The organism is Streptococcus mitis, from assembly GCF_001579045.1.
In the GTDB taxonomy this organism is placed as follows: Bacteria; Bacillota; Bacilli; order Lactobacillales; family Streptococcaceae; genus Streptococcus; species Streptococcus mitis_D.
The window spans coordinates 359458-411713 of sequence record NZ_KQ970263.1 but is presented as its reverse complement, the minus strand read 5'-3'; the positions used below and the strand labels follow the sequence as shown (position 1 = coordinate 411713).

Below are 52256 nucleotides of genomic sequence, written 5' to 3'. Positions count from 1 at the left end.
GAAATTGAAATAACAACCTCAAGGCTGTTTGGGAACATTGCAAGAGCTGAAATAAAGGAATAAGGATTGATGGATAAACGTATTTTTGTTGAAAAAAAGGCTGATTTTCAGGTTAAGTCAGAGAGTTTGGTGAGAGAACTCCAGCATAACTTGGGGCTTTCAACCCTGAAAAGTATTCGTATTGTGCAAGTGTATGATGTATTTGATTTGGCAGAGGATTTGTTTGCGCCTGCAGAGAAACACATTTTCTCTGAGCAGGTGACAGACCATGTTTTGGACGAAGCGGCTGTGCAGGCGGATCTTGCCAACTATGCTTTCTTTGCCATTGAAAGCCTACCAGGGCAGTTTGACCAGCGTGCAGCATCTTCACAGGAAGCTTTGCTCTTGCTAGGTAGCTCGAGTGATGTAACAGTCAATACCGCTCAACTTTACTTAGTCAATAAAGATATTGATGTGACTGAGTTGGAAGCGGTCAAGAACTATCTGCTCAATCCAGTTGATTCTCGTTTCAAGGACATCACGACAGGGATTGCTAAGCAGGAATTTTCAGAGTCAGACAAGACCATTCCTAAATTGACTTTCTTTGAAAGCTATACAGCAGAAGACTTTGCCCGCTACAAGGCTGAGCAAGGGATGGCTATGGAAGTGGATGATTTGCTCTTTATCCAAGACTACTTCAAGTCAATCGGGCGCGTACCAACTGAGACGGAACTCAAGGTTTTGGATACTTACTGGTCTGATCACTGCCGTCACACGACTTTTGAGACAGAGTTGAAAAACATTGATTTCTCCGCATCGAAATTCCAAAAACAATTGCAGTCAACCTATAACAAATATATCGCTATGCGTGATGAGTTGGGGCGTTCTGAAAAACCGCAAACCTTGATGGATATGGCCACTATTTTCGGTCGTTATGAGCGTGCTAATGGGCGTTTGGACGATATGGAAGTGTCTGACGAAATCAATGCTTGCTCAGTTGAAATCGAAGTGGACGTTGATGGTGTGAAAGAACCATGGCTCCTAATGTTCAAGAATGAAACTCATAACCACCCAACGGAAATTGAGCCATTTGGTGGGGCTGCTACCTGTATCGGTGGTGCCATTCGTGACCCGTTGTCAGGTCGTTCCTACGTTTATCAAGCTATGCGTATCTCAGGTGCTGGTGATATTACAGCACCGATTTCGGGAACTCGTGCTGGTAAATTACCACAACAAGTCATTTCTAAGACAGCGGCTCATGGTTATTCTTCTTACGGGAACCAAATTGGGCTTGCGACGACCTACGTTCGTGAGTATTTCCACCCAGGCTTTGTAGCTAAACGCATGGAGCTTGGTGCTGTTGTCGGAGCGACTCCTAAGGGCAATGTTGTCCGTGAAAAACCGGAAGCGGGTGATGTCATTATCCTCCTTGGAGGTAAGACTGGACGTGATGGTGTCGGTGGTGCGACAGGTTCTTCTAAGGTTCAAACAGTTGAGTCCGTGGAAACTGCTGGAGCTGAAGTTCAAAAAGGGAATGCCATCGAAGAACGCAAGATTCAACGTCTGTTCCGTAATGGCAATGTCACTCGTCTTATCAAGAAATCTAATGACTTTGGTGCTGGTGGAGTCTGTGTGGCTATCGGTGAATTAGCAGACGGTCTTGAAATCGACCTCAACAAGGTGCCTCTTAAATACCAGGGCTTGAATGGTACCGAAATTGCCATCTCTGAATCACAAGAACGTATGGCGGTTGTGGTGCGTCCTGAAGACGTAGATGCCTTTGTTGAAGAATGTAACAAAGAGAATATTGACGCTGTTGTGGTGGCAACAGTGACTGAAAAACCAAATCTTGTCATGCACTGGAATGGTGAGACAATTGTGGACTTGGAACGTCGTTTCCTTGACACCAATGGTGTGCGCGTGGTCGTCGATGCCAAAGTTGTGGACAAGGATGTCAAGCTTCCAGAAGAACGTCAAACATCTGCTAACACACTTGAAGTTGATACCTTTGCGGTTCTATCTGATTTGAATCATGCGAGTCAAAAAGGATTACAGACTATCTTTGACTGCTCTGTTGGACGTTCAACGGTCAATCACCCACTGGGTGGTCGCTATCAACTCACTCCAACTGAGGCTTCTGTGCAGAAATTACCAGTTCAACACGGTGTGACTCATACTGCGTCAGTCATGGCTCAAGGTTTCAACCCATATGTAGCTGAATGGTCTCCATACCACGGTGCTGCCTATGCAGTGATCGAAGCAACTGCTCGATTGATTGCTGCTGGTGCAAACTGGTCTAAGGCTCGTTTCTCTTACCAAGAGTATTTCGAGCGCATGGATAAGCAAGCTGAGCGTTTTGGTCAGCCAGTAGCAGCTCTCCTAGGCTCTATCGAGGCACAAATTCAGCTTGGTTTGCCATCTATCGGTGGTAAGGACTCTATGTCTGGTACCTTTGAAGAATTGACGGTGCCACCAACTTTGGTAGCCTTTGGGGTGACGACCGCAGATAGCCGTAAGGTCCTTTCTCCAGAGTTCAAAACTGCTGGTGAAAATATCTACTACATCCCAGGTCAAGCCCTCTCTGCAGAAATTGATTTTGACTTGGTTAAGTCAAATTTTGCTCAGTTTGAAGCCCTTCAAAAGGCTCACAAAGTAACAGCAGCTTCAGCTGTTAAATACGGCGGTGTGGTTGAAAGTTTGGCTCTCGCTACCTTTGGAAATCATATCGGTGCAGAGGTGGTCTTGCCTGAACTTGAAAGTTCTTTGACAGCACAATTGGGCGGATTTGTCTTCACATCACCTGAAGAAATTGCTGGAGTAGAGAAGATTGGACAAACAAGTGCAGACTTTACACTCCTTGTCAACGGTGTGAAGCTAGATGGACAGAAACTTGACAGTGCCTTCCAAGGAAAACTGGAAGAAGTTTACCCAACAGAATTTGCCCAAGCCAAAGAACTGGCTGAAGTACCAGCTGTGGCATCAGATGTTGTGATTAAAACCAAAGAAAAGGTTGAAAAACCTGTGGTCTATATCCCAGTCTTCCCAGGAACCAACTCAGAATATGATTCAGCCAAGGCATTTGAAAAAGAAGGTGCAGAGGTTAACTTGGTGCCATTCGTGACCTTGAATGAAGAAGCCATTGTCAAGTCGGTTGAAACCATGGTTGACAACATCGGCAAGGCTAATATCCTTTTCTTTGCAGGTGGATTCTCAGCTGCGGATGAACCAGATGGATCAGCTAAGTTTATCGTTAATATCCTGCTTAATGAAAAAGTGCGTGCGGCTATTGATAGCTTTATCGCCCGTGGTGGCTTGATTATCGGTATTTGTAATGGATTCCAAGCCTTAGTAAAATCGGGTCTCCTACCCTACGGAAACTTTGAAGATGCTAACAATACTAGCCCAACCCTCTTCTACAATGATGCCAACCAACACGTGGCCAAGATGGTGGAAACTCGCATTGCCAATACCAACTCACCATGGTTGGCTGGTGTGCAAGTGGGCGATATCCACGCTATTCCTGTTTCGCACGGTGAAGGGAAGTTTGTCGTGACGGCTGAGGAATTTGCAGAGCTCCGTGACAATGGACAAATTTTCAGCCAATACGTGGACTTCGAAGGCAAACCAAGTATGGATTCTAAGTACAATCCAAATGGTTCTGTCCATGCCATCGAAGGAATTACCAGCAAGAATGGTCAAATCATTGGTAAGATGGGACATTCAGAACGTTATGAGGACGGTCTTTTCCAAAACATTCCAGGAAATAAAGACCAGCACCTGTTCGCGTCGGCGGTTAAATACTTTACTGGAAAATAAGACTTGCAGATGTTTTAATAGATAGTATCAGTAATGTAAAAGTCATGTAGATTTAGCTCGTGACGATTACAAATGAAAATTAGGTATATAAAATGACATACGAAGTAAAATCTCTTAATGAAGAATGTGGTGTTTTCGGTATCTGGGGACATCCAGATGCTGCTAAATTAACCTATTTTGGGCTCCATAGTCTTCAGCACCGTGGTCAGGAGGGGGCAGGAATCCTCTCCAACGATCAGGGACAATTGAAGCGCCATCGTGACATGGGACTTTTATCAGAAGTCTTCAGAAATCCTGCTAATTTGGATAAATTGACGGGAACTGGTGCGATTGGGCATGTGCGTTACGCGACTGCTGGCGAAGCTTCTGTAGATAATATCCAGCCTTTCCTCTTCCGTTTTCACGATATGCAGTTTGGTTTGGCTCATAATGGAAATCTGACCAATGCAGCCTCTCTCAAGAAAGAACTGGAACAAAGAGGAGCGATTTTCAGCGCGACTTCGGACTCGGAAATCTTGGCTCATCTCATTCGTCGCAGTCACAATCCTAGTCTGATGGGCAAAATCAAGGAGGCGCTCAGTCTAGTTAAAGGTGGTTTTGCCTATATCTTGCTATTTGAAGACAAGTTGATTGCGGCTCTTGACCCCAATGGTTTCCGTCCCCTTTCTATCGGGAAAATGGCTAATGGAGCAGTGGTTGTTTCCTCTGAAACTTGTGCTTTTGAAGTCATTGGTGCCGAGTGGGTTCGTGATTTGAAGCCAGGTGAGATTGTAATCATTGATGACAAGGGAATCCAGTATGATAGCTATACAGATGATACTCAGTTAGCAATCTGTTCTATGGAGTATATCTATTTTGCCCGCCCTGATTCTAATATCCACGGTGTCAATGTCCATACGGCACGTAAACGTATGGGTGCCCAATTGGCGCGTGAATTCAAGCATGAGGCGGATATCGTGGTCGGTGTGCCCAATTCTTCCCTCAGCGCAGCCATGGGATTTGCGGAAGAATCTGGTTTGCCAAATGAAATGGGTCTTATCAAGAACCAATATACCCAACGTACCTTTATCCAACCGACTCAAGAATTGCGGGAGCAAGGGGTACGGATGAAACTCTCTGCTGTTTCAGGTGTTGTCAAAGGCAAGCGTGTGGTTATGATTGATGATTCTATTGTACGTGGAACAACCTCTCGTCGTATCGTTCAGCTCTTGAAAGAAGCGGGTGCGACTGAGGTTCACGTTGCTATTGGTAGTCCAGCGCTAGCTTATCCATGCTTCTATGGAATTGATATCCAGACCCGTCAGGAGCTAATTGCGGCCAATCATACGGTTGAAGAAACTCGCCAAATCATTGGTGCGGACAGTCTGACCTATCTTTCTGTTGAGGGGTTGATTGATTCGATTGGGATTGAAACAGATGCGCCAAATGGTGGTCTCTGTGTTGCTTACTTTGACGGTGACTACCCAACGCCTCTTTACGATTATGAAGAAGATTATCGTCGAAGTTTGGAAGAAAAGACCAGTTTTTACAAATAGACGGATAAAGATTATCCATTAAAGGAAAGGAAGAGGAGACAAAATGACAAATAAAAATGCTTATGCTCCACGTCTCACTACTGACTAAAAGCTAAAGCATTTGTCAGTAGACGCTTTGTCCTATAGGATCAAAGCTAGAGCCCTGACTAGTATTTTTAGATAAAATAATTGTTTATCTAAAAATACGTCGCAATCTTTCTCAAAGAAAAGGAATATAAAAATGACAAATAAAAATGCTTATGCCCAGTCTGGCGTGGATGTTGAAGCGGGTTATGAAGTTGTTGAACGGATTAAAAAGCACGTGGCTCGTACGGAGCGTGCAGGTGTCATGGGAGCTCTGGGAGGCTTTGGCGGTATGTTTGACCTTTCGAAGACTGGGGTTAAAGAACCCGTCTTGATTTCAGGGACTGATGGTGTCGGAACTAAGCTCATGCTGGCTATCAAGTACGACAAGCACGATACCATCGGTCAGGACTGTGTGGCCATGTGTGTTAATGACATCATCGCTGCAGGTGCTGAGCCTCTCTATTTTCTCGACTATGTGGCGACAGGCAAGAATGAACCAGCTAAGCTAGAACAAGTTGTCGCTGGTGTGGCAGAAGGTTGTGTGCAGGCAGGCGCTGCTCTTATCGGTGGGGAAACAGCTGAAATGCCTGGTATGTATGGCGCAGATGACTATGACTTGGCTGGTTTTGCGGTCGGTGTGGCTGAAAAATCTCAAATAATTGACGGTTCAAAAGTGGCAGAGGGAGATGTTCTTCTCGGACTTGCTTCAAGTGGGATTCATTCCAATGGTTACTCTCTCGTCCGTCGTGTCTTTGCGGATTACACAGGTGAGGAAGTCCTGCCAGAATTGGAAGGCAAGAAACTCAAGGAAGTTCTTCTGGAGCCGACTCGTATCTATGTCAAGGCTGTTTTGCCACTCATCAAGGAAGAGTTGGTCAACGGTATTGCCCACATCACAGGTGGGGGCTTTATCGAAAATGTTCCTCGTATGTTTGCAGATGACCTAGCTGCAGAGATTGAGGAGAGCAAGGTACCAGTTTTGCCAATCTTTAAAGCTCTTGAAAAATACGGTGAAATCAAGCATGAAGAAATGTTTGAAATCTTCAATATGGGTGTGGGACTCATGCTGGCAGTTAGCCCTGAGAATGTAGATCGCGTCAAGGAATTATTGGATGAACCAGTCTATGAAATTGGTCGCATCGTCAAGAAAGAAAACGAAAGTGTCATCATCAAATGAAAAAAATAGCGGTTTTTGCCTCTGGTAATGGCTCAAATTTTCAGGTGATTGCCGAAGAATTTCCAGTAGAGTTTGTCTTTTCAGACCATCGTGACGCCTATGTGCTAGAACGTGCAGACAAGCTTGGCGTTCTGTCCTATGCTTTTGAACTCAAGGAGTTTGAGAGCAAGGCAGACTACGAAGCAGCACTTGTTGAGCTATTAGAAGAGCACCAGATTGACTTGGTTTGTCTAGCAGGCTACATGAAAATCGTTGGGCCAACCTTATTGGCGGCTTATGAAGGTCGGATTGTCAACATTCATCCAGCCTACCTGCCAGAGTTTCCAGGAGCTCATGGGATTGAGGATGCTTGGAATGCTGGCGTTGCTGAGAGCGGCGTGACCATTCATTGGGTGAATTCAGGTGTGGATACGGGAAAAGTTATCAAACAAGTACGTGTACCACGATTAGCTGATGATACCATTGATAGTTTTGAAGAACGTATTCATGAAGCAGAGTATAAGTTGTATCCAGAGGTGCTGGATAGTTTGGGAGTAGGGAGAAGATAAGAAGTAAATCAAATTTTGATTGTGCAATCTTGCTAGGAGAAAAAATGATTGAGATAAAATTAGTAGATGAGAGCAGTTTTCAGGCAGTGCTGGATTTGAAAATATCTGAAGCTGATGAACGGGCACGTTTCGTGTCTCCAAATGTACGCTCTTTAGCTGACGCATGGCTCTACCGAGAGAATGGGGATGTGTTTCCAATGGCAATTTATTGGAATGAGCTTGTAGTTGGTTTTCTCCTGTTGGAAATAGATAAGGATGAAGCGGAATACTTTATCTGGCGGATAATGATTGGCCAGCAGTACCAAGGAAGAGGTTATGGACGAAAAGCCGTGGAATTTCTGATCAAAAAGGCTCAGATGGATAGCACTTGCAATCATATTATCGCAGATTATGTGGTTGGAAATGAAAAAATGAAGCACCTACTGACTAGTCTTGGTTTTCAGGAAACAGGATTTATAGAAGAAAATAACGAAGTCGCTATGCGCTTGGACCTAAAGAAAGAGGAATAGAATGACGAAAAAAGCTTTAATCAGCGTCTCAGACAAAGCGGGTATTGTTGAATTTGCCCAAGAACTTAAAAAACTTGGTTGGGATATTATCTCGACAGGTGGGACAAAGGTTGCCCTTGACAATGCTGAGGTGGAGACCATTGCGATCGATGATGTGACGGGCTTCCCAGAGATGATGGATGGCCGTGTTAAGACCCTTCATCCAAATATCCACGGTGGGCTCCTCGCTCGTCGTGATTTGGATAGCCACTTGGAAGCGGCCAAGGACAATCAGATCGAGCTTATCGATCTTGTAGTGGTCAACCTTTATCCTTTCAAGGAAACCATTCTCAAACCAGACGTGACGTACGCGGATGCTGTGGAGAATATCGATATTGGGGGTCCGTCTATGCTTCGCTCAGCAGCGAAGAACCACGCCAGCGTGACAGTTGTGGTAGACCCTGCTGATTATACAGTAGTTTTGGACGAGTTGTCAGCCAATGGTGAAACGACTTACGAAACGCGTCAACGTTTAGCGGCCAAAGTTTTCCGTCACACAGCGGCTTACGATGCCTTGATTGCAGAGTATTTCACTACTCAAGTGGGGGAAAGCAAACCTGAAAAGCTGACCTTGACTTATGACCTCAAGCAAGCTATGCGTTACGGTGAAAACCCTCAACAAGATGCAGACTTCTACCAAAAAGCTTTGCCGACAGATTACTCCATTGCTTCAGCTAAACAGCTCAACGGTAAGGAATTATCCTTTAACAATATCCGTGATGCGGATGCGGCTATTCGTATCATCCGTGATTTTAAAGACCGTCCAACCGTTGTAGCTCTCAAACACATGAATCCATGTGGAATTGGTCAGGCGGATGATATAGAAACAGCTTGGGATTACGCTTATGAGTCTGATCCAGTATCAATTTTCGGTGGTATCGTCGTTCTCAACCGTGAAGTAGATGCTACGACGGCTGAGAAGATGCATGGCGTTTTCCTTGAAATCATCATCGCACCAAGCTATACGGATGAAGCGCTAGCCATTTTGACTAACAAAAAGAAAAACTTGCGCATCCTTGCCTTGCCATTTGACGCTCAAGATGCTAGTGAAGTGGAAGCAGAGTACACAGGTGTTGTCGGTGGACTTCTTGTGCAAAACCAAGACGTGGTTAAGGAAAGCCCGGCTGACTGGCAAGTGGTGACCAAGCGCCAGCCAACTGAGACAGAAGCGACTGCCCTTGAGTTCGCTTGGAAGGCTATCAAGTACGTCAAATCAAACGGTATCATTGTGACCAATGACCACATGACACTTGGCGTTGGCCCAGGTCAGACCAACCGTGTGGCTTCTGTTCGTATCGCCATCGAACAAGCCAAAGACCGTCTTGACGGTGCCGTCCTTGCTTCAGATGCCTTCTTCCCATTTGCGGATAACGTGGAAGAAATCGCCAAAGCAGGAATCAAGGCTATCATCCAGCCTGGAGGCTCAGTCCGTGACCAAGAGTCTATCGAAGCTGCTGACAACTACGGCTTGACCATGGTCTTCACAGGCGTGAGACATTTTAGACATTAAGAACGTTAAAGGGAAGAAAACAGTTTCTTTCCTTTTTTGCTTAAAAATACTTAATAAAACAAGATTAAAACGAACGTTTGTGGTATAATATTAATAAATGATTCGCAAAAGAGGTTGAGAAATGAAGCTGTTAGTTGTCGGTTCGGGTGGTCGTGAGCATGCGATTGCTAAAAAGTTATTTGAATCAAAAGACGTTGAAAAAGTCTTTGTAGCTCCTGGGAATGATGGGATGACTCTGGATGGTCTGGAATTGGTAAATATCTCTATTTCCGAACATTCTAAATTGATTGAGTTTGCAAAAGCCAACGATGTTGCTTGGACCTTTATAGGGCCAGATGACGCCCTTGCGGCTGGTATCGTGGATGATTTCCATGCAGCTAGTCTCAAAGCCTTTGGTCCGACAAGATTGGCAGCGGAGCTGGAGTGGTCCAAGGATTTTGCTAAGGAAATTATGGTCAAATACGGCGTTCCAACAGCAACCTATGGCACATTCTCAGATTTCGAGGAAGCCAAGGCCTATATCGAAAAGCAGGGGGCGCCTATCGTAGTCAAGGCGGATGGCTTGGCGCTTGGGAAAGGTGTCGTTGTTGCTGAGACAGTCGAGCAAGCGGTCGAAGCAGCTCACGAGATGCTTTTGGACAATAAATTTGGTGACTCAGGTGCGCGTGTGGTTATTGAGGAATTCCTTGAAGGAGAGGAATTTTCACTCTTTGCTTTTGTCAATGGTGATAAGTTCTATATCATGCCAACAGCTCAGGACCACAAACGTGCCTATGATGGCGACAAGGGGCCTAACACTGGTGGGATGGGTGCCTATGCGCCAGTTCCTCACTTGCCACAGAGTGTAGTTGATACAGCAGTCGACACTATTGTCAAGCCAGTTCTAGAGGGGATGATTAAAGAAGGTCGTCCGTATCTTGGTATTCTTTACGCAGGTCTCATATTGACAGCGGAGGGCCCTAAGGTCATCGAGTTCAATGCTCGTTTTGGAGATCCAGAAACGCAAATCATCTTGCCTCGTTTAACATCTGACTTTGCACAAAATATCACGGATATTCTGGATGGTAAGGAGCCAAATATCACCTGGAAGGACAAGGGCGTGACTCTGGGCGTGGTTGTCGCATCCAAGGGTTATCCGCTAGACTATGAAAAAGGTGTCAAGTTGCCAGCCAAGACAGAAGGCGACATCATCACCTACTATGCAGGGGCTAAGTTTTCGGAAAATAGCAGAGCACTGCTGTCAAATGGCGGACGTGTCTATATGCTCGTCACCACAGCAGACACCGTCAAAGAAGCCCAAGATACCATCTACAGCGAACTCAACACACAAAACACAGAAGGCCTCTTCTACCGAACAGATATCGGAAGCAAGGCTATAAAAGATTAACGGATACTAAATTTGTCATGGTGAGCGAAAGCGAGCCACAATAGAATAATCGTCGCAGTAGTGGAACTCCTAGTAGCTTTGCTACTAGGAGCGGAAAACTGGAGACCTAGGCTCCAGTTTTAGTAATGGAACGCCATAAGCGGTCGCTTACGTCCGCACTACATTAGACGATTATTAAAAAAGGAGAAGAAATGAAACCAATTATTTCCATTATCATGGGCTCAAAATCCGATTGGGCAACCATGCAAAAAACAGCCGAAGTCTTAGACCGCTTCGGTGTAGCCTACGAAAAGAAAGTTGTTTCTGCCCACCGTACACCAGACCTCATGTTCAAGCATGCCGAAGAAGCCCGTAGCCGTGGTATCAAGGTCATCATCGCAGGTGCAGGTGGCGCAGCTCATTTGCCAGGTATGGTCGCAGCTAAAACAACCCTTCCAGTCATTGGTGTGCCCGTAAAATCGCGTGCCCTTAGTGGTGTGGACTCGCTCTACTCTATCGTCCAGATGCCAGGTGGAGTGCCTGTCGCAACTATGGCAATCGGTGAAGCAGGTGCGACCAACGCAGCCCTCTTTGCCCTCCGTCTCCTGTCAGTAGAGGATCATGCTATCGCGACAGCATTGGCTGATTTCGCAGAAGAGCAAGGAAAAATCGCAGAGGAGTCTACAAATGAGCTCATCTAAAACAATCGGAATTATCGGTGGCGGTCAGCTGGGTCAGATGATGGCCATTTCAGCTATCTACATGGGGCACAAGGTCATCGCGCTGGATCCTGCGACGGATTGCCCGGCCTCTCGCGTGGCGGAAATTATCGTGGCGCCTTATAATGATGTGGACGCCCTTCGTCAGTTGGCGGACCGTTGTGATGTTCTCACTTATGAATTTGAAAATGTAGATGCTGACGGTTTGGATGCTGTCATCAAAGATGGACAACTCCCTCAAGGAACCGACCTGCTCCGTATTTCCCAAAATCGCATTTTTGAAAAGGATTTTCTCTCAAACAAGGCTCAAGTCACTGTAGCACCCTACAAGGTTGTGAATTCTAGCCAAGACTTGGCGGAGATTGACCTGTCCAAAAACTATGTCCTCAAGACTGCGACAGGTGGCTACGATGGGCATGGGCAAAAGGTCATTCGCTCAGAAGCAGACTTGGAAGAAGCCTATGCGTTAGCTGACTCAGCAGCCTGCGTTTTAGAGGAATTCGTCAACTTTGACCTTGAAATTTCTGTCATCGTGTCAGGAAATGGCAAGGATGTGACAGTCTTCCCAGTTCAGGAAAATATCCACCGCAACAACATCTTGTCTAAGACTATCGTGCCTGCTCGCATTTCAGAAAGTCTGACTGGAAAAGCCAAAGCTATGGCAGTACGAATCGCAGAACAACTCAACTTGTCTGGAACCCTTTGTGTGGAAATGTTTGCGATGGCTGATGACATCATTGTCAATGAGATTGCTCCACGTCCCCACAACTCAGGGCACTACTCTATCGAAGCCTGTGATTTCTCGCAGTTTGATACCCATATATTGGGTGTTCTGGGAGCACCATTGCCAGCTATCAAACTACATACACCAGCAGTCATGCTCAACGTTCTCGGTCAACACGTTGAGGCTGCTGAAAAATATGTCACAGAAAATCCAAGCGCCCACCTCCACATGTATGGTAAAATAGAAGCGAAGTACAACCGCAAGATGGGACACGTGACTTTGTTCAGTGATGTGCCAGATGAGGTTGAGGAGTTTGGGAAAGGAATTGATTGGTAGGTGAAGACTATGATTCAAATCATTGTTAATGCTTTTGTTGAAAAGGATAAGACCGGAGCAGTTGTTGAAGTCTTGTTTGCTAGTAGCAATTACGCAAAAGTGAAGGCCAAATATGAAGAGTTAGTTGTTCAATACCCTGAAAACTATTTAGCAATTTATGATTTACCATTGGATACTGATCTCAATGAATTACCACACTATCCATCTGTGTTTATTGGAAAAGAGGAGTTTGAGTAGAAATCTTGGTTTACCTAGATAGCTTATTCCCAACAGCTTTAGAAGAAAGGAAAAATTAATAACATGATCAACCGTTACTCTCGTCCTGAGATGGCGAACATTTGGAGTGAAGAAAATAAATACCGTGCTTGGCTTGAGGTGGAAATCTTGGCTGATGAGGCGTGGGCTGAGTTAGGGGAAATCCCTAAGGAAGATGTGGCTTTGATTCGTGAGAAAGCGGGCTTTGACATCGACCGTATTTTGGAGATTGAGCAGGAGACTCGTCATGACGTGGTGGCTTTCACGCGTGCGGTTTCTGAAACGCTTGGCGAAGAGCGCAAGTGGGTTCACTACGGCTTGACTTCTACTGACGTGGTGGATACTGCCTACGGTTACCTTTACAAGCAGGCCAACGATATCATCCGTCGTGACCTTGAAAGCTTCACCAACATCATCGCTGATAAGGCTAAGGAGCACAAGTTCACCATCATGATGGGTCGTACCCACGGTGTGCACGCTGAGCCGACAACCTTTGGTCTTAAATTGGCGACTTGGTACAGCGAAATGAAGCGCAACATCGAGCGTTTCGAGCATGCGGCTGCTGGTGTGGAAGCTGGTAAGATTTCGGGTGCAGTTGGGAACTTTGCCAACATCCCACCATTTGTAGAGCAATACGTCTGCGACAAACTTAGTATCCGTGCCCAAGAAATCTCAACACAGGTCCTTCCTCGTGACCTTCACGCTGAGTACTTTGCGGTTCTTGCTAGTATCGCGACTTCAATCGAACGTATGGCGACTGAGATTCGTGGTCTACAAAAATCTGAACAACGCGAAGTGGAAGAATTCTTTGCCAAAGGTCAAAAAGGGTCTTCAGCAATGCCTCACAAACGCAACCCAATCGGTTCTGAAAATATGACTGGTCTGGCGCGTGTTATCCGTGGTCACATGATTACAGCCTATGAAAACGTTGCTCTCTGGCACGAACGCGATATTTCCCACTCATCAGCTGAGCGCATCATCACACCAGATACAACTATCTTGATTGACTACATGCTCAACCGCTTTGGAAATATTGTCAAGAACTTGACGGTCTTTCCAGAAAACATGATCCGCAATATGAACTCTACGTTTGGTTTGATCTTTAGCCAACGTGCTATGTTGACCTTGATTGAAAAAGGCATGACCCGTGAGCAAGCCTATGACTTGGTACAACCAAAAACAGCCTACTCTTGGGATAATCAAGTAGACTTTAAACCACTGTTGGAAGAAGATCCAGAAGTAACATCACGCCTCACACAAGAGGAAATCGACGAGATCTTCAACCCTCTTTACTACACCAAACGAGTGGATGATATTTTTGAACGTCTTGGATTAGGATAATTAGAATAAAAATCGAATTTCTATTACTCTATTTATAGGAGTAGCAGAACTTCGATTTTTCTTTTTTATTAAAGTGCTTTTGAAAAAAATAACCAATATTTATAATATGTTGAATATAGAATAGTATACTGTGACTTCTAAAATATTACTAGAAATTGATTTGAATTTCCTAATCGATTTGTCCATATTCTATTTCAATCTACTATGTTATATAATAAGCATAGGAAAAAGCCCAAGCGATTAGGCTCAGGCTTTCTTCTTAGTGATCACGGTCACATGAGATGAATTTAATCTTGTAGTAATCCGCTCGTTTATAAGTTTCGCTGTATGCGAGAACTTGGCCAGTGGACTCTAACTTAGTAGTCTTGGTTTGTAAAACGGTTGGGAATTGCTCATCGACCCCGAGGACCGAAGCCGCATGTTCTGGAGTTGGAAATGTTATTTCATTGATTTCTTCAAAATGTTCATCATTCATGTGAATGTGGTAATCCAATTTGAAACGGTTATAGATAGAGCTATAATATTCAAGATTTGGATAATTTGCGTTGATGTATTGTTCTGGAATGTAAGATGTGTGGTAGATGTATACGACACCATTCGTTTCGCGTATACGTTCAATCTTGTAGTAGAACTGATCACCACGTAGTCCAAGTTTTTCTAAGTAGTTTAATTTGTTTCCGCGCTCAATAGAAAGGACGGTAACTTTATCATCTTTAGTTTCAAAAACTTCTACATCTGAAAACTCTACGAGTTTGTGTTTGCGTGCGCGTGAAACGAATGTACCCTTTCCTTGTTGGCGGACAATATAGCCATCTTTGGCAAGGTCGTTTAAGGCGCGGACAACTGTGATAGAACTGACGTCGTACATTGAAATGAGCTCTGCTTCAGTGTAAAATTTATCTCCGCTGCTAAATTGCCCAGAGATGATTTTATTTTTTAATTCGTCTTTTATGTATTGATATTTGGGAATTGCCATATTTTTACCTCTATTTTCCTTCTCCATAGAAAATTTTACCATAAAAGCGAAAAAAATAGTAGTCTTTTGAATAAAAAATTAGAATAATAGTTTGAAAAATTAAGCTACATAGGCATTGCACGTATTTTATAAATGCATTTTATACAAAATTATTTTAGGTTCTCTATTCCGAATTTAAAGAGCGTTTGAAATGGGTCTAAAAATGTTTGAAACTAATTGAACGTGTGTATAATAGTAAAATTGCAGTAAATATTCCGACAATTTCTATTGACAATTCAAACAGATTGGTTTATAATTACTATAACAACAAATGAAAGCGTAAACTTTCGCAGTCAGAAGGTAGTTTTATGACACGATTTGAGATACGAGATGATTTTTATCTCGATGGAAAATCATTTAAGATTTTATCTGGCGCCATTCATTATTTTAGGGTTCCTCCAGAGGATTGGTATCATTCGCTCTATAACTTGAAGGCTCTTGGTTTTAATACGGTAGAGACTTATGTTGCTTGGAATTTACACGAGCCTCGTGAGGGTGAGTTTCATTTTGAAGGAGCTCTGGATTTGGAGCGATTTCTACAGACAGCGCAAGACTTGGGTCTCTATGCTATTGTACGACCTTCTCCCTTTATCTGTGCGGAGTGGGAATTCGGTGGCTTACCAGCCTGGCTCTTAACCAAGGATATGAGGATTCGTTCATCAGATCCAGCCTATATTGAGGCTGTCGGTCGCTATTATGATCAGCTCTTGCCACGATTGGTTCCACATTTATTGGACAATGGTGGGAATATCCTCATGATGCAGGTTGAAAATGAGTATGGTTCTTACGGAGAGGATAAGGCTTATCTGAGAGCCATTCGACAGCTGATGGAAGAGCGTGGCGTAACCTGTCCTCTCTTTACATCAGATGGTCCTTGGAGAGCTACTCTAAAAGCGGGAACCTTAATTGAAGATGATCTCTTTGTGACAGGGAACTTTGGTTCTAAGGCACCTTACAACTTTTCACAGATGCAGGAATTCTTTGATGAACATGGCAAGAAATGGCCGCTCATGTGTATGGAGTTCTGGGATGGCTGGTTCAATCGTTGGAAAGAACCGATTATCACACGGGATCCTAAGGAATTGGCAGATGCAGTTCGAGAGGTTTTGGAGCAAGGTTCCATCAATCTTTACATGTTCCACGGTGGTACAAACTTTGGCTTCATGAATGGTTGCTCAGCTCGAGGAACCTTGGACCTGCCACAAGTTACATCTTATGATTACGATGCCCTTCTGGATGAAGAAGGAAATCCAACTGCCAAATATCTGGCAGTCAAGAAGATGATGGCAACACATTTTCCAGAGTATCCGCAGTTGGAACCCCTCTACAAAGAGAGTATGGAGTTGGATGCTATTCCACTAGTTGAAAAAGTTTCCTTGTTTGAAACCTTGGATAGCTTGTCAAGTCCGATAGAAAGTCTCTATCCTAAAAAGATGGAGGAGTTGGGACAAAGCTATGGCTACCTACTCTATCGAACAGAAACAAACTGGGATGCAGAAGAAGAAAGACTTCGTATCATTGATGGTCGAGATAGGGCCCAGCTGTATGTCGATGGTCAGTGGGTTAAAACCCAATATCAGACAGAGATTGGGGAAGATATTTTCTATCAAGGTGAAAAGAAAGCGTTATCTAGGATTGATATATTGATAGAAAATATGGGGCGTGTCAACTATGGGCATAAGTTCTTAGCGGATACGCAACGTAAGGGAATTCGGACAGGGGTTTGTAAGGATTTGCATTTCTTACTAAACTGGAAACACTATCCACTCCCACTAGACAATCCTGAGAAAATTGATTTTTCAAAAGGATGGACTCAAGGACAACCAGCCTTTTATGCTTATGACTTTACAGTCCAAGAGCCAAAAGATGCTTACCTAGACTTGTCTGAGTTTGGTAAGGGAGTTGCCTTTGTCAATGGGCAGAATCTAGGACGTTTTTGGAACGTTGGCCCAACTCTCTCGCTTTATATCCCTCATAGCTATCTCAAGGAAGGTGCCAACCGCATCATCATCTTTGAAACAGAGGGCCAATATAAAGAAGAGATTCATTTAACTCGTAAACCTACACTAAAACACATAAAGGGGGAAAACTTATGACAATTGTAGGATGCCGTATCGATGGACGTTTGATCCACGGACAAGTAGCCAATCTTTGGGCTGGAAAACTAAATGTTTCACGCATTATGGTTGTAGACGACGAAGTTGTCAACAACGATGTTGAAAAGAGTGGTTTGAAACTTGCGACACCACCAGGTGTAAAATTGAGTATTTTGCCAATTGAAAAAGCGGCAGCTAATATTCTTGCTGGAAAATACGATAGCCAACGTCTCTTTATCGTGGCTCGTAAACCAGACCGCTTCCTTGGTTTGATCGAAGCAGGTGTACCACTTGAAACCCTTAATGTTGGGAATATGTCTCAAACACCAGAAACTCGATCTATCACACGTTCTATCAACGTAGTAGACAAGGATGTGGAAGATTTCCGCAAACTAGCAGAAAAAGGTGTTAAATTAACTGCTCAAATGGTTCCAAATGATCCAATTTCAGACTTTTTGAGCTTATTAAAATAGGAAAAAATTTTTAGGAGGTCATTGTTATGATACAATGGTGGCAAATTTTACTTCTCACTTTGTACTCAGCTTATCAAATCTGTGATGAGTTGACGATCGTTTCATCTGCAGGTTCCCCTGTATTTGCTGGTTTCATTACTGGTTTAATCATGGGAGATTTGACTACTGGTCTACTTATTGGTGGTAACTTGCAACTGTTCGTTCTTGGGGTTGGTACCTTCGGTGGTGCTTCTCGTATCGACGCAACTTCTGGTGCAGTTCTTGCGACAGCCTTCTCTGTTTCACAAGGAATTGATACAGCACTTGCGATTACGACAATCGCTGTGCCAGTAGCAGCGCTCTTGACTTACTTCGACGTTCTTGGACGTATGACAACTACTTTCTTCGCTCACCGTGTGGATGCTGCAATCGAACGCTTTGACTATAAAGGTATTGAACGCAACTACTTGCTTGGTGCGATTCCTTGGGCTCTATCTCGTGCCCTTCCAGTCTTCTTCGCGCTTGCCTTTGGTGGTGAATTTGTACAACACGTAGTAGACTTCGTTACAAAATACCAATGGGTTGCAGATGGTTTGACACTCGCAGGACGTATGCTTCCAGGTCTTGGATTTGCAATCTTACTTCGTTACCTTCCAGTTAAACGTAACCTTCACTACCTTGCAATGGGATTTGGTTTGACAGCTATGTTGACTGTTCTTTACTCATATGTAACAGGTCTTGGTGGCGCTGTTGCAGGTGTTATCGGCACTCTACCGAAAGATGTTGCTGAAAAAATTGGTTTCGTGAACAACTTCAAAGGTTTGTCTATGATTGGTATCTCTATCGTAGGTATCTTCCTTGCAGTGCTTCACTTCAAAAATAGCCAAAAAGTAGCTGTAGCAGCACCTTCTACACCATCAGAAAGTGGGGAAATCGAAGATGACGAATTCTAATTACAAACTTACAAAAGAAGATTTTAATCAAATCAACAAACGTAGCTTGTTTACTTTCCAATTAGGTTGGAACTACGAACGTATGCAAGCTTCTGGTTACCTTTACATGATCCTGCCACAATTGCGTAAAATGTATGGTGATGGAACTCCTGAATTGAAAGAAATGATGAAAGTTCATACTCAATTCTTCAATACTTCACCATTCTTCCACACCATTATCGCTGGTTTTGACCTTGCCATGGAAGAAAAAGATGGTGTAGGTTCAAAAGATGCCGTTAACGGTATCAAGACAGGTTTGATGGGACCATTCGCTCCTCTTGGAGATACAATCTTTGGTTCGCTTGTACCTGCTATCATGGGTTCTATCGCAGCAACTATGGCTATCGCTGGCCAACCTTGGGGTATCTTCCTTTGGATTGCAGTTGCAGTAGTGTATGACATCTTCCGTTGGAAACAGTTAGAATTTGCCTACAAAGAAGGGGTTAACCTTATCAACAACATGCAAAGTACCTTGACAGCTTTGATTGACGCTGCATCTGTACTTGGTGTCTTCATGATGGGTGCTCTTGTAGCAACAATGATCAACTTTGAAATTTCTTACAAATTGCCAATCGGTGAAAAGATGATTGATTTCCAAGACATCTTGAACCAAATCTTCCCACGTTTGCTTCCAGCAATCTTTACTGCCTTTATCTTCTGGTTGCTTGGTAAGAAAGGTATGACCTCTACTAAAGCTATCGGTATCATTATCGTTCTTGCAGTAGGTCTTTCTGCCCTTGGTCACTTTGCATTTGGAATGGGACCTAAATAAGTTTTATGGTAAAATCATTAATTTTGGTCAGCCATGGTCGCTTCTGTGAGGAGCTTAAAGGCAGCACAGAAATGATTATGGGCTCACAAGACAATATTCATGCAGTGGCTCTTCTTCCAGAAGATGGTCCAGAAGAATTTACTGCAAAATTTGAAGCTGCTATTGAAGGATTGGATGATTTCTTAGTCTTTGCGGATCTTCTCGGTGGAACACCATGTAATGTGGTAAGTCGTTTGATCATGGAAGGTCGTGACATCGAACTTTATGCAGGGATGAATCTTCCAATGGTGATTGAATTTATCAATGCTAGCCTTACAGGTGCAGATGCGGACTACAAGAGTCGTGCTGCAGAAAGCATCGTTAAAGTCAATGATTTGTTAGCGGGCTTCGATGATGACGAAGATGAATAATACTCTTCGAAAATCTCTTTAAACCATACTAGTGTCGCCTTGCCGTAGGTATATGTTACTGACTTCGTCAGTTCTATCTGAAACCTCAAAACAGTGTTTTGAGCAGCCTGCGGCTAGTTTCCTAGTTTGCTCTTTGATTTTCATTGAGTATAAGATGTGACAACGTGAAAATCACAGGGAAAATAGGCGATAGGAGGATGGAGCGATGCTCCGACGATAATCGGTCTTTTTCCCAAAGATTTTAGTTGGAACTCGATTCAATTCATGTGACAACGTGAAAATCGTTAGAGCATTTTATATAGAATATTCATGGGAATGGGGCTTACTCCCATTCCCATATTTAATAGAAAAAGAGGAACTCAATGCTACATTATACAAAAGAAGACTTGATTGAATTGGGCGCAGAAATCACTACACGTGAAATTTACCAACAGCCTGATGTATGGAAAGAAGCTTTTGAATCTTATCAAGCAAAACGTGAAGAAATTGCAGCCTTCCTACAAGGGATTGCTGATAAACATGACTATATCAAGGTTATCTTGACAGGTGCTGGGACTTCTGCTTATGTGGGAGATACCTTGGTACCTTACTTTAAGGAAGTCTATGACGAACGCAAATGGAATTTCAATGCTATTGCGACAACCGATATCGTTGCCAATCCAGAAACTTATTTGAAAAAAGATGTGGCAACTGTTCTTGTATCTTTTGCCCGTAGTGGGAACTCGCCTGAAAGTGTGGCGACTGTTGATTTGGCCAAAGCCTTGGTGGATGAGCTTTACCAAGTGACGATTACTTGTGCAGCAGATGGTAAATTGGCTCTTCAAGCCCACGGTGATGATCGTAATCTCTTGCTCTTGCAACCAGATGCTTCTAATGATGCTGGCTTTGCTATGACTTCTAGCTTTACATCTATGATGTTGACAGCTCTCTTGGTCTTTGATCCTACAGAATTTGCTGTTAAAGCTGAACGTTTTGAAGTTGTATCTAGTCTTGCCCGTAAAATTCTAGACAATGCAGAAGATGTTAAAGAGTTGGTTGACCTAGACTTTAACCGTGTCATCTATCTAGGCGCTGGTCCTTTCTTTGGACTTGCTCATGAAGCTCAGCTCAAGATTTTGGAATTAACAGCTGGTCAAGTGGCGACCATGTATGAAAGTCCAGTCGGCTTCCGTCACGGTCCAAAATCTCTGATCAACGAAGATACAGTTGTTTTGGTCTTTGGTGCAACAACAGATTACACTCGCAAGTACGACCTAGACTTGGTTCGTGAAGTTGCTGGTGACCAGATTGCTCGTCGTGTTGTGCTTTTGAGTGATCGAGCCTTTGGTCTTGAAAATGTCAAAGAAGTGCCCCTTGGTTGTGGCGGTGTCTTGAATGATATTTACCGTGTCTTCCCTTACATCGTTTATGCCCAACTCTTTGCCCTATTGACTTCACTCAAGGTAGAAAATAAACCAGATACACCGTCTCCTACTGGTACAGTAAACCGTGTGGTACAAGGTGTTATCATCCACGAATATCAAAAGTAATACTCTTCGAAAATCTCTTTAAACCATACTAGGGTCGCCTTGCCGTAGGTATGGTTACTGACTTCGTCAGTTCTATCCATAACCTCAAAACGGTGTTTTGAGCAGCCTGCGGCTAGCTTCCTAGTTTGCTCTTTGATTTTCATTGAGTATAAGACAGTGTTTATGAATTCTTGACAAGAGGATTTGTATATCATCAGATAAACCATAGATTGTCAATTCGCTTTCTATGGTTTGTTTGCTTGAGAGAAATAGTAAAAGGAGAACAGAATGAAAGCATACACAGAGCGTGTATTTGGAAATGTTGAGGGCAAGGATGTCTTGGCCTATCGTTTTGAGACGGACGGTGGTTACCAACTTGAGGTTATGACTTATGGTGCGACCATCTTGCGTTATGTCACGCCTGACAAGGCTGGAAATTTTGCCAATGTTATCTTGGGATTTGATGACTTTGATAGTTATGTAGGCAATAGTCCCAAGCATGGAGCTAGTGTAGGTCCTGTGGCAGGCCGTATTGCTGGTGCGACATTTGAGCTCAATAGCCAGACCTATCATCTGGAAGTCAACAATGCTAGCAACTGTAACCACAGCGGTTCAACTGGTTGGGATTCGAGCTTGTTTGAATTGGTTGAAGTGAGCGACCATGGATTGACTCTCTATACAGAGCGTACAGATGGGACAGGAGGATTTCCTGGCAATCTCAAAATCTGGGTCAGCTATCACTTGGAAGAAACTGGTGCCTATGAAATTAGCTACAAGGTAACGACCGATCAGGATACGCTGGTCAATCCAACCAACCACAGCTATTTCAACTTGTCTGGTGATTTCACGAAGACAATTGACCGTCATGTCTTCCAACTAAACACAGAGGGAATTTATCCAATCGCTCCTGACGGTGTTCCGGCTAAAACTCCAGATGCTACTCGTGATGTGGTCAAACACATCTACAATGGTGCCTTGTTGAAAGACATCTTTGCAGAAGAAGATGAGCAAATCCAGTTGGTATCTGGCTTGGACCATCCATTTGCCCTTCCTGCAGGTCATGACAATGCTGGATTCCTTTATGACCAAAATTCAGGTCGCTTCCTGCTTTGCAAGACAGAAGCTCCTTGCTTTGTAGTCTACACAGCAAACTTTGTGGATGAGAGTGTCATCATAGGAGGTCAGCCAATGGTACAGCACAATGGGATTGCCCTTGAAGCGCAAGCTTTACCAGATGCCATTCACAGTGACCTCAAAGACCAAGTCATTCTCAAAGCCGGTCAAACCTTTACAAGCAAGACACGTTATGAGCTTGTTGTGAAATAAAGAATTATTGCGCCTACTTTTGGGATTTAGGAATAGGTAAGCAAAGACAAATAGTAGGAAAATATGATATAATTAAACGTTGAAAGGTATCTGTTAAGATAATATTCAAACTACAATAAGGAGTAAGAAAGAAAATGAAGAAAATTGTATTTGCCAGCGCCTTAGCCTTGACCTTGGCAGGAGCAGTTTTGACAACTGATGTTTTTGCGAATGACAGATTGGTGGCAACGCAATCTGCTGATGGTAATGTATTGACTTCAGAGGTGCTAAAACCTTCTAGTGGCAATGTTTTGGTTGGAATCAAAGGAGAATTTGTGGCTCCTCATCAACAATCTATTTTGGATGCCATTAATGCTATTCGTAAAGAAGCAGCGGATGAAGGTTTGGTAGATAAGTATGTCCCTATTAAATGGTCAACTGACCTAGAAAAGGCAGCTTTTGCCAGAGCTACAGAAGCATCTATAACCATGGATCATACTCGTCTTTCTAGCAAAGAGCTTTGGAGTGCCTTTCCAACTTCTAATAGTATAATGGGAGAAAATTTGGCATGGAATCATGACGGTTTTCTAAAAGCTATTGAACAATGGCGTTCTGAAAAGGCAGATTATGTGAAGAAAAAAAATAGTGGTTCAGACAATGGGAAATCTGGTCACTATGAGTCGCTAATTAACCCTAAATTTACACACATGGGGATGGCAGCTTTTAAAAATCCTAATAATCAATACAAAGCTATTACAATTGCTCAAACTCTAGGTGATGATGCTTCTTCAGAGGAATTGGCTGGTGGATATGGTTCTGCTGTTCAGTATACAGAAGTGACTGCCTCAAACCTTTCAACAGTTAAAACTAAAGCTACGGTTGTAGAAAAACCACTGAAAGATTTTAGAGCGTCTACGTCTGATCAGTCTGGCTGGGTGGAATCCAATGGCAAATGGTATTTTTATGAGTCTGGTGATGTGAAGACAGGCTGGGTAAAAACAGGTGGTAAATGGTACTACTTGAATGATTTAGGTGTCATGCAGACTGGATTTGTAGAAGTTGATGGAGCATGGTATTTCCTTGATAGTTCTGGCGCGATGTTTACAGGCTGGGGAACAGATGGTAGTAGATGGTTCTACTTTGATGGTTCAGGAGCTATGAAGACAGGCTGGTACCAGGAAAATGGTACTTGGTATTATCTTGATCAATCAGGTATCATGAAGACAGGTTGGTTTAAAGTTGGTCAATACTGGTACTATGCATATGGTTCAGGAGCTTTGGCTGTGAACACAACAACACCAGATGGTTATAATGTAAATGGCAATGGTGAATGGGTAAACTAGGCTGAAAATAGCAAGTCATAGGTACAGTATTCATCTTACTTAACAAAAAGAATGAATGATAAGAAAGAGGTTGATGGCGAACATTGACCTCTTTTTGTTAGAATAGAGGCTTCAAGTTGTCTGGCTTGACTTTCTTGATGGAAATTATATAATAGATGTAATAATTAAAGTTACAACTGCAGAGGGAAATATTTATGACATATGAATACAAGAGTCACATTTATTTAGCAGAGGCAGTTTTATACTCTGCGAAAATCTCTTCAAACCACGTCAACGTCGTCTTGCCGTATATATGGTTACTGACTTCGTCAGTTCTATCCACAACCTCAAAACGGTGTTTTGAGCTGACTTCGTCAGTTCTATCTGCAACCTCAAAACAATGTTTTAAGCTGACTTCGTCAGTCTTATCTACAACCTCAAAACAGTGTTTTGAGCATCCTGCGGCTAGTTTCCTAGTTTGCTCTTTGATTTTCATTGAGTATTAAAAGCATCTCGTAATCGGGATACTTTTTTCTCCTTGGTTTATCATTCTTCTCCTTGACACTCGGTCAGCATTTGATACAATAGTACAAAATTAGAGGAGGTGGGCTATGATTCAGAAGTATGCGATTCCTATTTTAGAGTTCGATGATAATCCTCAGGCGGTTATCATGCCTAATCACGAGGGGCTGGACTTGCACTTGCCCAAGAAGTGTGTCTATGCATTTTTAGGTGAGGAGATTGACCGCTATGCGAGGGAAGTAGGGGCGGGCTGTGTCGGCGAATTCGTTTCTGCCACCAAGACCTATCCAGTCTACATCATCAACTACAAGGGTGAGAAGATTTGTCTGACTCAAGCGCCTGTTGGTTCTGCTCCAGCGGCCCAGTTTATGGATTGGTTGATTGGATATGGTGTGGAGCAGATTATTTCCACTGGAACCTGTGGTGTGCTGGCTGATATAGAAGAAAATGCCTTTCTAGTCCCTGTTCGCGCTCTGCGAGATGAAGGGGCTAGTTATCACTATGTGGCACCTTCTCGTTATATGGAAATTCAGCCAGAGGCTATTGCTGCCATTGAGCGAGTGTTGGAAGCCAGAGGGATTCCCTATGAAGAAGTCATGACTTGGTCCACAGACGGTTTTTACCGAGAAACGGCTGAAAAGGTGGCTTATCGTAAGGAAGAAGGCTGTGTTGTTGTGGAGATGGAGTGTTCTGCGCTTGCGGCAGTAGCTCAATTGCGTGGGGTTCTCTGGGGAGAATTGTTGTTCACAGCTGATTCCTTAGCAGACTTGGACCAGTACGATAGTCGTGACTGGGGTTCAGAAGCTTTCGAGAAGGCCTTGGAACTCTGCCTTGAGATTGCCTTTCATATCTAGCTCCTCTCCTACTTTTTATGGTACAATGGATGTATGTTATTCAAATTATTTGTGAAAAAAATTGAAAGAGCCTTGGGTGGACTTTCGCCAGCTCGTCGGATTTTTCTGAGTTTCGCTGGAGTTATTTTTATAGGCTCTCTTCTTTTGAGTTTGCCTTTTGTCCAGGCGAGTGGTTCTCAGGCCACTTATTTTGACCATCTTTTTACGACGGTGTCCATGGTCTGTGTGACTGGCCTTTTTACGCAACCAGTGGCTACGACCTATAATGTCTGGGGGCAGTTGATTTGTATGCTCTTGATACAGATTGGTGGTCTGGGGCTCATGACTTTTATCGGGGTCTTTTATATTCAGGGGAAGCAAAAACTTAGTCTTCGCAGCCGTGAAACCATACAGGAGAGTTTTAGTTACGGGGAGACTCGGTCGCTGAGAGCTTTTATACGGTCTATCTTTTTAACGACTTTTCTGGTAGAGGGTTTGGGTGCCTTTCTGTTAAGTTTCCGTTTTATTCCTGAGTTTGGCTGGGGACGAGGCATTTTTACCTCTATCTTTTTAGCCATTTCAGCCTTTTGTAATGCTGGTTTTGATAATTTCGGCAGTAGCAGTTTAGTGGCTTTTCAGACGGATCCCTTGATCAATCTGGTCATTGCTGGTTTGATTATCACAGGTGGTCTGGGATTTATGGTCTGGTTTGACTTGGCAACTCAGTTTGATAAGAAGAAAAAACGCCGTCTGCGTTTCCACACCAAACTGGTCCTCTTCTTGACTGCAGGGATCTTGCTGTTTGGGACAGTATCCACACTCTTTACGGAGTGGCACAATTCTGGAACCATTGGAAATCTCAGTGTTCCAGAGAAAGTGCTGGTTAGCTTTTTCCAAACTGTCAGCATGAGAACAGCTGGCTTTGCCTCTATTGACTACACTCAAGCTCGGCCTGTAACCCTGTTTATCTATATCCTACAGATGTTTCTGGGTGGAGCACCTGGAGGGACGGCTGGGGGTCTTAAGATTACGACTTTCTTTGTCTTGTTGGTCTTTGCGCGTAGTGAATTGCTGGGTTTACCTCATGCCAATGTTGCGCAGAGAACCATTGAGGCTCGAACAGTCCAAAAATCTTTTAGTGTCTTCATTATCTTTTTGATGACCTTCTTGTTGGGCTTGATGTTGTTGGGAATTACAGCAGAAGGAACACCGCGATTTATTTACCTCATGTTTGAGACCATTTCAGCTCTTGCGACAGTTGGGGTAACGGCAAATCTGACGCCAGAATTGGGCAAGCTAGCTCTTAGCATTGTCATGGTGCTCATGTTTATTGGCCGTATCGGTCCCTTGACCTTGCTGGTTAGTCTAGCGGATTACCAGCCTGATAAGAAAGATTTGATTCAGTATATGAAAGCAGATATTAGTATTGGATAAGAAAGGAAGAACGATGTCAGATCGTACGATTGGAATTTTAGGTTTGGGGATTTTTGGGAGTAGTGTCCTGACGGCCCTCGCCAAGCAAGATATGAATATCATTGCTATTGATGACCACGCTGAGCACATCAATCAATTTGAGCCTGTTTTGGCGCGTGGAGTTGTTGGAGATATCACAGATGAGGAACTCCTCAGAACTGCGGGAATTGATACCTGTGATACAGTTGTAGTGGCAACAGGGGAAAATCTGGAGTCGAGTGTACTTGCAGTTATGCATTGTAAGAGTTTGGGGGTACCAAGGGTTATTGCCAAGGTCAAAAGCCAGACAGCCAAGAAGGTGCTAGAAAAAATCGGTGCTGACTCGGTGATTTCACCTGAGTATGAAATGGGGCAGTCACTAGCGCAGACCATTCTCTTTCATAACAATGTCGATGTTTTTCAGCTGGATAAAAATGTGTCTATCGTGGAGATGAAAATTCCGAGTGTTTGGGCAGGTCAAAGCCTGAGCCAGCTAGATTTACGTGGCAAATATAACCTCAATGTCCTAGGATTTCGTGAACAAGAAAATTCACCACTGGATGTCCAGTTTGGTCCTAATGACCTCTTGAAAGCAGATGCCTATATCTTGGCGGTCATTAACAACCAGTATCTAGATGACTTGGCAGAATTAAATTCGTAAGGAGGGTGATCCCCTCTTTTTTGATGTTCAAAATAGCAAATAGAGATAGCAACTCTTGTATTCTAGTAAAAGTCCTTCAAAAGCTGGACTTTATGGTAGAATAGAAAGAAGTGACGAGAGAGAGTAATACTCTTCGAAAATCTCTTCAAACCACGTCAACGTCGCCTTGCCGTATAGATGTTACTGACTTCGTCAGTTCTATCCACAACCTCAAAACCGTGTTTTGAGCTGACTTCGTCAGTCTTATCTACAACCTCAAAACCGTGTTTTGAGCTGACTTCGTCAGTTCTATCTGCAACCTCAAAGCAGTGCTTTGAGCAACCTGCGGCTAGTTTCCTAGTTTGCTCTTTGATTTTCATTGAGTATAAGAAAAAATCAGTCCCCTAAAGGAGTAGATCATGAAGTTATTGTCTATCGCCATCCCTAGCTATAATGCCTCTGCCTATCTTCACTACTGTGTGGAGTCGCTAGTGATTGGTGGTGAGCAAGTTGAGATTTTGATTATCAATGATGGGTCTCAGGACCAGACTCAGGAAATCGCTGAGCGTTTAGCCAGCAAGTATCCTAACATCGTTAGAGCCATCTATCAGGAAAATAAAGGCCATGGCGGTGCGGTCAATCGTGGCTTGGCGGAGGCTTCTGGACGCTATTTTAAAGTAGTGGATAGTGATGACTGGGTAGATCCTCGTGCCTATTTAAAAATTCTTGAAACCTTGCAGGAACTTGAGAGCAAGGGTCAAGAGGTTGACGCCTTTGTGACTAATTTTGTCTATGAAAAGGAAGGCCAGTCTCGTAAGAAGAGTATGAGTTATGAGTCAGTCTTGCCTGTCCAACAGATTTTTGGCTGGGATCAGATCGGAAATTTCTCCAAAGGCCAGTATATCATGATGCACTCGCTAATTTACCGGACAGATTTGTTGCGAGTGAGCCAGTTCCAATTGCCTGAGCATACTTTTTATGTCGATAATCTCTTTGTCTTTACCCCCCTTCAGCAGGTCAAGACCATGTACTATCTGCCTGTCGATTTCTATCGTTACTTGATTGGGCGTGAGGACCAGTCTGTCAATGAGCAAGTGATGATTAAGCGCATTGACCAGCAACTCAAGGTCAATCGACTCTTGGTAGACCAGCTTGATTTATCTAAAGTAAGCCACCCCAAAATGCGAGAATATCTGCTGAATCACATTGAAATCACGACGGTGATTTCCAGTGCCCTGCTTAACCGAGCAGGCACAGCAGAGCATCTTGCCAAAAAACGGGAGCTGTGGACCTATATTCAGCAGGAAAATCCAGAGGTTTTTCAGGCTATCCGCAAAACCATGCTCAGCCGTTTGACCAAACATTCAGTCTTACCAGCTCGCAAACTTTCCAATGTTGTCTATCAAATCACCAAGTCTGTTTATGGATTTAATTAATATAAGTATTTTATAAGAGGGATTTAAGAAAAATTTTAACTTTTTCTTAATCCTTTTTAATTTTAGGAGATTATACTAGAGTCATCAAATAAAGAAAAACTCTAAGGAGAATCCTATGAAATTCAATCCAAATCAAAGATATACTCGTTGGTCTATTCGCCGTCTTAGTGTCGGTGTTGCCTCAGTTGTTGTGGCCAGTGGCTTCTTTGTCCTAGTTGGTCAGCCAAGTTCTGTACGTGCCGATGTGGTCAATCCGACTCCTGCTCAAGTTGTGCCAGATGCTACTTCGGTGAGTGAAAAGAGTGACTTACCAGTAGAGGTTCTCAAGAAAGCAGTTGATGTAGCTCTTCCTTCAGAACAGGTAGACTCAACACCTAAAGCAAGCTTGGAAGCTACAAACTCTCCAGAAAAAGTGAATGTAGCTGATAAAGACCAAGTGGTAGCTCCAAAAGAAGAAGTGCAAGCAAAACCAGAATCTAAGAAAGAAACAGAAGATGCACTTAAACCTGCGACAAATCCTGCGCCTACAGTTTCTGGACAAGACCGTGAAGCAAGTGAAGCGCAGCCAGCAACCACTCCAGCTGAAGTGCAAAAAGGTGTAGCCGACAATACCAAAGATACCGTAGACGTTCCAGCTACTTACTTGGATAAGGCCAACTTCCCTGGGCCATTCACAGCTGGTGTCAACCAAGTCATTCCATACGAATTCTTCGCTGGTGACGGTATGTTAACCCGCCTTATCTTGAAGGCTTCAGACAAAGCCCCATGGTCAGACAATGGTTCAGCTAAAAACCCCGCTCTTCCACCAGTAGAAAATTTAGGCAAAGGCCTTTACTTCTATGAAGTAGATTTGGCTGGCACTCAAGGTAAATCTGATAAAGAGCTACTTGACCTCTTGAAACAAAATGGCACTCAAAGCTATAAAGCAACTATCAAAGTGTACGGTGCTAAAGATGGTAAGGCCGATTTAAGCAACCTCGTAGCGACTAAGGATTTGGATGTCAATTTGAACGGCTTGACTACTCCAGCTGAAGTCCAAAAAGGCGTGGCCGACAATACCAAAGACACAGTAGATGTTCCAGCTACTTACTTGGACAAAGCTAACTTCCCTGGTCCATTCACAGCCGGTGTTAACCAAGTTATCCCATATGAATTCTTCGCAGGTGACGGTATGTTGACTCGCCTTATCTTGAAAGCTTCAGACAAGGCTCCGTGGTCAGACAATGGTTCAGCTAAAAACCCCGCTCTCCCACCAGTAGAAAAATTGGGCAAAGGCCTTTACTTCTATGAAGTGGATTTGGCCGGTACTCAAGGCAAATCTGACAAAGAACTGCTTGACCTCTTGAAACAAAATGGCACTCAAAGCTATAAAGCAACTATCAAAGTGTATGGTGCGAAAGACGGCAAGGCCGATTTAAGCAATCTAGTAGCGACTAAGGATTTGACAGTAAACTTGAATGGACATCAGTCTCTTACTCAGATGCAATCAGGCTTCGTCCCATCTTCTAATGGTTCAGCTATGTCGGCTCCAATGATGAATAGTCATCAAGATGCGTCTAAGATGAACGCTCAAATGCCACGTGCCAATCAAGATGAGATGAAATCTAAAATGCCAGCTACTAGTCAGGATAAGATGATGCCTAGCAAAGAGCAGGACAAAACCATGAATGCTAGCCAGCCTATGGCAACACCAGGCATGAAACAAGATCAAGCAGCCTCAAGCAAAATGTCTGATGAAGGCAAGATGGCATCTACTAACAAGGTGTCAAGTCCAATGATGGCTGATCAAATGAAAGACCAAAAAGGCATGCTTCCATATACTGGTGAAGCTCAAACATCAATGGCTACCCTTGGATTCTTTGGACTCGCCTTGGCAGGACTATTAGGTGGTATCGGTTTGAAAGCTAAAAAAGAGGAAAATGACTAGTCTAGCTACAGACTTTCTATCTAGGATTTGAAAAATCCAGATATCGTTTAGAATGTTCGTAAAGAGATTAAAATAGTGTTATACTATTGTGGTATAGCACTGTTTTTTTCAAAGGAGAGACAGATGGGAAAGACAATTTTACTCGTTGACGACGAGGTAGAAATCACAGATATTCATCAACGTTATCTGGTTCAGGCAGGATATCAGGTTTTGGTGGCCCATGATGGGGTAGAGGCCTTGGAAATCTTCAAGAGAAAACCAATTGATTTGATTATTACAGATATCATGATGCCTCGGATGGATGGTTATGATTTGATTAGTGAGGTTCAGTATCAATCTCCAGATCAGCCTTTTCTCTTTATCACGGCTAAGACTAGCGAGCAGGACAAGATTTATGGCCTGAGCTTGGGGGCAGACGACTTTATTGCCAAGCCCTTTAGCCCTCGTGAGCTGGTTTTGCGTGTCCACAATATCTTGCGTCGCCTTCATCGTGGAGGTGAGACAGAGGTCGTCAGTCTCGGGGATTTACGGATGAATCACGGTAGTCATGAGGGCCAAGTCGGAGATGTGGCGCTTGATTTGACCGTCAAATCCTTCGAACTTCTATGGCTTTTAGCCAGCAATCCAGAGCGAGTTTTTTCTAAGACAGACCTCTATGAAAAGGTCTGGCAAGAAGACTATGTGGATGACACTAATACCTTGAATGTTCATATTCATGCTCTGCGACAGGAGTTGGCTAAACATGCTAGTGCAGAAACGCCGACCATCAAAACTGTTTGGGGCTTGGGCTACAAAATTGAGAAAGCACGAGGTAGTTAATGAAATTAAAAAGTTATATTTTAGTGGGGTATGCCACTTCAACACTCCTAACGATTATCGTGGTTTTTTGGGCCATCCAGCGAATGTTAATTGAGCAAAGAGAAATTTATTTCCTGATTGGCATGACTTTAATCGCAAGTTTTGTCGGTGCTGGGATTAGTCTCTTTCTCCTATCGCCTGTCTTTACATCATTGGCCAAACTTAAGGAACATGCCAAGCGAGTAGCGGACAAGGACTTCCCTGCAAATCTGGAGGTTCAAGGACCTGCAGAATTTCAGCAATTAGGCCAAGCTTTCAATGAAATGTCCCATGATTTGCAGGCGACCTTTGATTCATTAGAAGAAAGCGAACGAGAAAAGGGATTGATGATTGCTCAGCTATCGCATGATATCAAGACCCCCATCACTTCGATCCAAGCGACGGTAGAAGGGATTTTGGACGGGGTTATCAAGGAAGGAGAACAAGCCCATTATCTAGCAACCATTGGACGCCAGACAGAAAGACTCAATAAACTGGTTGAAGAATTGAATTTTTTGACGCTAAACACAGCTAGAAATCAGGCGGAAACTGCCAGCAAGGACAGTATTTTTCTGGACCAGCTCTTGATTGAGTGCATGAGTGAATTTCAATTCTTGATTGAGCAGGAGGAACGAGATGTCCATTTGCAGGTAATCCCAGAGTCTGCCCGGATTGAAGGAGATTATGCCAAACTTTCTCGTATCTTGGTGAATCTGGTCAATAACGCTTTTAAATACTCAGCACCAGGAACCAAGCTGGAAGTGGTAGCTAAGCTGGAAAATAACCAGCTTTCAATCAGTGTGACCGATGAAGGACAAGGGATTGCCCCAGAGGATTTGGAGAATATTTTCAAACGCCTTTATCGTGTAGAAACTTCTCGTAACATGAAAACAGGTGGTCATGGTCTTGGTCTTGCGATTGCGCGTGAATTGGCCCATCAATTGGGTGGGGAAATCACAGTTACTAGCCAGTACGGCCTAGGAAGCACCTTTACCCTCGTTCTCGATCTCTCTGGAAATGAAAATAAAGCTTAGTAACCCCTTTACAAATCCAGACATTCATGGTAAAATGGATTTTGTGTGAAATATCAGCAGGAAAGCATGAAGCTCGTCAACAGGTGTCTTATGATAAGTAACCTTGGCTGTTTAGGCGAAGGGCATCTGCACGAATCAGGGCTTTCTAAGTGACTATTTCCACCGAAATATTATTTATATCAGGAGGACATTCACATGTCACGTTATACAGGACCATCTTGGAAACAAGCTCGTCGCCTTGGCCTTTCACTTACAGGTACAGGTAAAGAATTGGCACGTCGTAACTACGTACCAGGACAACACGGACCAAACAACCGTTCTAAATTGTCAGAATACGGTTTGCAATTAGCTGAAAAACAAAAACTTCGTTTCACTTACGGTGTAGGTGAAAAACAATTCCGTAACTTGTTCGTACAAGCTACAAAAATCAAAGGCGGAATCCTAGGTTTCAACTTCATGCTTCTTTTGGAACGTCGTTTGGATAACGTTGTTTACCGTCTTGGTCTTGCGACTACTCGTCGTCAAGCTCGTCAATTCGTAAACCACGGTCACATCCTTGTTGACGGAAAACGCGTTGATATCCCATCATACCGCGTAACTCCAGGTCAAGTGATCTCAGTTCGTGAGAAATCATTGAAAGTTCCAGCTATCCTTGAAGCAGTAGAAGCTACTCTTGGACGTCCAGCATTCGTATCATTCGACGCTGAAAAATTGGAAGGTTCATTGACTCGCTTGCCAGAACGCGACGAAATCAACCCAGAAATCAACGAAGCACTTGTCGTTGAATTCTACAACAAGATGTTGTAATATTTTATTAAATAAGACAGGCTTTAGAGCCTTGATATTAAGCACTTTGGGACGTTTTCCCGTAGTGCTTTTTTTGATTTTTTGAAAGTTCTATAATGAAGTTAGCCACACAGCTCTCCTAAAAATTATATGGTTCAACTAGCTGATAGCTAGTCCTCGATTTCATTTGATAAGAGGCTTGATACTGTTAGGCTGGCGAGACAAGGCTAAGATTAGTCTTGGTTTAGCTGACAAAACTGCTTCAAGGGTTCCTCTTGCCAAATGAAAGCTCTTCTAGGCATAAGAAAACACCTCTGCGTTATACTTGTTGTTCAACCACAAACACAAGAAAGGCACAGAGATGCAAAATCATTATACTACAAAAGGCAAACATTTGACAATCGATAGCCGTCGCTTAATCGAACGATGGAAAAAAGCGATGGAAAAAAGAAGGAAATCAAATAGAGAAATTGCCTCTCTACTTGGAAAAGTTCCTCAAACTATCCACACTGAAATCAAGCGCGGGACAATTCTACAAAATGTGTTGGAAAAGGGCGCTTCAAAGAGGTTTATTCTGCCGACTATGCTCAACAGTCTTATGAAAACAATCGCAAGCGCTCGGTCAAGAAATCAAGATTGAACAAGGAGCTGAAGGAAAAGATTCTCCACTATCATAACCAAAAATTTTCGCCTGAAATGATGGTGATGGCTAAAGGGGTTAACGTGGGGATTTCAACCATTTACTATTGGATCCATCATGGAAAATGGGGGTTAAGCAAACAGGATCTGCTTTATCCTAGAAAAGGAAAATCTGTTAAGAAACAAGCTAGCACCAATTTTAAACCTGCTGGTCAATCCATCGAACAGCGTCCTGAAGTTATCAATCTGCGATTGGGAAATGGGCATTATGAGATTGATACGGTTCCACTTACAAGAGCGAAAAACTACTGCTTGCTTGTCTTGACGGACCGAAAGAGTAGACATCAGATTATCCGATTGATTCCAAATAAAAGCGCTGAGGCGGTCAATCAGGCTCTAAAACTTATCTTAAAACAACACAAGATTCTATCCATTACGGCAGATAATGGTACAGAATTTAACCGCTTGTCTGATGTGCTTTCTAAGGAACATATCTATTATGCACACCCCTATGCCTCTTGGGAAAGGGGAACTAATGAGAATCACAACAGGCTCATTCGTAGATGGTTACCTAAGGGAACTAAGAAAACGACTCCCAAAGAAGTCGCATTCATCGAAAATTGGATTAATAACTATCCTAAAAAATGCTTGAACTACAAGTCACCTAGAGAAGACTTCTTGATGGCTAACTTGAACTTGAAATTTGGCATCTTACTTTTAATAAAATGAAAACCGCGGGATCTCTCATCAATTCTAGGCAAAACTAGAAGGTTAGAGGATCTTATCCGCCCGATCCACCATAAAGAGTGAGATAGTCATCAAAATATCGACGAGTAAGAGGGCAGCTACAGCTGGCACCCAAGAGTGGAACAGGTCAAAACTGTAACCAAAGAGGGTCGGCCCAAAGGCTGCTAGGATATAGCCTCCTGTTTGAGAAAGGCCAGATAATTGGGCTGTCTTTTCAGGGGCGCTTGTCTTGAGTGAAAAGTTGACCATGAGATAGGGGAAGAGGGCGCTGGTTGCGGTTCCGATGAGGAGATGGATGGCAAGCCAGTAAAAGAAATTACTAACAGGGAAAAAGAGCATGGAAATGCCGACCACACCAGCCAGTGAAACCAGAGTGAGCATAAGCTGACGGTTGCGAGTTGACAAGCTGGTTGTCAGGCTTGGGATGGTCATTGAAAAAGGAATGCTAATCAGAGAGAAGATAGAGGTCAGCAAGCCCGCTTCGTGACTGGATAGGCCTGCGTGGATAGCCATAGTAGGTAGCCAGGTCATAGCGGTGTAAAAGAGCAAGGATTGAAAACCTGCAAAGACAATCACTGCCCAGACCTGTTTATTATGCATGACCTTTGCTTTGCTTTTTTGTTTAGTTTGTGGAGCCAGTCTGTGATTATAGCGGTGATTAGGCAGCCAGACCAAAAAAGTTGCTAGACAAAGCAGGGTGAGGAGGATGATAAGTCCTTTCCAAGAACTGGCTTGTGTAATAGGCACAGCCAGATAGGAAGCAAGAGCCGTCGCAATCCCCATAGAGGTTACATATAAGGTGGTCAGAAAACCAATCTTCTTTGGTTGATTGGCTTGGATGAGACTAGGAAGCAACACATTGATGACTGCGATACTTGCCCCAACCATCAAGGTTCCTAGATAGAGGAGAGGCAGATTGATTAGTCGAATCAGAGAACCGATAGTCAAGAAGAAGAGGCTGTAGGTAAAGAGATGTTCTAAGCCAATTTTTTGAGCCAGTCGGGTAGAAAATAGGGAGAAGAGGGTAAACATAAGGAGAGGAAGGCTGGTCAAGACACCAAGCGAACTAACTTCGACTCCCAGCCCTTGCGAAATATCTCCCAAAATAATGGGTAAAACAGTAAATGGAGTCCGCAAGGAAACACCAATCAGGATAATACCTGGAACAAAAAAGAGTGATTGCTTTTTCATATAATACCTCTCCTAGCTGATTTTAATAACAGCTTATTTTAAGGTTTTTTCCCTATAATGTCAAGTAAGGTTTCTGGCTTTCAAGATAAAAATGGGAAAGTCTTGAAAATTATGATAAAATAGTGGAAGGAAATCTATACATTGGAGAAAAACTGTGTCTGAAAAGCAAAAAATCAGCGTATTGATGTCGGTCTATATCAAGGAAAATCCGACATTTTTAAAGGATGCTATTGAGAGTGTTCAAAATCAGACTCTGAAACCGAGCGAATTGGTTCTGGTTGAGGATGGGCCTTTGACACCTGAGCTCTATCAGGTATTAGACCAGCTTGAAGCTGAGTCTGATATTCCAGTGAAACGTTGCCCCTTAGAAGAAAATCAAGGTTTGGGTCTGGCTCTTCGACAGGGTGTTTTGCAGTGTCAGTATGATATTATTGCCCGTATGGATACGGATGATATAGCTGTTCCAGACCGTTTTGAGAAACAGGTTCAGTTAATGGAGAAGGAAAACCTCGACCTATTAGGTGGACATATTGCAGAGTTTATTGACAATCCTGATGAGATTGTTTCTTACCGTCGTGTTCCGACTCAACATGTAGATATTGTGGTTTATCAAAGGATGAGAAGTGCCTTTAACCACATGACTGTCATGTTCAAGAAGAACATGGTTCTCAAGGCAGGCAACTATGAGGATGGGCTTTATATGGAAGATGACCTCCTCTGGCTTAATATGATCGCTGCAGGAGCCAAGACTGGAAATCTGGATCAAATCTTGTGTAGGGTTCGTGTCGGGGCAGGGATGTTTGAACGTCGTGGAGGACTGCGTTATCTCAAACTCTATCGTCAGGCTCGTCAACGAATGCTGAAGAGAGGGCAAATTTCTTACATGGAGTATGCCAAGAGTGTTGCCATTCAGATGGTTGTTGCTCTTTGTCCAGGATTTGTCCGACAGTTTATTTTTATGAAACTGTTACGAAAAAGCAAGTAAAAGATTGTAGCAAATCGCAAACTAGAGAAAAAGTGTTATAATAACAATATAATGCTCTTCGAAAATCAAATTCAAACCGCGTCAACGTCGCCTTGCCGTAGGTATATGTTACTGACTTCGTCAGTTCTATCTGCAACCTCAAAACGGTGTTTTGAGCTGACTTCGTCAGTCTTATCTACAATCTCAAAACAGTGTTTTGAGCAGCTTGCGGCTAGTTTCCTAGTTTGCTCTTTGATTTTCATTGAGTATAATCATCCAGCTCTTTTAAGGAGGAGTAAATTTCTATGAATAAAAAACTCACAGATTATGTGATTGATCTGGTGGAAATTTTAAATAAACAACAAAAACAGGTTTTCTGGGGAATATTTGATATTTTGAGTATGGTGGTTTCCATCATTGTATCTTATATCTTATTCTACGGCTTGATTAATCCAGCCCCTGTTGACTACATCATCTATACGAGTTTGGCCTTCTTGTTTTATCAATTGATGATTGCATTTTGGGGATTGAACGCGAGTATTAGTCGTTACAGCAAGATTACAGATTTTATGAAGATCTTTTTTGGTGTGACTGCCAGCAGTGTCTTGTCATATAGTATCTGCTATGCCTTCTTGCCACTCTTCTCCATCCGTTTCATCATTCTCTTTATCTTGTTGAGTACCTTCTTGATTTTATTGCCACGGATTACTTGGCAGTTAATCTACTCTAGACGCAAAAAAGGAAGTGGCGATGGAGAACACCGTCGAACCTTCTTGATTGGTGCTGGTGATGGCGGAGCCCTCTTTATGAACAGCTACCAACATCCAACCAGTGATTTGGAACTTGTTGGTATTTTGGATAAGGATGCTAAGAAAAAGGGTCAAAAACTTGGTGGAATCCCTGTTTTGGGCTCTTATGATAATCTGCCTGAATTAGCCAAACGCCATCAAATCGAGCGTGTTATCGTTGCGATTCCGTCGCTGGATCCGTCAGAATATGAACGTATCTTGCAGATGTGTAATAAGCTGGGTGTCAAATGTTACAAGATGCCTAAGGTTGAAACTGTTGTTCAAGGTCTTCACCAAGCAGCTACTGGCTTCCAAAAAATTGATATTACGGACCTTTTAGGCCGTCAGGAAATTCGTCTTGACGAATCGCGTCTGGGCGCAGAACTGACAGGTAAGACCATCTTAGTCACAGGGGCTGGTGGTTCAATCGGTTCTGAGATCTGTCGCCAAGTTAGCCGTTTCAATCCTGAACGCATTGTTTTGCTCGGTCATGGGGAAAATTCCATCTATCTTGTTTATCATGAATTGATTCGCAAATTCCAAGGGATTGATTATGTACCAGTGATTGCCGATATTCAAGACTATGACCGTCTCTTGCAAGTCTTTGAGCAGTACAAGCCAGCTATTGTTTATCATGCGGCTGCCCACAAGCACGTTCCTATGATGGAGCGTAATCCAAAAGAAGCCTTCAAAAACAATATTCGTGGAACTTACAATGTTGCTAGAGCTGTTGATGAAGCTAAAGTACCTAAGATGGTTATGATTTCGACAGATAAGGCGGTCAATCCACCCAATGTTATGGGAGCAACCAAGCGTGTGGCTGAGTTGATTGTCACTGGTTTTAACCAACGTAGCCAATCGACCTACTGTGCGGTTCGTTTTGGGAATGTTCTTGGTAGCCGTGGTAGTGTGATTCCAGTCTTTGAACGTCAGATTGCTGAAGGCGGGCCTGTAACGGTGACAGACTTCCGTATGACCCGTTACTTTATGACTATTCCAGAAGCTAGCCGTTTGGTTATCCATGCTGGTGCTTATGCTAAAGATGGAGAAGTCTTTATCCTTGATATGGGCAAACCAGTCAAGATTTATGACTTAGCCAAGAAAATGGTCCTTCTAAGTGGACACACCGAAAGTGAAATTCCAATCGTTGAAGTTGGAATCCGTCCAGGTGAAAAACTCTACGAAGAACTTTTGGTATCAACAGAACTTGTTGATAATCAGGTTATGGATAAGATTTTCGTTGGTAAGGTTAATGTCATGCCTCTAGAAGCCATCGATCAAAAAATTGAAGAGTTTCGCACTCTCAGTGGAGATGAGTTGAAGCAAGCTATTATCGCCTTTGCTAATCAAACAACCCACGTTGAATAAAAAGAAAAACGCATATTATCAGGTCTTGAAACCTTGGTAGTATGCGTTTTGTTATGTGTAAACTTGCTTCGTTTTCATTGAGTATGAAATTGAGTTGTTGCCCAGTCTCCGTTATGTTATTGAAAATACTCCAAAACTTCTATGGGTTTGTGGGCGATATAATCAGGTTGATAGTTTAGTAGATCTGCTTGCTCTCCAAATCCCCAAGTGACGGCCAATTTCTGAATGCCTGTTTCTTGAGCTCCAAGCATATCAAACTTGGTGTCACCGATGATGATGGCTTGTTCTGGTGCTAGTTGATGTATCTGTAAGGCTTGGCGAATGACATCTGCCTTCTGGGGTGCTTCAGGGCTGGAACCATAAATACCATCAAAGAAATGAAAGATTCCCAAGTTTTTAGTCATGTCTTGAGCGGTTGGAGTATTCTTTGTAGTGGTGATATAAAGAGGGTAATTGCTCGATAACTTCTCAAGCAATTCTACAATCTGAGGGAAGAGCTGAGCTTCATAGATGCCCTTTTCCTTATAGTAAGAACGGTATATCTGCACAGCCTCAGAAATTTGTTCTTTGGGAAGGCAAGTCGCAAAACTACTTTCAAGGGGCGGTCCCATAAAACTACGAATCGTTTTGGCATCAGGGCTAGGCACGCCTAGCTCCTTAAAGGTATGGGTAAAGGCATTGTGAATCCCGATAGAACTATCAACGAGGGTTCCATCTAGGTCGAAAAAGATAGCTGAGATAGAGGTCATAGTTTCTCCTATTTGATAAGCTTATTCTCCGAAAATTTCTTTTTGGAGGCGACGACCAGTAGGGGTGGCAGCGAGTCCACCTTCAGCTGTTTCACGAAAGGCAGTTGGCATGCTTGCTCCAACTTGGTACATGGCATCGATAACTTCATCCACAGGGATTTTAGATTCGATACCTGCCAGAGCCATATCTGCTGCGATGAAGGCAAAGCTGGCTCCCATGGCATTGCGTTTGACACAGGGAACTTCAACCAAGCCGGCAACAGGATCACAGATGAGGCCTAGCATATTTTTAATGACAAAGGCAATGGCCTGACTGGCTTGATAAGGTGTTCCACCAGCAGCTAGAGTTAAGGCGGCAGCACTCATAGCAGAGGCCGAACCAACCTCGGCCTGACAGCCACCCTCAGCACCTGAGATAGAGGCATTGTTTGCGATGACTAGTCCAAAGGCACCAGCAGCAAAGAGGAAATCCAGCTGTTGCTCGTGATTGAGGTCTAATTTTTCAATAGCAGCAGTTAGAACTGAGGGCAGACAGCCAGCACTTCCAGCGGTCGGAGTGGCACAGACCAAGCCCATTTTGGCATTGTGTTCATTGACTGCGATGGCATTTCGGGCAGCAGACAGAATCGTGTAATCCGACAGGGTTTTTCCGTTTTTGATGTAGTGGTCCAATTTGGCAGCATCTCCACCTGTCAGGCCACTACGAGATTTATTTTCATTGAGGCCGAGTTGGACAGAGGCTTTCATGACTTCCAGATTGCGTTCCATGAGAAGGAGGACTTCTTCACGTTCGCGACCGGTCAATTCAAACTCTGTTGTAATCATGAGTTCTGCGACATTTCCTTGAAAGTCCAGTTCTGCCTGCTCGACCAATTCTTTGATAGAATAAAACATGCTTCCTCCTATTTAAAGAAATTGACATTGTGGAGATGAGGGATTTTTCGAATTTCTTCGATGGCCTCATCACAGTTGCGACTGTCGACTTCGATAATCATAATGGCTTTTTCACCAGCTTTTTCACGAGTAACATTCATCTGGGCGATATTGATACCATAGCGTGAAAGAGCCTCCGTAACGAGGGCAATCATACCTGGAATATCTTGATGAACGATAATGATAGTCGGTGTATTCATATTGAGAGAGACGGCAAAGCCATTGAGTTCGGTGACCTGAATATTTCCTCCACCGATAGAAATACCAGTCACGCTGATGGTCTTGTGAGCATTTTTGACGGTAATTTTAGTGGTGTTTGGGTGAGGAGCATTGCTGTCTTTCTGAATAGTCCAGACAATCTTGATACCACGCTTGTGGGCAATCTCCAGACTGTTTGGAATTTCAGGATCATCTGTATCCATGCCCAAAATACCAGCAACAAGGGCTAGGTCTGTCCCGTGACCACGATAAGTCTTGGCAAATGAGTTAAATAGTTGGAATTCGACTTCTGTCGGAGTATCATCAAAAATGGAAGAGACAATCTTCCCAATACGAACAGCACCAGCGGTATGGCTACTAGATGGGCCAATCATAACTGGTCCGATGATATCAAAGACAGATTGAAAACGAAGTGATTTCATCAGTTTCCCCTTATAAAAATTCTTATCTCTATTATATCAAAGAATGAAGGTCTTGGCTTTAATTGTGGATGAAAACCTTTTTACACTACAAATAGCATAAAAATAGTATCTTTTATGACAAAAATAGCTTATTTAGGGAAATAAAAAATAATTTTGTAATATTTCTACATAAAAGTGTCAAGAAACAGTAATATTTAAAGGGTATGATAGTACTATAGAAAGAAGGAGAATTTTCGAATATGAAATCAACAACTAAAAAGATTAAAACAACTCTTGCAGGAGTAGCTGCCTTGTTTGCAGTATTTGCTCCATCATTTGTATCTGCTCAAGAATCATCAACTTACACTGTTAAAGAAGGTGATACACTTTCAGAAATCGCTGAAACTCACAACACAACTGTTGAGAAATTGGCAGAAAACAACCACATTGACAACGTTCATTTGATTTATGTTGGTCAAGAGTTGGTTATCGACGGTCCAGCAGCGCCAGTAGCCCCAGCTTCAACGACTTATGAAGCTCCAGCAGCCCAAGACGAGGCTGTTTCAGCCACAGTGGCAGAAACTACAGAGGTAGAGGAAGAAACTCCAGTAGCAAGCGAAACAGTAGCAGAAGAAACGGTTGCTTCAACAGAAGCTTCAACACCAGCTGCAACTGTAAGCGGATCTGAAGCAGAAGCTAAAGAATGGATTGCACAAAAAGAATCAGGTGGTAGCTACACAGCTACAAACGGCCAATACATTGGACGTTACCAATTAACAGATTCATACTTGAACGGTGACTACTCAGCTGAAAACCAAGAACGTGTAGCAGATGCCTACGTTGCAGGACGTTACGGTTCATGGACAGCCGCTAAAAACTTCTGGCTTAACAATGGTTGGTATTAAGAACTAGGAAAAGAGCTTTGAATGGCTCTTTTTCTTTTTAGAATCCTATTCACACTGTGTAGCCAATTTGATATAATCTTATCAAAAAGTAGTATAATGTTTTTATAGAATATAAATAGTGGTGGATAGCATGCATGCATTATTAGCAACAAGATTAAAAAATAAGCGAAAAGAGCTGGGTTGGTCGGAAAAAGAGTTGGCAGAAGGAATTTGCCAACAAACTCAGATAAGTCGCATGGAACAAGGCAAATATATGCCAGGAGCAGATTTGTTATATAAATTATCTGAAAAAATGGGCTTAAATATGGACTATTTCTTTTCAGGAGAAATTTCGAAAGAGTTTCTAGGCTTGTCTGCTTTCAAGAGATTGTCTGAAACATTATTGGAAAATCAAGATTATGCCTCTTTGAAATATGCTTTCGAGGGAGAAAGAAAGCAACAGACTTCCTTATCTTTTGATGAAAAGGTTTATCTGGACTGGATAGATGCTATTCTAACCTATCAATGTGAACATCAATTAAAACTAGCTATCTCAAAAATAGAGGACATCCTCAGTAGGATTAGTATTGATAAAGTAGACTATTTGTATATTTTGAATACCCTGCTGATTTTCTTAGGCTATGATGAGGATAAGGAGAAATTTGAGCAACTATATGATCAGGTTTCCGTAGCCCTTTCAAAAATCGATACCAGTGTGCGTGAACAAATTGAGTTGTATATCAAAATAAAATACAATTATTGTTATCACCTTTGGAAACAGGAGGAGATGGATAAGTCCAGAGCGCTATTATTGGAGATGATTGAATTTTGTAACAAATATCATAGTAGCTTTAGGTTAGCCGATTTATATTGTTTGTTGGGAAATGTAACAGAGGATCTTGATCTCTCTGTTGCTAAGGACTATTATATGAAAGCTAAGGTGCTTTATCTAATTGAAAATAATGAAGTTATGGCACTCAAGGTAGAACAATATCTGATGGATAAGTAGTCATAGAATGTATAAGGATAGCAGAAGCTATCTTTTTTATGCACGAAATATAATTATAATTCTTCTTTTAGAAAATATTTCGATTATTACTTAAATTACTTGACAGTTTATATATGTTGATTTATAATATAGGTGAAATGGGGTTGTGCGAGCGTTGACAAATTCAGTGCCCTTAACTTTGTATTTATTCTAGAATTATGATGTAGCTAGAAAAGGGGTGGAAAAATGTTTAAAAATAAGGAGCTTTTTCGAGTAGTCATGATATTTGTGATAGGAACTATCCTAATTTTAATGACACCAGTCTTATTTAAAGTTGTGATGGCACTATTTTAAAAATAAATAGGCCTCTGCTTTAGGTGGAGTAGTGAATCAGGAGGTTAAGTGATGAACTACAATGTAAAATATATCTTATCAGGAATATTTATCATAGTCTTTATAGGTTTCCTAGTCTGGATGAGTTATTTTAATCAGAGGAAGGAAGAAGAGCATTCGGATGTGTCTTTTGAAGCGAGGTTAGATAGTGAGGTCAAGACCCTATATAAACAACTAGGATTGGGTGAGGAGCCTCATTATTTCTTAGCTTATCGCTACCTACATCCTTGGTTTAATTTGGCGATTTTACCACCAACGGTTGAAATTTTCTTAACTAAAATAGCGCTGGTGATGGTGACCCCAGATGAGTTACTGATAAGAAATCTTGGGAATGGGATGACTTTCACAAGTGAGCATCATCGTGATTTGCGGCAAGGACTTATCCGCATTCCAAAATCAGAGATGAAAGAATTTGAGATTCGTAACTGGAAAAGAGCTTTTGTATTTGGAGACTTTTTGACAATTAAAACAAGCCAACATAGTTATTATTTACAGGTTAGAGATGATGGACTTCAAAAAGGAAGTCTTTCTACCAAACATTTCTCAGACTTGAAGAGCCAAGATTTTCTAGGATTATTGACAGGTAAAAGGACATTCTGATAGACAATTACCCAAAAAACTAACCTCTAAACATTCAAAAACCACACAGTGTTTCTTTCAACTTGATTGTGTTCAAGACTGAAATCACTGTGTGGTTTTATTTAGAAGCTAAGCTTTTTTATCTTTCTTTCGGCTGGTAATAGCTCTCTACTTCTTTTTTGAGATGAGACAGCATAGAAGTTTCCTCGATCAGCTCCAGAAGTGAGAAACCTTTTTGGATAAGTTTAGAATCGTCTGTACAAATCCCAATACGGATATAGCAGATAGCAAGCATATCGTAGCTTTTCTTGTTTTTGGCATCCTCCAGTAAAGTGTAGCAGATTTGCTTACACATGTTTTTATCTTGATTGTATAGATAGAGTGTGGAAAGGTTTAATAGAATTGTCATTCGCAAGTCATATAAATGTTGATAGTTTTTATAGACTTCTAAGCGTTGCAAGATTTTTCCAGTGATGAGATGGAGGTGTTCAATGGGCAAGCTGAAAAGGATGGTATTGAGGATTTTTAGGTCACTTTCATACCATGTATCTTGTTTTTCAATTTTTTCCCACAGTTTTTGGATAGTCTGTTTCACTTGGTCTGATAGTTGCTCTGTACCATGTTGACGGATATGAATGACAACTTCCAGCATATCCCTGATCTCTTCTATAGGGAGGTCATGATGGGTCTTGAGATAGTTTTGGCATGTTTCAAAAAAATCAACTAGACCACTGCTGCCAATGATAGAACTCATATTAAGATAAGTTTGCATGATTTCTGTTCGTTGGCTCGGTTGATAGAGATGGCAGATGTAGTCAAACTCTTCAAAACTCATATTGATTTGACGGAGAAGAAATTCCATATTTTCATATTTGGGAGTTGCCTTGCCGCTTTCAATCTTTGATAGGCTGGTTCTTGAGATGACATTTCCACAGACCTCTTCTTGGGTCAATCCTTTTGACTCGCGTATTTCTTTATATACTTTCCCGAAATCATAACGCATGATTTACTCCTTTTCGTGAAAAAAGTTAACAAATAATAAAATCTAGTTAAAAATATTGTATCATAGTAACAGGAATAGTAAAAAAGAAAACTAAAATAATGTGTGAAAAAAGTTAACTAATTTTAAAATAGAGTAAAGAAGAGGTATACTATAGATACAAAATACAGATAGGAGGGAAAGAGTATGAATAAAAAAGTTTTTCGCTTTTTAGTTGTTCTTGCTTTTTTATTCAGCATTGCTACGGTTTTCCCATGGAAATGGCCGATATAATGCGCTAGTTGTAAAAATGAAAGGAAGGTGAGTCCAATGGACTACGATACTTGTTGATAAATTACTATAGCTGTTTTTACGGAACAGCTCTCGATAATAGGAGAAATAAATCATGAGAAAATTAGTTAGAATTGGTGTTGCATCTTTAATGGTATGTGGTATACTTGCTACTACAAATGCTTTAGCAGAATGGGTTGATGGTGGTCAATGGAACTATGGAGTAGGTTGGACAGGAACTTTTGGATATTCTGATTATTTACATTCTACTCGATCTCATACAGCAACTGTCAAGCATGGAGGTAGAATCTCTAAGGATCGTGAAGATCCCGAGGTTTGGGCTCAAGCTTCCCTTAATAAAATTCCGCCAACAGGATTAGAATATTTCTATGGATTTTAAGTGAAATTTTCCCTCTCCTATTAGGAGAGGGAAAACTTTAGTGGAGGTACTTTTATGAAAAAAATCAGTCATCTTTGTATGTTTCTGCTGTTGCTGTGTACCACTTTTTTTGTTTTTAATGTAAACTACACACGTGAAGCGGTTCGGATTCGGGAAATGGGAAAGACTGTAGATTCTTTGGATTTGTATTTGAAAGATATTAACGAACCTGCAGCGTCTGTTCTTCGATTTTTTGAGGATGTATCAAAGGAGTACAAAGTCTCCATCATCAAAACAGACAGTGGTGATGAGGTAATCAAGTCTGGTGTTTTTGATAAAGATACCTTCCCCTACCAAGAGTTTGGGATTTCTTCTCTTGATTTTACCACAGATGGTGAAGGAGTCTACAGTAATAAAGAAATTTCTAATAAACTTGGTACGATACCGACCTTTCTAAAAGCCAAGCCTATTCAGCTTATAACTTTTCAAACCTATATCAAGGATACATCTCGTAGTTTAAATGGTCGCTATACGATAACTTCTACACAAGAGATGGATAAGGATAGGATTGTACAGAAATGGAGCGATTTTTTCAAGATAGACCAGGCTACCTTGCTAGAGCCTACCTATAAAAGTGCAGTGGAAGTCATAAATCGAGATTTGCTTTTATCTGCCATTGTTTTTGTCTTGGCTATTTTACTTCTTGTGTTAGTAACAGTTTATCAGCCGATGATGGAGATGAAACGAGTGGGGGTTCAAAAGTTACTTGGTTTTCAAAGCGGAGCGATTTTAGCTGGTTTTGTAAAGACTAATTTTTATCTTCTCTTGGGTGGAAGTCTTGTCATTGACTTGGGACTATTTTTAGTGCTGGACTACAGGCCAAAACTTCTGTTCCCAAGTTTACTCTTATCCCAATTTCTGCTTTTACAGTTGTATTTGTTCATCAGTTGGCTGACCTACCTGATGATTCAGAAAATGACAGTTAGTTCCATGTTGAAAGGTTTTTCATCTGTCAAACTTGGTCTTATCTTCAATTATGTGATGAAAATAGGGACAACTATTTTATTGACGGTTTTACTGATTGGGGTGGGCAGAAGTCTAGAACAAGAAAACAAAGAACTTACTTATCAGCAACAGTGGGTAAGCCAAGGAAATTACCTGACCTTAGAAACCTTCAAACTCAATGATAATCTGTGGCAAGAAGAGCTAGCAGGGTCAGGGAAATCTACAGATTATTTCTACCAATTTTATCAAGACTTGCTAGCAAAAACACAAGTAAACTATGTGCGAAGTGGGAGTCTTCCTATCAAACCAGTCATCAAAGCTGAACAAGTACAGCACTACCAACTGCCTGATAAGGTAGATGTTTACTATGCTAATAGCAATTTTCTAAAGAGCAAGGGATTCAAGTTACCAGATACCGGCACTAAAAAAGTTATTTTGATGCCAGCCAGTGACAAAGGACAAGAAGGTAAGAATCAGTTCTTGGGAAAATCCATCGCCTATCTTTCTATGAGGTATGAAGATCAGCAAAAGCAAACAATAGAAGATATGGATGTAGAAATTGCCTACTATGAAGGAGATTGGTCTTTCTTCCCTTATAATAATGATCGAAAGGAAAATCTCCACAATCCAATCATTAGTCTAGTAAATGATCAAGACATGATGTGGGAAGAAAAGACTCGCTTGTCAACGACAGGTTTAAACAACCCGATGAAAGTTGAAAATACAGAACAAAATCAAAAAGTGATTACGGAGTTAGTTGAGAAATTATCAGATGGGAATTATTTAAAATTTTCATCGATTCAAGCCATTCAACAAGAGAAAGTGGATTCTTATCGAGATGCAGTTCGAAATCTTAATATACTCTTTGCTTTGTTTGGTCTCCTTAGCATGATGATTTCCTACTTTTTACTCGTTACTACTTTCTTATTGAAGCGCAGGGATATCATTACCAAGAAGTTTATGGGGTGGAAACTGGTCGATCGCTACCGCGCTCTCTTAGTTCTGCTCTTGATGGGCTATAGTCTGCCTCTTCTAGTCTTGATTTTCTTTGCCCATGCGCTCTTGCCACTCCTGCTGTTTGCAGGCTTTACATGTCTGGATATGCTATTTGTGCTAGTCTTGGCTTCTAGGATGGAGAAAAAAAGTCTAGTAGAGTTATTGAAAGGGGGCATCTTATGATTGAGTTGGAAAATATTACCAAAACCATTGGGGGAAAAGTGATTTTGGATAACTTATCTCTCAGGATTGATCAGGGGGATTTGGTAGCCATTGTTGGCAAGAGTGGTAGTGGTAAGTCGACCTTGTTAAATTTATTGGGTTTGATAGATGGTGATTATAGCGGACGGTATGAGATTTTTGGTCAGAAAAATCTAGCAGTCAATTCTGCTAAATCACAAACAATAATCCGTGAACATATCTCTTATCTATTTCAAAATTTTGCCTTGATTGATGATGAAACGGTCGAGTACAATCTTATGCTGGCACTGAAATATGTGAAATTGTCCAAGAAAGACAAGCTCAAAAAGGTGGAAGAGATTTTAGAGCGAGTAGGTTTGTCAGCTACTTTGCATCAAAAGGTCTCCGAGTTGTCTGGTGGCGAACAACAACGAATTGCAGTTGCTAGAGCCATCTTAAAACCCAGCCAGCTGATTTTAGCCGATGAACCGACAGGTTCGCTAGATCCTGAAAATAGAGATTTGGTCTTGAAGTTTCTCTTAGAGATGAATCGAGAGGGGAAAACAGTTATTATTGTGACCCACGATGCTTATGTAGCCCAACAATGTCATCGAATCATTGAATTGGGCGAGGGAAAATGAGTTCATTCAGCTCCTTTTGACTGACTGGATACTCATGTTTTCCAGAGAGAAATAGCATAAATACGCCTAGGAATGACATTTTTATGTAGTATTTCTAGGTTTTTTTGTTTCAAATTGAAAAATTTTTCAATTTAGGCTTGACAAAGGATGAAGATAGGTGTATTATTTATACAACCAAAAAGAATAAACATAAAGGAGGCTTTGTTATGAATAAGATAAAGAAGGTGTTGATGACGATGTTTGGTTTAGTGATGCTCCCCCTACTATTTGCTTGTAGTAACAATCAATCGGCTGGAATTGAAGCCATCAAGTCCAAAGGAAAATTGGTTGTAGCTCTCAATCCAGATTTTGCTCCATTTGAATACCAAAAAGTGGTTGATGGGAAAAATCAGATTGTGGGTTCAGATATCGAATTAGCCAAAGCTATCGCAACAGAACTAGGTGTCGAATTGGAACTATCACCCATGAGTTTTGACAATGTACTGGCCAGTGTTCAATCAGGAAAGGCCGACCTTGCCATATCAGGTGTTTCTAAGACAGATGAACGGAGCAAGGTGTTTGACTTTTCAGTCCCATACTATACTTCCAAGAACAAGGTTATTGTAAAAAAATCTGATCTAGCTACTTATCAGTCTGTAAATGACTTGGCTCAGAAAAAGGTTGGAGCGCAGAAAGGTTCGATTCAAGAGACGATGGCGAAAGACTTACTACAAAATTCTTCCCTCGTATCTCTGCCTAAAAATGGAAATTTGATTACAGATTTAAAATCAGGTCAATTGGATGCCGTTATCTTTGAAGAACCAGTTGCCAAGGGATTTGTGGAAAATAATCCCGATTTAGCAATTGCTGAAATTGAGTTTGATCAAGAAAAGGATGATTCCTACGCTGTCGCCATGAAAAAAGATAGTAAGGAATTGAAGGCGGCAGTTGATCAGGCTATTCAAAAGTTGAAGGATTCTGGAGACTTGGAAAAATTAATTGATGATGCCTTTAAAGCATCCATTGAAAAATAAAATAGGAATAAGGAAAATAAGGAAAAGAAATGAGTAAAGAAAAAGTAATTTTGGCCTATTCTGGCGGTTTGGATACATCAGTTGCAATTACTTGGTTGAAGAAAGATTACGATGTCGTTGCAGTTTGTATGAATGTAGGTGAAGGCAAAGATTTGGATTTCATCCATGATAAGGCTCTCAAAGTTGGAGCGGTTGAATCCTACGTCATTGATGTACAGGACGAATTTGCTACAGATTATGTATTGGTAGCCCTTCAAGCTCATGCCTATTATGAGCAGAAATATCCTTTGGTGTCTGCCTTGAGCCGCCCTCTGATTTCTAAAAAATTGGTTGAAATCGCGCATCAAACAGGAGCGACTACAATTGCTCATGGTTGTACCGGTAAGGGGAATGACCAAGTACGTTTTGAAGTATCCATTGCAGCCTTGGATCCCAATTTAAAAGTGATTGCTCCTGTTCGTGAATGGAAATGGTCTCGAGAGGAAGAGATTGATTTTGCTAAGGAAAATGGGGTGCCTGTTCCTGCTGACCTTGACAATCCTTACTCTGTTGACCAAAACCTTTGGGGACGTGCCAATGAGTGTGGTATTTTGGAAAATCCATGGAATCAGGCTCCAGAAGAAGCCTTTGGTATCACAACTTCTCCAGAGCAAGCTCCAGATATGCCAGAATACATTGAGATTGAGTTTAGTGAAGGTGTTCCAGTTTCCCTCAATGGAGAAGGGCTAAAATTGGCAGATTTGATTCAAAAACTCAATGAAATAGCTGGAAAACATGGTGTTGGACGGATTGACCACGTGGAAAATCGCTTGGTTGGGATTAAATCAAGAGAAATCTATGAGTGTCCAGGTGCAGTGACCCTGCTTACAGCTCATAAGGAAATTGAGGATTTGACGCTTGTGAGAGAAGTGGCTCATTTTAAACCAATCATAGAGAATGAATTATCAAATCTTATTTATAATGCTTTGTGGTTTAGTCCGGCTACACAAGCCTTGATTGCTTATATTAAAGAGACTCAAAAAGTTGTCAATGGAACTGCAAAAGTTAAACTGTATAAGGGGAGCGCTCAGGTCGTGGCTCGGAAATCACCAAATTCACTTTACGATGAAAATTTGGCGACGTATACTAGTGCGGATACCTTTGACCAAGATGCGGCTGTTGGCTTTATTAAGTTGTGGGGACTTCCAACCAAGGTTCATTCTGAGGTTCAAAAAAGCGCCAAATAGGGCTATTGGATAGAGAGGTGGATGTGATATGGCTAAGAATACAAAATTATGGGGTGGTCGCTTTGAAGGTGCTGTCGAAGACTGGGTAGAGCGCTTTGGTGCGAGTATATCTTTTGACCAGAAATTAGCTAAATTTGATGTGATTGGTTCTTTAGCCCACGTTCAGATGTTGGGTCAGACGGGCATTTTGAGTTTGGAGGAGTCAGAAAAGATTCAAGAAGGCTTGAAAGAACTTTTAGAAGAGCTAGAGGCAGGCCAACTTGACTTTGATATCGCAAACGAAGATATTCATATGAATATGGAAGTATTGCTGACAGAAAAAATTGGTCCCCTTGCAGGGAAGCTACATACGGCTCGTTCTCGAAATGACCAAGTTGCGACAGATATGCACTTGTATCTCAAGGAGCAACTAGGCCATGTCCTAGATAAACTGGCTCATCTCAAGGGTGTTTTATTAGACTTGGCGGAAAATCATGTGGAGACGATCATGCCGGGCTATACCCATCTGCAACATGCCCAGCCGATTAGTTTTGCCCACCACCTGATGGCTTACCACAATATGTTTCAAAGAGACAGTGAACGTTTTGAATTTAACCAGCAGCATACAGACCTATGCCCTCTAGGTGCGGCAGCTTTGGCAGGAACGACTTTCCCCATTGATCGCCAATTGTCTAGCGATTTGCTGGAGTTTAAGCAGCCTTATACAAATTCTTTGGATGCTGTTAGTGACCGCGATTTTATCTTAGAATTTCTATCCAATGCCAGCATACTCATGATGCATATGAGTCGTTTTTGCGAAGAAATGATCAATTGGTGTAGTTTTGAGTACCAATTCATTACCTTGTCAGATACGTTTACAACAGGTTCCTCTATTATGCCCCAAAAGAAAAATCCAGATATGGCTGAGTTGATTCGAGGAAAGACTGGTAGAGTTTATGGGAATCTGTTTGGACTGTTGACAGTCATGAAGTCCTTGCCTTTAGCTTATAATAAGGATTTGCAAGAGGATAAGGAAGGGATGTTTGATACGGTTGAAACGATTTTAAATTCCCTTGATGTGTTGGCAGGTATGTTATCTAGCTTGCAGGTAAACAAGGAAAAAATGCAAGAATCAACAGAGAAGGACTTTTCAAATGCGACCGAGTTGGCAGATTATTTGGCAGGGAAAGGCTTGCCATTTAGAGAAGCTCATGAGGTTGTGGGAAGATTAGTTCTAGACTCCATCAAGTCTGCTAAAAATATCCAAGATTGGACTTTGGAGGAATTGCAAACCTATCATTCCCTCATTGCCGAGGATATCTATGTCTACTTGCAACCTAAAACTGCTGTTCAAAGACGAAATTCTTTGGGAGGTACAGGGTTTGACCAAGTGAAATACCAAATTGCAGTTGCTAAGAAAGCGAATGAAGCTAAAAAGTGCTAGATTGATAGGTTTAGAATAAGA

The 52256-nt window shown here is 42.2% G+C and carries 49 protein-coding genes and 2 pseudogenes; 40 read left to right on the top strand and 11 right to left on the bottom strand.

Annotated elements, in window-relative coordinates; genetic code table 11:
• Window positions 1–69: 69 nt before the first annotated feature.
• From SMIDD28_RS08230 to purB, 11 genes are all read left to right on the top strand, one after another.
• On the top strand, window positions 70–3795 hold the full coding sequence (locus SMIDD28_RS08230; protein WP_061425558.1) for a phosphoribosylformylglycinamidine synthase: 3726 nt from the start codon (window positions 70–72) through the stop codon (window positions 3793–3795).
• Between the two features lie 92 nt (window positions 3796–3887).
• Window positions 3888–5330 (top strand): amidophosphoribosyltransferase, encoded by a 1443-nt coding sequence (gene purF / locus SMIDD28_RS08225; RefSeq protein WP_061425557.1) that lies wholly within the window; start codon window positions 3888–3890, stop codon window positions 5328–5330.
• Window positions 5331–5550: 220 nt separating this feature from the next.
• Window positions 5551–6573, top strand: a complete 1023-nt coding sequence (gene purM / locus SMIDD28_RS08220) for a phosphoribosylformylglycinamidine cyclo-ligase (RefSeq protein ID WP_061425556.1) — start codon at window positions 5551–5553, stop codon at window positions 6571–6573.
• Entirely contained in the window at window positions 6570–7121 is a 552-nt protein-coding gene (purN, locus tag SMIDD28_RS08215; RefSeq protein WP_061425555.1) for a phosphoribosylglycinamide formyltransferase, read from the top strand. Before purM ends, purN begins: the two co-directional genes overlap by 4 nt.
• Window positions 7122–7165: 44 nt before the next feature.
• Complete coding sequence (locus tag SMIDD28_RS08210) at window positions 7166–7630, top strand: GNAT family N-acetyltransferase (RefSeq protein WP_000569798.1); 465 nt, start codon at window positions 7166–7168, stop codon at window positions 7628–7630.
• A 1-nt stretch (window position 7631) separates the two neighbouring features.
• Entirely contained in the window at window positions 7632–9179 is a 1548-nt protein-coding gene (gene purH, locus SMIDD28_RS08205; RefSeq protein WP_061425554.1) for a bifunctional phosphoribosylaminoimidazolecarboxamide formyltransferase/IMP cyclohydrolase, read from the top strand.
• A 121-nt stretch (window positions 9180–9300) separates the two neighbouring features.
• Entirely contained in the window at window positions 9301–10566 is a 1266-nt protein-coding gene (gene purD / locus SMIDD28_RS08200; RefSeq protein ID WP_061425553.1) for a phosphoribosylamine--glycine ligase, read from the top strand.
• Window positions 10567–10757: 191 nt separating this feature from the next.
• A complete protein-coding gene (gene purE / locus SMIDD28_RS08195) occupies window positions 10758–11246 on the top strand; it encodes a 5-(carboxyamino)imidazole ribonucleotide mutase (RefSeq protein WP_061425552.1) in 489 nt (162 codons plus the stop codon).
• The gene (purK, locus tag SMIDD28_RS08190) at window positions 11233–12324 is read left to right on the top strand and encodes a 5-(carboxyamino)imidazole ribonucleotide synthase (RefSeq protein ID WP_061425551.1); all 1092 of its coding nucleotides are present in this window, start codon (window positions 11233–11235) and stop codon (window positions 12322–12324) included. The genes purE and purK overlap by 14 nt, the downstream gene beginning before the upstream one ends.
• Window positions 12325–12333: 9 nt before the next feature.
• On the top strand, window positions 12334–12561 hold the full coding sequence (locus SMIDD28_RS08185; RefSeq protein WP_049512618.1) for a hypothetical protein: 228 nt from the start codon (window positions 12334–12336) through the stop codon (window positions 12559–12561).
• A gap of 63 nt (window positions 12562–12624) precedes the next feature.
• Window positions 12625–13920, top strand: a complete 1296-nt coding sequence (purB, locus tag SMIDD28_RS08180) for an adenylosuccinate lyase (protein WP_061425550.1) — start codon at window positions 12625–12627, stop codon at window positions 13918–13920.
• 259 nt (window positions 13921–14179) lie between these two features.
• Here purB and SMIDD28_RS08175 read toward each other — a convergent pair whose 3' ends face one another.
• Window positions 14180–14896, bottom strand: coding sequence for a GntR family transcriptional regulator (locus SMIDD28_RS08175; RefSeq protein WP_061425594.1), 717 nt, complete (start codon window positions 14894–14896; stop codon window positions 14180–14182).
• Between the two features lie 347 nt (window positions 14897–15243).
• Between SMIDD28_RS08175 and SMIDD28_RS08170 the strand changes: the two genes are divergently transcribed.
• Genes SMIDD28_RS08170 through SMIDD28_RS08150 form a run of 5 tightly spaced genes read left to right on the top strand, consistent with a single transcriptional unit; the run spans window position 15244 to window position 19657 of the window.
• A complete protein-coding gene (locus tag SMIDD28_RS08170; RefSeq protein ID WP_061425549.1) occupies window positions 15244–17031 on the top strand; it encodes a glycoside hydrolase family 35 protein in 1788 nt (595 codons plus the stop codon).
• Window positions 17028–17504, top strand: coding sequence for a PTS sugar transporter subunit IIB (locus tag SMIDD28_RS08165; RefSeq protein ID WP_061425548.1), 477 nt, complete (start codon window positions 17028–17030; stop codon window positions 17502–17504). Before SMIDD28_RS08170 ends, SMIDD28_RS08165 begins: the two co-directional genes overlap by 4 nt.
• A gap of 26 nt (window positions 17505–17530) precedes the next feature.
• A complete protein-coding gene (locus SMIDD28_RS08160; protein ID WP_061425547.1) occupies window positions 17531–18436 on the top strand; it encodes a PTS mannose/fructose/sorbose/N-acetylgalactosamine transporter subunit IIC in 906 nt (301 codons plus the stop codon).
• The gene (locus tag SMIDD28_RS08155; protein WP_033687920.1) at window positions 18423–19247 is read left to right on the top strand and encodes a PTS system mannose/fructose/sorbose family transporter subunit IID; all 825 of its coding nucleotides are present in this window, start codon (window positions 18423–18425) and stop codon (window positions 19245–19247) included. The genes SMIDD28_RS08160 and SMIDD28_RS08155 overlap by 14 nt, the downstream gene beginning before the upstream one ends.
• 5 nt (window positions 19248–19252) lie before the next feature.
• The gene (locus SMIDD28_RS08150; protein ID WP_081103258.1) at window positions 19253–19657 is read left to right on the top strand and encodes a PTS sugar transporter subunit IIA; all 405 of its coding nucleotides are present in this window, start codon (window positions 19253–19255) and stop codon (window positions 19655–19657) included.
• Window positions 19658–19675: 18 nt separating this feature from the next.
• Here SMIDD28_RS08150 and SMIDD28_RS12435 read toward each other — a convergent pair whose 3' ends face one another.
• The gene (locus SMIDD28_RS12435; protein WP_269139757.1) at window positions 19676–19801 is read right to left on the bottom strand and encodes a hypothetical protein; all 126 of its coding nucleotides are present in this window, start codon (window positions 19799–19801) and stop codon (window positions 19676–19678) included.
• A 218-nt stretch (window positions 19802–20019) separates the two neighbouring features.
• Here SMIDD28_RS12435 and SMIDD28_RS08145 point away from each other — a divergent pair, with 218 nt between their 5' ends.
• Window positions 20020–21186, top strand: coding sequence for an SIS domain-containing protein (locus tag SMIDD28_RS08145; protein ID WP_061425545.1), 1167 nt, complete (start codon window positions 20020–20022; stop codon window positions 21184–21186).
• Here the strand turns inward: SMIDD28_RS08145 and SMIDD28_RS12280 are convergent.
• Window positions 21177–21329, bottom strand: coding sequence for a hypothetical protein (locus tag SMIDD28_RS12280; RefSeq protein WP_061425544.1), 153 nt, complete (start codon window positions 21327–21329; stop codon window positions 21177–21179). The two genes, SMIDD28_RS08145 and SMIDD28_RS12280, sit on opposite strands and share 10 nt — an antisense overlap.
• A 124-nt stretch (window positions 21330–21453) precedes the next feature.
• Between SMIDD28_RS12280 and SMIDD28_RS08135 the strand changes: the two genes are divergently transcribed.
• The 3 genes and pseudogenes from SMIDD28_RS08135 (at window position 21454) to SMIDD28_RS12575 (ending at window position 23813) form a co-directional block, all read left to right on the top strand.
• Window positions 21454–22491 carry an aldose epimerase family protein gene (locus tag SMIDD28_RS08135; RefSeq protein WP_061425543.1) on the top strand — a complete coding sequence of 346 codons (1038 nt, stop codon included), beginning with the start codon at window positions 21454–21456 and terminating at the stop codon, window positions 22489–22491.
• 134 nt (window positions 22492–22625) lie between these two features.
• Window positions 22626–23630: pseudogene (locus SMIDD28_RS08130) on the top strand (CAP domain-containing protein); the annotation flags it as partial.
• Window positions 23628–23813, top strand: coding sequence for a hypothetical protein (locus tag SMIDD28_RS12575; protein ID WP_416069026.1), 186 nt, complete (start codon window positions 23628–23630; stop codon window positions 23811–23813). The pseudogene SMIDD28_RS08130 and the gene SMIDD28_RS12575, both read left to right, overlap by 3 nt.
• A gap of 220 nt (window positions 23814–24033) precedes the next feature.
• Here the strand turns inward: SMIDD28_RS12575 and SMIDD28_RS12275 are convergent, their stop codons facing one another.
• Complete coding sequence (locus SMIDD28_RS12275; protein WP_061425541.1) at window positions 24034–24288, bottom strand: hypothetical protein; 255 nt, start codon at window positions 24286–24288, stop codon at window positions 24034–24036.
• Between the two features lie 115 nt (window positions 24289–24403).
• On the opposite strand from SMIDD28_RS12275, the gene SMIDD28_RS08120 reads away from it, so the two are divergent.
• The 3 genes from SMIDD28_RS08120 to SMIDD28_RS08110 are packed head-to-tail and all read left to right on the top strand — an operon-like array spanning window position 24404 to window position 27260.
• A complete protein-coding gene (locus SMIDD28_RS08120) occupies window positions 24404–25168 on the top strand; it encodes a nucleoside phosphorylase (protein ID WP_061425540.1) in 765 nt (254 codons plus the stop codon).
• Window positions 25169–25201: 33 nt separating this feature from the next.
• Window positions 25202–26581 (top strand): TrkH family potassium uptake protein, encoded by a 1380-nt coding sequence (locus SMIDD28_RS08115; RefSeq protein WP_061425539.1) that lies wholly within the window; start codon window positions 25202–25204, stop codon window positions 26579–26581.
• A gap of 13 nt (window positions 26582–26594) precedes the next feature.
• Complete coding sequence (locus tag SMIDD28_RS08110; RefSeq protein ID WP_001283905.1) at window positions 26595–27260, top strand: potassium channel family protein; 666 nt, start codon at window positions 26595–26597, stop codon at window positions 27258–27260.
• A 155-nt stretch (window positions 27261–27415) separates the two neighbouring features.
• Here SMIDD28_RS08110 and SMIDD28_RS12270 read toward each other — a convergent pair whose 3' ends face one another.
• Window positions 27416–27619, bottom strand: coding sequence for a hypothetical protein (locus tag SMIDD28_RS12270; protein ID WP_061425538.1), 204 nt, complete (start codon window positions 27617–27619; stop codon window positions 27416–27418).
• Between the two features lie 39 nt (window positions 27620–27658).
• Here SMIDD28_RS12270 and SMIDD28_RS08100 point away from each other — a divergent pair, with 39 nt between their 5' ends.
• From SMIDD28_RS08100 to SMIDD28_RS11295, 6 genes and pseudogenes are all read left to right on the top strand, one after another.
• Window positions 27659–28675, top strand: a complete 1017-nt coding sequence (locus SMIDD28_RS08100) for a glycosyltransferase family 2 protein (protein WP_061425537.1) — start codon at window positions 27659–27661, stop codon at window positions 28673–28675.
• Between the two features lie 115 nt (window positions 28676–28790).
• Entirely contained in the window at window positions 28791–30602 is a 1812-nt protein-coding gene (locus tag SMIDD28_RS08095; RefSeq protein ID WP_061425536.1) for an SSURE domain-containing protein, read from the top strand.
• 123 nt (window positions 30603–30725) lie between these two features.
• Window positions 30726–31421, top strand: coding sequence for a response regulator transcription factor (locus tag SMIDD28_RS08090; RefSeq protein ID WP_061425535.1), 696 nt, complete (start codon window positions 30726–30728; stop codon window positions 31419–31421).
• Window positions 31421–32473, top strand: a complete 1053-nt coding sequence (locus SMIDD28_RS08085) for a sensor histidine kinase (RefSeq protein WP_061425534.1) — start codon at window positions 31421–31423, stop codon at window positions 32471–32473. The genes SMIDD28_RS08090 and SMIDD28_RS08085 overlap by 1 nt, the downstream gene beginning before the upstream one ends.
• A gap of 195 nt (window positions 32474–32668) precedes the next feature.
• Entirely contained in the window at window positions 32669–33280 is a 612-nt protein-coding gene (rpsD, locus tag SMIDD28_RS08080) for a 30S ribosomal protein S4 (protein ID WP_000092756.1), read from the top strand.
• A 340-nt stretch (window positions 33281–33620) separates the two neighbouring features.
• Window positions 33621–34627 (top strand): annotated as a pseudogene (locus SMIDD28_RS11295) (IS30 family transposase).
• A 42-nt stretch (window positions 34628–34669) separates the two neighbouring features.
• Here the strand turns inward: SMIDD28_RS11295 and SMIDD28_RS08060 are convergent.
• A complete protein-coding gene (locus tag SMIDD28_RS08060; RefSeq protein WP_061425533.1) occupies window positions 34670–35836 on the bottom strand; it encodes a CynX/NimT family MFS transporter in 1167 nt (388 codons plus the stop codon).
• A 154-nt stretch (window positions 35837–35990) separates the two neighbouring features.
• On the opposite strand from SMIDD28_RS08060, the gene SMIDD28_RS08055 reads away from it, so the two are divergent.
• Window positions 35991–36821, top strand: a complete 831-nt coding sequence (locus SMIDD28_RS08055) for a glycosyltransferase (RefSeq protein ID WP_061425532.1) — start codon at window positions 35991–35993, stop codon at window positions 36819–36821.
• Window positions 36822–36892: 71 nt separating this feature from the next.
• Here the strand turns inward: SMIDD28_RS08055 and SMIDD28_RS12265 are convergent, their stop codons facing one another.
• Complete coding sequence (locus SMIDD28_RS12265) at window positions 36893–37063, bottom strand: hypothetical protein (RefSeq protein WP_231075167.1); 171 nt, start codon at window positions 37061–37063, stop codon at window positions 36893–36895.
• A gap of 42 nt (window positions 37064–37105) precedes the next feature.
• On the opposite strand from SMIDD28_RS12265, the gene SMIDD28_RS08050 reads away from it, so the two are divergent.
• Complete coding sequence (locus SMIDD28_RS08050; RefSeq protein WP_061425531.1) at window positions 37106–38956, top strand: polysaccharide biosynthesis protein; 1851 nt, start codon at window positions 37106–37108, stop codon at window positions 38954–38956.
• Window positions 38957–39072: 116 nt separating this feature from the next.
• On the opposite strand, the gene SMIDD28_RS08045 is transcribed toward SMIDD28_RS08050, so the two are convergent.
• The 3 genes from SMIDD28_RS08045 to sdaAB are packed head-to-tail and all read right to left on the bottom strand — an operon-like array spanning window position 39073 to window position 41279.
• A complete protein-coding gene (locus tag SMIDD28_RS08045; protein WP_061425530.1) occupies window positions 39073–39705 on the bottom strand; it encodes an HAD family hydrolase in 633 nt (210 codons plus the stop codon).
• A 21-nt stretch (window positions 39706–39726) separates the two neighbouring features.
• Window positions 39727–40599: an L-serine ammonia-lyase, iron-sulfur-dependent, subunit alpha gene (gene sdaAA / locus SMIDD28_RS08040; protein WP_061425529.1), complete on the bottom strand. Its 873-nt coding sequence runs from the start codon at window positions 40597–40599 to the stop codon at window positions 39727–39729.
• An 8-nt stretch (window positions 40600–40607) separates the two neighbouring features.
• Window positions 40608–41279 (bottom strand): L-serine ammonia-lyase, iron-sulfur-dependent subunit beta, encoded by a 672-nt coding sequence (sdaAB, locus tag SMIDD28_RS08035; protein WP_000838912.1) that lies wholly within the window; start codon window positions 41277–41279, stop codon window positions 40608–40610.
• A 239-nt stretch (window positions 41280–41518) separates the two neighbouring features.
• Between sdaAB and SMIDD28_RS08030 the strand changes: the two genes are divergently transcribed.
• From SMIDD28_RS08030 to SMIDD28_RS08020, 3 genes are all read left to right on the top strand, one after another.
• Complete coding sequence (locus tag SMIDD28_RS08030; RefSeq protein ID WP_061425528.1) at window positions 41519–42163, top strand: aggregation-promoting factor; 645 nt, start codon at window positions 41519–41521, stop codon at window positions 42161–42163.
• 130 nt (window positions 42164–42293) lie between these two features.
• Window positions 42294–43151 (top strand): helix-turn-helix domain-containing protein, encoded by an 858-nt coding sequence (locus SMIDD28_RS08025; RefSeq protein WP_061425527.1) that lies wholly within the window; start codon window positions 42294–42296, stop codon window positions 43149–43151.
• Between the two features lie 384 nt (window positions 43152–43535).
• Complete coding sequence (locus SMIDD28_RS08020) at window positions 43536–44123, top strand: hypothetical protein (RefSeq protein ID WP_061425526.1); 588 nt, start codon at window positions 43536–43538, stop codon at window positions 44121–44123.
• Window positions 44124–44241: 118 nt separating this feature from the next.
• Here SMIDD28_RS08020 and SMIDD28_RS08015 read toward each other — a convergent pair whose 3' ends face one another.
• Complete coding sequence (locus SMIDD28_RS08015; protein WP_061425525.1) at window positions 44242–45105, bottom strand: helix-turn-helix domain-containing protein; 864 nt, start codon at window positions 45103–45105, stop codon at window positions 44242–44244.
• A gap of 382 nt (window positions 45106–45487) precedes the next feature.
• On the opposite strand from SMIDD28_RS08015, the gene SMIDD28_RS08010 reads away from it, so the two are divergent.
• The 6 genes from SMIDD28_RS08010 to argH all read left to right on the top strand — a co-directional run bounded on the left by SMIDD28_RS08010 (window position 45488) and on the right by argH (window position 52235).
• Window positions 45488–45772, top strand: coding sequence for a lactococcin 972 family bacteriocin (locus SMIDD28_RS08010; protein ID WP_001230190.1), 285 nt, complete (start codon window positions 45488–45490; stop codon window positions 45770–45772).
• A 54-nt stretch (window positions 45773–45826) separates the two neighbouring features.
• Window positions 45827–47935 (top strand): amino acid ABC transporter permease, encoded by a 2109-nt coding sequence (locus SMIDD28_RS08005; RefSeq protein ID WP_061425524.1) that lies wholly within the window; start codon window positions 45827–45829, stop codon window positions 47933–47935.
• Entirely contained in the window at window positions 47932–48573 is a 642-nt protein-coding gene (locus SMIDD28_RS08000) for an ABC transporter ATP-binding protein (RefSeq protein WP_061425523.1), read from the top strand. Before SMIDD28_RS08005 ends, SMIDD28_RS08000 begins: the two co-directional genes overlap by 4 nt.
• A 206-nt stretch (window positions 48574–48779) precedes the next feature.
• Window positions 48780–49586 (top strand): ABC transporter substrate-binding protein, encoded by an 807-nt coding sequence (locus tag SMIDD28_RS07995; RefSeq protein WP_001033580.1) that lies wholly within the window; start codon window positions 48780–48782, stop codon window positions 49584–49586.
• Between the two features lie 29 nt (window positions 49587–49615).
• Window positions 49616–50812, top strand: coding sequence for an argininosuccinate synthase (locus tag SMIDD28_RS07990; RefSeq protein ID WP_000031921.1), 1197 nt, complete (start codon window positions 49616–49618; stop codon window positions 50810–50812).
• 28 nt (window positions 50813–50840) lie between these two features.
• Window positions 50841–52235 (top strand): argininosuccinate lyase, encoded by a 1395-nt coding sequence (gene argH, locus SMIDD28_RS07985; protein ID WP_061425522.1) that lies wholly within the window; start codon window positions 50841–50843, stop codon window positions 52233–52235.
• Window positions 52236–52256: the final 21 nt, after the last annotated feature.

Excerpts from the sequence above, each read along its gene's own strand:
- SMIDD28_RS08230 (WP_061425558.1), top strand. The coding sequence starts at position 70 with ATGGATAAACGTATTTTTGTTGAAAAAAAGGCTGATTTTCAGGTTAAG.
- purF (WP_061425557.1), top strand. The coding sequence starts at position 3,888 with ATGACATACGAAGTAAAATCTCTTAATGAAGAATGTGGTGTTTTCGGT.
- purM (WP_061425556.1), top strand. The coding sequence starts at position 5,551 with ATGACAAATAAAAATGCTTATGCCCAGTCTGGCGTGGATGTTGAAGCG.
- purN (WP_061425555.1), top strand. The coding sequence starts at position 6,570 with ATGAAAAAAATAGCGGTTTTTGCCTCTGGTAATGGCTCAAATTTTCAG.
- SMIDD28_RS08210 (WP_000569798.1), top strand. The coding sequence starts at position 7,166 with ATGATTGAGATAAAATTAGTAGATGAGAGCAGTTTTCAGGCAGTGCTG.
- purH (WP_061425554.1), top strand. The coding sequence starts at position 7,632 with ATGACGAAAAAAGCTTTAATCAGCGTCTCAGACAAAGCGGGTATTGTT.
- purD (WP_061425553.1), top strand. The coding sequence starts at position 9,301 with ATGAAGCTGTTAGTTGTCGGTTCGGGTGGTCGTGAGCATGCGATTGCT.
- purE (WP_061425552.1), top strand. The coding sequence starts at position 10,758 with ATGAAACCAATTATTTCCATTATCATGGGCTCAAAATCCGATTGGGCA.
- purK (WP_061425551.1), top strand. The coding sequence starts at position 11,233 with ATGAGCTCATCTAAAACAATCGGAATTATCGGTGGCGGTCAGCTGGGT.
- SMIDD28_RS08185 (WP_049512618.1), top strand. The coding sequence starts at position 12,334 with ATGATTCAAATCATTGTTAATGCTTTTGTTGAAAAGGATAAGACCGGA.
- purB (WP_061425550.1), top strand. The coding sequence starts at position 12,625 with ATGATCAACCGTTACTCTCGTCCTGAGATGGCGAACATTTGGAGTGAA.
- SMIDD28_RS08175 (WP_061425594.1), bottom strand. The coding sequence starts at position 14,896 with ATGGCAATTCCCAAATATCAATACATAAAAGACGAATTAAAAAATAAA.
- SMIDD28_RS08170 (WP_061425549.1), top strand. The coding sequence starts at position 15,244 with ATGACACGATTTGAGATACGAGATGATTTTTATCTCGATGGAAAATCA.
- SMIDD28_RS08165 (WP_061425548.1), top strand. The coding sequence starts at position 17,028 with ATGACAATTGTAGGATGCCGTATCGATGGACGTTTGATCCACGGACAA.
- SMIDD28_RS08160 (WP_061425547.1), top strand. The coding sequence starts at position 17,531 with ATGATACAATGGTGGCAAATTTTACTTCTCACTTTGTACTCAGCTTAT.
- SMIDD28_RS08155 (WP_033687920.1), top strand. The coding sequence starts at position 18,423 with ATGACGAATTCTAATTACAAACTTACAAAAGAAGATTTTAATCAAATC.
- SMIDD28_RS08150 (WP_081103258.1), top strand. The coding sequence starts at position 19,253 with ATGGTAAAATCATTAATTTTGGTCAGCCATGGTCGCTTCTGTGAGGAG.
- SMIDD28_RS12435 (WP_269139757.1), bottom strand. The coding sequence starts at position 19,801 with ATGAAAATCAAAGAGCAAACTAGGAAACTAGCCGCAGGCTGCTCAAAA.
- SMIDD28_RS08145 (WP_061425545.1), top strand. The coding sequence starts at position 20,020 with ATGCTACATTATACAAAAGAAGACTTGATTGAATTGGGCGCAGAAATC.
- SMIDD28_RS12280 (WP_061425544.1), bottom strand. The coding sequence starts at position 21,329 with ATGAAAATCAAAGAGCAAACTAGGAAGCTAGCCGCAGGCTGCTCAAAA.
- SMIDD28_RS08135 (WP_061425543.1), top strand. The coding sequence starts at position 21,454 with ATGAAAGCATACACAGAGCGTGTATTTGGAAATGTTGAGGGCAAGGAT.
- SMIDD28_RS12575 (WP_416069026.1), top strand. The coding sequence starts at position 23,628 with ATGAAGACAGGCTGGTACCAGGAAAATGGTACTTGGTATTATCTTGAT.
- SMIDD28_RS12275 (WP_061425541.1), bottom strand. The coding sequence starts at position 24,288 with ATGAAAATCAAAGAGCAAACTAGGAAACTAGCCGCAGGATGCTCAAAA.
- SMIDD28_RS08120 (WP_061425540.1), top strand. The coding sequence starts at position 24,404 with ATGATTCAGAAGTATGCGATTCCTATTTTAGAGTTCGATGATAATCCT.
- SMIDD28_RS08115 (WP_061425539.1), top strand. The coding sequence starts at position 25,202 with ATGTTATTCAAATTATTTGTGAAAAAAATTGAAAGAGCCTTGGGTGGA.
- SMIDD28_RS08110 (WP_001283905.1), top strand. The coding sequence starts at position 26,595 with ATGTCAGATCGTACGATTGGAATTTTAGGTTTGGGGATTTTTGGGAGT.
- SMIDD28_RS12270 (WP_061425538.1), bottom strand. The coding sequence starts at position 27,619 with ATGAAAATCAAAGAGCAAACTAGGAAACTAGCCGCAGGTTGCTCAAAG.
- SMIDD28_RS08100 (WP_061425537.1), top strand. The coding sequence starts at position 27,659 with ATGAAGTTATTGTCTATCGCCATCCCTAGCTATAATGCCTCTGCCTAT.
- SMIDD28_RS08095 (WP_061425536.1), top strand. The coding sequence starts at position 28,791 with ATGAAATTCAATCCAAATCAAAGATATACTCGTTGGTCTATTCGCCGT.
- SMIDD28_RS08090 (WP_061425535.1), top strand. The coding sequence starts at position 30,726 with ATGGGAAAGACAATTTTACTCGTTGACGACGAGGTAGAAATCACAGAT.
- SMIDD28_RS08085 (WP_061425534.1), top strand. The coding sequence starts at position 31,421 with ATGAAATTAAAAAGTTATATTTTAGTGGGGTATGCCACTTCAACACTC.
- rpsD (WP_000092756.1), top strand. The coding sequence starts at position 32,669 with ATGTCACGTTATACAGGACCATCTTGGAAACAAGCTCGTCGCCTTGGC.
- SMIDD28_RS08060 (WP_061425533.1), bottom strand. The coding sequence starts at position 35,836 with ATGAAAAAGCAATCACTCTTTTTTGTTCCAGGTATTATCCTGATTGGT.
- SMIDD28_RS12265 (WP_231075167.1), bottom strand. The coding sequence starts at position 37,063 with ATGAAAATCAAAGAGCAAACTAGGAAACTAGCCGCAAGCTGCTCAAAA.
- SMIDD28_RS08050 (WP_061425531.1), top strand. The coding sequence starts at position 37,106 with ATGAATAAAAAACTCACAGATTATGTGATTGATCTGGTGGAAATTTTA.
- SMIDD28_RS08045 (WP_061425530.1), bottom strand. The coding sequence starts at position 39,705 with ATGACCTCTATCTCAGCTATCTTTTTCGACCTAGATGGAACCCTCGTT.
- sdaAA (WP_061425529.1), bottom strand. The coding sequence starts at position 40,599 with ATGTTTTATTCTATCAAAGAATTGGTCGAGCAGGCAGAACTGGACTTT.
- sdaAB (WP_000838912.1), bottom strand. The coding sequence starts at position 41,279 with ATGAAATCACTTCGTTTTCAATCTGTCTTTGATATCATCGGACCAGTT.
- SMIDD28_RS08030 (WP_061425528.1), top strand. The coding sequence starts at position 41,519 with ATGAAATCAACAACTAAAAAGATTAAAACAACTCTTGCAGGAGTAGCT.
- SMIDD28_RS08025 (WP_061425527.1), top strand. The coding sequence starts at position 42,294 with ATGCATGCATTATTAGCAACAAGATTAAAAAATAAGCGAAAAGAGCTG.
- SMIDD28_RS08020 (WP_061425526.1), top strand. The coding sequence starts at position 43,536 with ATGAACTACAATGTAAAATATATCTTATCAGGAATATTTATCATAGTC.
- SMIDD28_RS08015 (WP_061425525.1), bottom strand. The coding sequence starts at position 45,105 with ATGCGTTATGATTTCGGGAAAGTATATAAAGAAATACGCGAGTCAAAA.
- SMIDD28_RS08010 (WP_001230190.1), top strand. The coding sequence starts at position 45,488 with ATGAGAAAATTAGTTAGAATTGGTGTTGCATCTTTAATGGTATGTGGT.
- SMIDD28_RS08005 (WP_061425524.1), top strand. The coding sequence starts at position 45,827 with ATGAAAAAAATCAGTCATCTTTGTATGTTTCTGCTGTTGCTGTGTACC.
- SMIDD28_RS08000 (WP_061425523.1), top strand. The coding sequence starts at position 47,932 with ATGATTGAGTTGGAAAATATTACCAAAACCATTGGGGGAAAAGTGATT.
- SMIDD28_RS07995 (WP_001033580.1), top strand. The coding sequence starts at position 48,780 with ATGAATAAGATAAAGAAGGTGTTGATGACGATGTTTGGTTTAGTGATG.
- SMIDD28_RS07990 (WP_000031921.1), top strand. The coding sequence starts at position 49,616 with ATGAGTAAAGAAAAAGTAATTTTGGCCTATTCTGGCGGTTTGGATACA.
- argH (WP_061425522.1), top strand. The coding sequence starts at position 50,841 with ATGGCTAAGAATACAAAATTATGGGGTGGTCGCTTTGAAGGTGCTGTC.